The following is a 56,195-nucleotide window of genomic DNA, read 5'->3' as shown; positions in this document are numbered from 1 at the left end:
CTGCCGGCCCCGTGGCACCTCGGTCACCTCGACCAGCTCGGCACCGGCCCGCACCCGCGAGCCCACCCGCACCACCTGGGGGAACCGCACCTTGTTCAGCCCGTAGTTGACCCCCATGGTCAGGTTGTCGACGCGGTAGACCTCGGCGGCCAGCATCGGGATCAGCGACAGCGTGAGGTAGCCGTGCGCGATCGGCGCGCCGAACGGCCCCTTCGTCGCCCGTTCCACGTCGACGTGGATCCACTGGTGGTCGCCGGTGGCGTCGGCGAACAGGTTGACCTGCTCCTGGGTGATCGTGTGCCACTCGCTGTACCCGAGGTGCTCGCCGACCGCGTCGGCGAGCTCGTCGAGCCCGGAGAAGACCCGCACGTGTGCTCCTTCCCGCTCGCGGTCAGTCCTTCGGCCCGCCGGCGACGTAGATGACCTGCCCGGACACGAACGAGGCGTCGTCGCTGACCAGGAACGCGGTCACGCCGGCGATGTCCTCCGGCTGGCCCACCCTGCGCACCGGGATCTCCTGCGCGGCCGCCTTCTGCATGTCCTCGAACGACACCCCGAGCCGCTCGGCGGTGGCCCTGGTCATGTCGGTGGCGATGAACCCGGGGGCGATCGCGTTGGCCGTGACGCCGAACTTGCCCAGCTCGATGGCCAGCGTCTTGGTGAGGCCCTGCAGCCCGGCCTTGGCGGTCGAGTAGTTGGCCTGCCCCCGGTTGCCGAGCGCCGACGTGCTGGACAGGTTGACGATCCGGCCCCAGCCCTGCTCGGTCATGTACTTCTGCGCCGCGCGGCTCATCAGGAACGACCCCCGCAGGTGGACGTTGATCACCGAGTCCCAGTCCTGCTCGGACATCTTGAACAGCAGGTTGTCCCGGGTGATGCCGGCGTTGTTCACCAGCACGGTCGGCGGGCCCAGCTCCTCGGCGACCCTGCTGACCGAGGCGTCGACCTGCGCGGCGTCACTGACGTCGAGGCCCACGCCCAGTGCCCGCCCGCCGTCGGCGGTGATCGCGTCGGCGCCCGACCGGCAGCCCGCCTCGTCGAGGTCGAGCAGGGCGACGGCGAAGCCCTCGGCGGCGAGCCGGCGGGCGACGGCCGCGCCGATGCCGCGGGCGGCGCCGGTGACGATGGCGACCCGGGAAGGGGATGGGGACACGTGCTCCTCCTCGTGGACCTGGGTGACGCCGCGGCTAAGCGGGCGCTTAGGAACTACCGACGGAAACTACCCGACCCGGGCTCGTAGTCAAGCGCCGTCACCGCACCGGAGGGGTCGCCAGCGGCAGTCGGCGGGACACCGCCGTGCCGGGCGAGGCCGAGCGCCAGCGCCGCGACGGCCAGCACCTCGGTGAGCGCCATCAGCCGCTCGACCAGCCCCAGCGGGAGTGCCCGCCACCACGGTTCTCCGCCGGCGAGCCACCGCGCCACGGCCGCCAGGATCAGCCCGAACCACAGCAGCGACAGCACGCCGAGCGCCTGCACCACCCGCCGGCGACCGGGGGAGTGGGCGAACGCGGCACGCGCGGCGGCGATCACCGCGACCGGCAGGCACACGAACGCGACGACGCTGGCCCACCGGTGGATGCTGCCGGCGACGCTCGGCCCCACCGCCCAGTCGGTCTTGGGGAACGCGACGACGGCGAGCAGGCCGAGCGACCACAGCGTGCCGAACACGGTCGCCGCGGAGATCGGCCGGACCAGCCGGCGCCGCACCAGCGCGGCGAACGCGACGGCCGATCCGGCGGCCACCAGCAGGACCGCCAGGTCGAACAGCCACTTGTTGCTGGTGAGCCCGTACTCGCTGATCGTCCGCCGGGTCGGGCTGATCGCGCTGGTCGGCGGCAGCAGTTGGAGAAGGACCATCAGCGCCACGCCGGTGGCGAGCCCGGCGAGGGCCAACCGCGGCAGCAGCGCGGCCGCCCGGCCGCCGACGGTCGTGTCCCGCGCGGTCACCCCCGTCATCGGCCGCCCTTCCCGGTCGTCGTCCGGCCCGCGGATCGATCCTGGCATCCGGGAGGCCACAACCGGGTGAAAGCGGACTATTCCGTCACGACCTGGTTCAGCACCCTGCGGAACGCGACCGTGTCCACGGTGGAGGGCTCGACGGCCAGCCACCCGCCGAGCCGGCGCACGAACTGCTCGGGGGTCATCGGCGGCACCACCATGCCGGTGGTGTCCCCGACGGTGAGCTCGCCGGCGCGGCTCGGGTAGACGACCACCGCGGCACGGACCTCGACGTGTGGCAGCAGCTCCCGGAACGCGGCGACCGCGTCGTCGAGCGTGCTGCCGCCGCCCCGGAACCGGTGGTCGTCGCGCCACAGCTGGCCGGACTCGTCGGTCGTGTAGTGCCCCGGCAACCACATCCTCGACTCGACCAGCACGAGCCGCCGGCCGCACAGCACGGCGTGGTGCACGTCGGCGAACACCGAGCCGGGTGGCGCCAGCCCGTGGAAGATCCGGGCGCCGGGCAGCCGGGTCAGGTAGCGGGCGATCAGGTCGGCGGTGAGCCGTTCGGCCAGCTCGTCGGGCTCGCCACCCGGACGGCCGAACGTCGTCCGGGCGCCGAACCGGGCGGCGAAAGCGCGTTCGGTACGGGCCGCCGCCAGGTACCAGCGGGTCAGCCGGACCACGACCGCGGCCGTCGCGATGGTGAGCAGCAGCCAGACGACCAGCCCGGTGGGGGAGAACCGGACCCCGAGCGGCCACGGCAGCGCCAGCAGCGCGAGGCCGGTCAGCGCGGCCAGTGCCGGCGCGTGCCCCGGCCGGCGGCGGGGCAGGTGCCGCACCCGCTCACCGGGCTCGACGTCCCACCACCAGTGGATCGTCTCCGGCCGGAGCCGGGGTGGCGGCGGCACGAAACCGGGGTCCTCGCCGAAGCGGCGGCGCCGGCCGCGCGAGCGCGGCGCCGACCGCGCGGGGCTGGGCACCGGCTCGGGCTCGGGGACCGCCGGCTCCTCGTCGACGTCGGCCGGGTCGACGTCGGCCGGGTCGTCCCGGTCGTAGTCGGCCCGCCGCACCGGGTCGGCGAGCGTCTCGTACGCCTCGCGGAGCAGCCGGAACGTGCCGGCGGTGCCGCCCGTGTCCGGATGCAATGCCTTCGCCAGCGAGCGGTACGCCGACTTGATCTCGGCCGGCGAGGCGTCCCGCTCCACGCCGAGCAACTCGTAGTAGTCGACCCCGTGCACGATCTCGGTGTCACCTCCTGCCGGGCAGCAACCCTATGGGGTCGCGTCGACACGGCACGCACCGACACGGCACCGGTTCGGGCGGTGTGCCGGCTACGGCCGGCCGGGCTGATCTTCGGCCCGATGGTTCGCGTGATGTTCGGCGGGACCCCGCTGCCGGACGTACCGTGGAGGGAGATCGTCGCGAGGAGGCCGCGATGGACCGGCGCCAGATGCTGTCACTGATCGCCGCCGTGGTCGTGGCGCTGGGTGGCCTGGGCCTGGTCGCCGTCCTGGTGTTGGTGCCGCGCGGCGACCCGCCGGCCGCGCCGCCGGAGCCCGCGCCGCCGCCGACCACCACCGAGGCGCCCCGCCAGCAGGGGGTGGTCGTGGTGAAGATCGACAACGAGCGTCCGGCCCGGCCGCAGACCGGGCTCGCCGCCGCCGACGTGGTCTACGTCGAGCCCATCGAGGGTGGCGCCACCCGGCTGGTGGCGGTCTACTCGGCGCCGCCGGACGTGGTCGGCCCCGTTCGGAGTGTGCGGGAGTCCGACGTGGACCTGCTGGCGCAGTACGGCCAGCCCGTGTTGGCCTTCTCCGGGGCGGCACCGGAGCTGAGGGACCTGGTCGAGCAGGCGCGGCTGGTGCCAGCCACGGAGCTGGAGACGCCGAAGGCGTTCTTCAGGGACCGGGGTCGAGCGAAGCCGCACAATCTGTACGTGCGGCCGGCGCGGTTGCCGGAGCCGCCACCGACGGAGGTCGAGCAGGTGTTGCGCTTCGGGCCGGCGCCGGCCGGTGGTGAGCCGGTGACCGAGCACGTCGTGCGCTACCCGTCGGCGACCTACACGTTCCGTTGGCTGTCCGAGCCGGGACGGTGGTCGGTGGCACTGGACGGCAGGCCGATGGAGTCCACCGAGGCCGGCCGGATCGCCGCGGCCACCGTCGTGGTGCAGCACGTGACCCAGCGGCCGGGTCTGGTCGCCGAGGACGCCGCGGGCGCGCCGTCGCCGGTGGTGGAGACGGTGGGGGAGGGGCCGGCCGAGATCCTCCGCGACGGGGCCCGCTTCGCGGCGACCTGGTTCCGCCCCTCGGCCACCGAGCCGACCCGGTTCACCACGGCCGACGGCACCCCGCTGCCGCTGGCCGAGGGCCCCGTGTGGGTCCTGCTCGTCCCGCGATGAGGCGGTGCTGGCCGGCTGTGCGATGGGTGTCGACGGATGTGAGGCCGATCACGTCGCCGGATACTACCGGTACCCCATAGCGTCGTCGGCACGGACGGCCGGGCCGACGAGGGCGCGGCCGGCACAGGAAGGGAAGCCGACATGGCCGGGAAAGCCGCCAAGACCGCGGGACTGCTGGTCGCCGCGACCGGTGCCGCGCACTTCGCCGCGCCGCAGCTGTTCGAGAATCTCAGCGCGTCGCTCTTTCCGGAGGACACCCGTAGCTGGGTGTACCGCAACGGTGCCACGGAGGTGGCGCTCGGCGCAGCGATCGTCGGGCGGCGCACCCGCAAGCTCGGCGTGGTCGGGCTCCTCGCCTACGGCGGATGGCTCGCCTCCCGCGCCGCAGCCCAGCGCTGACCCCCGCCGTGTTCGCCGCCGACGTCCGCGTGTTCGCCGGCGGCGTCGCCGTGTTGGCCTCGCAGGGCGCCAACACGGCGACCGGAGCGGCGAACACGACGGTCAGCTGCCGGGGTGGATCCGGAGGACGGCGGCGCCCGGCGGCAGCGTGCGGGGGCGGCCGCCGTCGAGCACGACGAGCCCGAAGCGGCCCGGGTCGGGTAGGCGCTGGCCGGTGCGGAAGAAGCGGAACTGGCCGGGGTCGGCGGCTTCCGCGGTCATCGCGGCCTCGTCGTCCGCGGTGGGTGGCCGCGCCTGGGACGGTGGACCGTTCCACGGTGGTGGCGGGACCGGCGGCGCCGGTGCCGGGTCGTGCCGGGGGAGCGCGGGGCCGGCGACGTACCAGGCCGTCAGGCCGGGGGTGGTGAAGCCGGCCGCGAGGATGCCGGCGGTCCCGCTGACCGTGCGGATCGCGGGGTAACCGATGGCTTCGTGGCCAGCGGGGTATTCGGTGGCTCCGCGGGTGGCGGGACGCCCGACCGACGGGTGGGCGGCGGCGACCTCGGTTTCGCCCCCACGGTGCACCCTGCGCAGGGCGTCCCCGATCGGTCCGGCGAGGTCGCTGGCGGCGACTCCGGCGAGCGCGGCGGCCTCGCCGGGTGGCAGCGGGCGGTGCGGGTCGGGCCGGCGCAGCGGCCACCGGGGGAACACCGGTTCCGGCCATACGTAGTCGGTGAACGGGCCCGCGAATCCGAGCTCGGCGGTGTAGTGCGCCGGGTCCTTGTCGAGCAGCGCGGCGCGGTGACTGGTGTGCAGGCCGGGGGAGCCCAGCCACGGTGGCAGCAGGCCCTCGGCCCGAAGGTACTCCCAGGTGGTGGGCTCCGGACCGGTGTAGGCCCGCAGCTGGCCGGCGACGCTGTCGCGGTGTCCGCGGTGGACCCACTCGGCGCACACCGCCTCTCCGTAACCGACCAGGGCACGGGTGAAGCCGCGCCACATCGCGACGGCGGGATGGCGCTTCCACGCGTACGTCGGCCACACCAGGGCGCGCAGGATCTGGAACACCTCGACCCGTTGCTTGCCCAACCGGCGCGAGTCGAGCGCCCGCGCGCTGCGCGCGAAGGAGGCGTGGGGCAGGAACGTCTGCACGGGTCGCCTGCTACCCCCTGCGCCCGCTGGCCAACCGCGAGCCGCCCGACCGGGGGCCGACGTCGGCCTGCCGGCGCATCGTGGGTCGCGCCCGCTGTCCGGCGCGGTGCCCGACCGGTGAGCCCGGGATGCCCCGCGGCGCGGCCGCGACTGGCTGACCCCGGGACTGCCCACGGGGTGCGGTGCCGCCTCGCCCTCGCAACCCCCGTCATGATCGAAACCAGGCCCCCGGTACGTACCCCCACCCGCTCCTGGGGGCCGGCCCCGTCTCCAGTTTCCCGCTGGTCAGGGCGCTGGACGGGGGTGGCCGAAATCTGTGGCTGCCTTTTGGGGGGTGTGGACAACCGGGTGGCCGGCGCGCTGGCGTCCTCGGTGCCGCCACCGTGGCGGATCACCGCACATCGGGATCACCGCACGCCGCGGGGGCGGAACTGCACGCTGATCCGCGGCCCGACGGGCTTGGCGGTCTTGGGCACGGCGTGCTCCCAGGTGCGCTGGCACGACCCGCCCATCACGATGAGGTCCCCGTGGCCCAGCGCGTGCCGCACGGTGGGCCCACCGCCGCCGCGGGGGCGGAGCAGCAGCGGGCGCGCCGCGCCGAGCGACAGGATCGCCACCATCGTGTCCTCGCTGCTGCCCCGGCCGATCGTGTCGCCGTGCCAGGCCACGCTGTCCCGGCCGTTCCGGTAGTAGCACAGCCCCGCCGTCCGGAACGGCTCGCCGAGCTCGGCGGCGTAGCACTCGCTCAACGCCGTCCTGGCCTCGACGAGCAGGGGGTCGGGCAGCGGGTCGTCCTCGCCGTAGAAGCACAGCAGCCGCGGCACGTCCACCACCCGGTCGTACATGTGCCGCCGCTCGGCGTGCCACGGCACGGTGCCCACCAGCCGGTCGAACAGCACGTCCGCCCCGGTCAACCAGCCCGGCAGGACGTCGATCCAGGCGCCCCGGCCGAGCACGGTGCGCCGCGCCCGGGACAGCGGGGCGAACCCGGTGGTCCCGGTCGCGTCGAACAGCGACCCCTGCAACGGACCGGACATGCCCCGAGCATACCTCGTGATCGAACGTTTGTTCCCACTGAGCGGCCGGGTGGGCTGTTCCGGGTGGTGGCGCGCATCCGCGCCGGCCGCGATCTCAGCCAGGGGGTCGTTCCAGGAAGGCGAGGGCGTCCCGCCAGGTGGCGGCGGCCTCGTCGGGCGCGTAGCGGGGATCAGTGGGGTCGAGGGCGAAACCATGGTCCAGGTCGTCGAAGACGACAGCGGTTCCGAGGCCGCTGCCGCCGTCGAGTGCGACACGCAGTCGACGGAGCGCATCCGCCGGCGTGAGTGGGTCGCGTCCCCCGTAGCAGCCTCGCCACCGGGTGGACAGTCTCGCGGCCAGCACCACCCCGGCCGGCATGCCCGGCCAGTACGGCTCGAGCAGGCCACCACCGTAGAACGTGACCGCCGCGTCGATGTCCAAGGCGGCGGCGGCCCAGAGCGCGACGGCACCGCCCATCGAGCACCCGAGCACGCCGACCCGCGGGGCACCCTCGACACGCAACCAGCCGATCGCCTCGGCGAGGACCTCTCCGATACCAGCGACCTCGAGACCGTCACGCCAATGGCGCGCCTGCTCGTCACTCGCCGGGCCCTGCGGACGGTCCACTTCGGCGTAGAAGTCCGGCACGGTGACCAGGAACCCGGCCGCGGCCAAGGCGCGTGCCGCGGACAGCAGCGGCGTGGTGATTCCCCAAATCTCGTGGCACACCACGACACCACCACGCGCCCGCCCCGGCGGCCGGAACACCATGTCTCGGTGCTCGTGTCCCGTCACGACGCGACCGCCGCCGGTGCGCCGGCGTCATCGAGCTCGATCACGGGAAGGACGTTACAAGCTCAGGACACACACGGAGTACACAGGGAACGGGTGTGCCTCGAGTGGGGCCCGGTCGTGGTCGGCGTCAACGCCGGGGCGCCCACGGGTTCGACTCGGGTGTCGTGAGATCGGCGCCGGACCGCCAGCCGGTGCCCAGCCCGTGCAGCGTCACCATCCTGCTGATGTCCGACGGCGTGACGATGCCGGCCAGCCTGTCCTCGTCGAACACCAGGGCCCTGCCGTCGGTGCAGCCGTCCATCCGCGCGAGCAGCCCGGTGATCGGCTCGTCCGGCTCGGCCAGCGGCACCTCCCCCGGTGGGCAGGCGACGTCCCGCAGCAGGGTGGCGTCCCGGTCCTGCGGCCGCACCGAGCGCAACCGGTTGAGCGTGACCATCCCCTGGAACCGCCCCGCCGGGTCGAGGATCGGGAACGCCGAGTGCCGGCGGACCAGCGCGACCTCGCGCAGGAACTCGCTCACCGCCACGTCCCCGTCCACGGTGTCCGGGTTCGACGTCATCACGTCCCGCACCCGCAGCCCAGCCAGCGCGGCGCCCAGCTCGGCCTGCCGCTCCTCCGCGGTGGCGACGTTGACCACGAACAGGCCGATCAGGATCGCCCACAGCCCACCGCCGAACGTGCCGACCAGCAGCTGCACCGCACCGTAGCCGATGAGCAGGAAACCGAAGACCCGCCCGGCCCGCGCGCTCCACACCGTGGCCCGGTGCCGGTCGCCCCGCCACGCCCACAGCGCCGCCCGCAGGATCCGCCCTCCGTCCAGTGGCGCGGCGGGGATCAGGTTGAACACCGCGAGGATCACGTTGATCAGCGCGAGGTAGGACAGCACCGCGGTGACCAGCAGGTCGACGTCGGCGGCTCCGGCGGCCAGCGCGAGCGCGCCGAACACCACCCCGGCCACCAGGCTGACCAGCGGGCCGACGCCGGCCACCCGCAGCTCGATCCCGGGTGTGCGGGCCTCCCCGCGCAGCTGCGCCACGCCGCCCAGCAGCCACAGCACGATGTGGTCCACCTCGAGCCCGTTGCGCTTGGCGACCAGCGCGTGGGCCAGCTCGTGCGCCAGCAGCGACACGACGAACAGCGCCGCGGCCACGACCCCGGCCAGCAGATAGGCGCCCGCGGAGTAGCCGGGCAGCAGCCGGGGCCATCGGGCGAACGCCAACAGGGTGACCAGGATCGCCACGATCCCGAGCACGCTCCAGTGCACGCCCACCCGCACGCCGCCGAGGCGGCCGAGCCAGACCGTCGCGGTCACGGTCGTTCCTCCGTCCGGTCGGAGAGTCGGTTCGCGTGGCGGATACCCCGCGGCCCCGCCGGCGAACCGGACGGCCGGGGCGACGCCACCGAACCCGCCGTTCGTCGCTGGTGCGGTTCCGGGAGCCGGCCTAGAACGGGGCGATGGACACTCCCAGACCGACACCATCCCCGAACGGCACCAGCCGCCGCGCGTTCCTGTCCGCCTCGGCCGGCGCGGCCGCCGCCACCACGCTCACCACCGCACCCACCGCGGCCGCCGAGCCGGCCATCCACCCGCCGTTCGAGCATCGCCCGCCGGGACGGCCGGCGACCCCACAGCGTCCCGACCCGGCGCTGCGCCGCCTGCTCGCCGCCGTCGACGCCCGGCGCATCGAGGCCGACGTGCGGCGGCTCGCCGCCTTCGGCACCCGCCACACTCTGTCCAGTCAGGACGATCCGCGGCGGGGCATCGGCGCCGCCAGGGACTGGCTGTACGAGCGGTTCCGCGCCGCCGCCGTGGGATCGGGCGGCCGGATGACCGTGGAGCTGCAGTCGTTCGTCCAGCCACCCGCGCCGCGGGTGCCGACGCCCACCCGGATCACCAACGTCGTCGCCACCATCGCCGGCACCCGCCACCCCGACCGCGTGCACGTCGTCAGCGGCCACTACGACTCCCGCGCGTCCGACCCGATGGACGCGACCAGCGACGCGCCCGGCGCCGACGACGACGCCTCGGGCGTGGCGGTCGTGCTGGAGCTGGCCCGGCTGCTGGCCCGCACCCCGCTGGAGTCGACGGTGGTGCTCGCCGCCGTCGCCGGCGAGGAGCAGGGCCTGTACGGCGCCGCGCACCTGGCGGAGACGTTCGTCGCCGCGGGGACCGACGTGCGGGCGATGTTCACCGACGACATCGTGGGCAGCAGCACCGCCGAGGACGGCAGCAGGGACCCGCGCACGGTCCGCCTGTTCGTCGAGGGCGTGCCCACCGCGGAGACCCCGGAGGAGGCGGCGATCCGGCGCGCGGTCGGCGGGGAGAACGACTCGCCGTCGCGGCAGTTGGCCCGGTTCGTCACCGACGTCGCCGCCAACGCCGCCACCGGCATGCGGGTGCGGGTGATCTACCGGCGCGACCGGTTCCTCCGCGGCGGCGACCACATCCCCTTCCTCGAGCGGGACTTCCCCGCCGCGCGGTTCACCGAGCCGCACGAGGACTACCGGCACCAGCACCAGGACGTGCGGGTGGTCGACGGCGTCCAGTACGGCGACCTGCCCGAGTTCTGCGACTTCGACTACATCGCGCGGGTGGCCAGGGTGAACCTGGCGACGCTGTGGTCGCTGGCCCAGGGGCCCGGCGCGCCGACCGGTGTCGGCATCCGCACCGAGCGGCTGACCAACGACACGGAGTTGGTCTGGGATCGTGGGCCGGAAGCCGACCTCGCCGGCTACGAGGTGGTGTGGCGGGAGACCACCGCGCCGGACTGGACCCATGTCATCCCCGTCGGCGACACCACGTCCGCGGTCGTGCCGCTGTCGAAGGACAACGTGTTCTTCGGCGTCCGCGCGGTGGACCGGGACGGGCACCGCAGCCCGGTCACCTTCCCCGTCCCCCGGAGGGAGTGACGCGGCGCGTGAACCCCGGCCCGCCCGGGTATGCCGTTCGCGGCGGACGGCGAACGGGAGGTGCTTTCCGCTGCCGGCACACACCGGGGAACGGGCCCGGGAGAGCGGACGGTTCCACTGCGCCGAGTGCGGGGCGGCGGTGGACGTCCGGGAGGGCGAGGAGATCCCGCGCTGTCCCAACGGGCACACCACCTTCGACCGGCGGACCAACGAGCCCGGCCAGCGGTGAGCCAGCGGTCGCACCGCGGGGAGGGGAGGAGATGACGGTTCCGGTGACGCTCCGGGCGGACCGGGGCGAGCTCGGCGGGGACCTGGGCGTGCCACCCGACGCGGTGGGGTTGGTCGTGTTCGCGCACGGCTCGGGCAGCTCGCGGCACAGCGGGCGCAACCGGGCGGTCGCCGAGGCGCTGCGCCGCCGCGGTGTGGCGACGTTGCTGATGGACCTGCTCACCGCCGAGGAGGAGGCGGTGGACCTGCGCACCCGCGAGCTGCGGTTCGACATCGGACTGCTCGCCGAGCGGGTACGGCTCGCGGTCGAGCAGGTGTGCGACCGGTCCGAGGTCGCCGGCCTTCCGGTCGGCCTGTTCGGCGCGAGCACCGGGGCGGCCGCGGCGCTGGTGGCGGCCGCCGGCGACCCGGCGGTCCGCGCCGTGGTGTCCCGGGGCGGGCGGCCCGACCTGGCCGGCGCCGCGCTGGACCGGGTGACCGTGCCGACCCTGCTGATCGTCGGCGGCCGTGACGAGCACGTGCTGGAGCTGAACCGGGAGGCCGGCTCGCGGCTGGCCGGGCCGAGCGAGCTGGTGGTCGTGCCCGGCGCGAGCCACCTGTTCGAGGAGCCCGGTGCCCTGTCGGAGGTGGCGCGGCTGGCCGGGGACTGGTTCGTCGCCCACCTGCCGGGGTGAGCCGCCGGGGAGGCCGAACTCACTCGTCCGAGCGTCGAACTCGGCGTCCCGAAGGTAGATCTCGGCGTTCTGACGGTAGATCTCGCGACGTCACGCCGGGCGGTCGTCGCGGTGCGGGGTGGTCGCGAGCCGGGCGAGGCGGAAGCCGAGCGCCATTCGCGAGGTCGTGCCGAAGCGGCGCTGCAGCTGCGACACGACGTTGCGCACGGTCCGGCTGCTCACCCCGAGCCGGGCCGCCACCTGGTGGTCGGTCGCGCCCTGCAGCAGCAGGTTCACCACGTCGCGTTGCCGGCCGGACAGCGTCTTCGGCCGGGGCGGCTCGGCGGTCAGCGGCCGGGCCGCCGACCACTGCAGCTCGAAGAGCTCGCTGCACGTGCCGGCGAGTGGTGCCCGCAGCAGCAGGGCACCCGCGCTCCACTGCGCCTGGTCGAGCGCCAGCACGGCGTACCGGTCGTCGAACACCAGCATCGGGCGGGAGAGCGGGGCGTACACCCGGATCTCCAGGTGCCGGCGGCCGGTCTCGCCGCCCATCGGGTCGGTCCTGGCGAGCGAGTCCACCAGCAACCGCCGCTGCTTGCCGCCGTCGGTCACCATCTCCAGCAGGGCGAGGTCGGGCCGGTTCCGCCGGGACCGGCCGAGTGCCAGCGCCCCCTGCACCGCGGTCGCCGAGCCGGCGAGCTGCTGCGCCCTGCGGAGCACGGCGGGATAGTCCGGTAACAGACCGACGAAATCCCCGTACCCCACGGAACGCGGACACGCAAGTTGGGGCTTCGGCAGGTTCACATTCGCCTCGCATCGTTTCCGTCGCGCCGCGGAAATGGTCGGAAATCGTTTGTATCAGCTCGTCCCGAAGGCGACCTAGGCCCATTCAGGGGACAGCAGGGCGGAAATTCTCGGGTCGGCGTTTCTGTCCTCCGGTTAATAACGGGCGTTCGGCCGGGTCGTTCGAGCGGTAGTACCTTTCACCCGGTCCGCGCATTCGTCGGACCGGAGCTACCTTCGGGTTCTTCCACGACCGTGCCGCCGGTGCCGCCGGTGCCGTCGAGCCCGGCGAGGACGAGGTCGCGGTACACCGGGCTGCACCGCACCAGCTGGTCGTGCCCGCCCCCGGCCACCACCCGGCCTCCGTCGAGCACCACGATGTGCTCGGCGCGGCGGACCGTGGACAGCCGGTGCGCGATCACCAACAGCGCGCACTCCTCCGCGACCTGGCCGATCGCCCGGGTGAGCGCGGCCTCGTTGATCGCGTCGAGGTGCGCGGTCGGCTCGTCGAGCAGCAGCAGGGCCGGCCGGCAGAGCAGCGCTCGGGCGATGGCCACCCGCTGGCACTCGCCGCCGGAGAGCTGGTTGCCGCGTTCCCCGACCGGGCTGTCGAGACCGTCCGGCAGCCGGTCCACGACGTCGCCCAGGTTGACCAGGTCCACCACTCGCGCCAACTCGGCGGCGCTCGCGTCCGGCGCGGCGTAGGTCAGGTTCTCCCGCAACGTGCCGTGCAGCACCGGCGTGTTCTGGTCGACCAGCGCGATCCGGGCGCGGCACTCGGCGCGGTCCAGCTCCGCGGCCGGGCGGCCGGAGAACCGGATCGCGCCGCTGGTCGGCTCGTGGAAGCGGGCGACCAGCGAGAGGATCGTCGACTTGCCCGCCCCCGACCGGCCCACCAGCGCCACGTGCGCGTGCTCCGGCACGGCGAAGGACACGCCGCGCAGCACCGGCCGGTCGCGGTAGCGGAACCACACGTCGCGGAACTCCAGCACCGGACTGCCGTCCGGGCACGCGGGCAGCGTGGCCCCGCCGGTGGGCTCGGTGGGCAGTGTCCCGGCCTCGTGCACCCGCTGAAGCGCGCCCATGCCCCGCTGCACGGTGCCGATGCCCTGCAGCACCGAGGCCAGCGGCACCACCAGGTAGGTCGCGTACAGCAGGAACGCCACCAGGTTGCCCAGCGACGTCGCGTCCCTGGCGACCATCGTGCCGCCGATGAGCAGCACCAGCAGCAGCGAGCCGCGCAGCGCCAGCTCCACGGCCGGGCTCATCACCGACGTCAGCTTCGCCGCCCGCACCCCCGCCGCGTACGCCTCCTCCGCGCGCCGGCTCACCCGGTCGGTCTCACGCCGCTCGGCCCGGCTGGCCCGGACCGTGCGGATCGCGCCGAGCGCCCGCTCCAGGTCCGCGCTCATCGCGCCGACGCCGCGCTGGGCCTGCTCGCTGGCGACCCGCAGCCGACCGAGCAGCGTGGTGACCACCACCGCGGCGACCGCGATCGTCGTCGCCACCAGCAGGAACAGCAGCGGATCCAGCCACACCATCAACGCCACCGTGCCCACCGCGGTGAGCGCGCCGGTGACCAACTGCACCGCCGCCTGGGTGGTGACCTCCCGCAGCACGGTGGTGTCGGTGCCGACCCGGGAGAGGAGGTCGCCGACCCGGTGCCGGTCGTAGACGTCCATCCGCAGCCGCAGCAGGCGGGCCACCAGCCGACGGCGCAGCCCGAGCACCACGGCCTCGCCGGTGCGCTCCAGCAGGAACAACCCCGCCGCGTCGACCAGCGCCTGGCCGGCGAACAGCAGTGCGAGGCCGACCAGCAGTGCCCACGGCACCGACCGGCCGGCGCCGTCCACCGCCTGCCGGACCAGCAGTGGCTGCAGCAGCCCGAGCCCGGACGCGACGACGGTCAACGCGATCGCCGCCGCGAGCGTCCGGGAGTGCCCGGAGGCGAGCCGGGCGAGGTCGCGCAGGCGGGCGCGCGGCGCGGCCGGAGCGCTCACCGGCGCGCCCGGTGCCCCGGCTCCACCGGGGGCACGGTGACGAGCCGGCGGAAGTAGTCGACCGGCACCCCCTCGTCCACCAGCCGCCCGTCGGCCTCGACCCAGGCGTGCGCCCCGAACGGCGGCAGCACCCGCACGCCCACGCACCAGGTCGGCCAGGTGCCGCCGGCCCGGCACAGCAGCGCCACCGCGATCGACCGGGGCAGGCAGCCCCGCGGGCCCAGGCAGGTGAGACTGGCGGCGAGCACGGCGTCGCGCGCCGACTTCGCGGTGGCGACGTCGGCGGGGCGGGCGCCGCGCCGGACCACGCCGAGGACCGCGCGCAGCCGGCGCGGCGGCAGCGGGGCGAGCAGCCGGGCCACGCCCACCGCGGCCTTGGCGGCCATCCTGCGGCGCAGCGGCACCGCGTCCGGCCTGTCGAGCGCGCTCGGGGTGGTCACGACGTCACCAGCCCGGCCGACCGCAGGCCGTCCACCAGGGACGTCACGTCGTTCCTGGCCCGGTCCTCGGCCACCGCGTACTCGCCGGCCAGCGCGCTGACGGCGGCCTCGGCGTCGCCACCGTCGAGCAGCGTCCTGACCACCACCGTGGCGGTCGGGTTGAGCTGCCAGTAGCGGCCGCTGCGCTCGTCGAGCAGCACGGTGCCGTACTCGGTGTCGGTCAGTGACACGTCGGGACGTAACCGGAGGCTCATCGGTGCTCCGTTCGGGAGAGGGCGGTGACCGGCGCTTGGTGGGCCTCGAGGGTGCGCAGCCACACCTCGCAGCCGATCGTGGAGTAGAGGATCGCGGTGGTCAGCTCCGGCGTCGCGGGCCGCAGCGCGAGCTCGATCAGCCGGTCGCGATCCACCAGGCCGAGCTCGGCCAGCCGTGACTCGGCCCAGAGCTCGGCCAGGTCGCCGCGGTGGGCGCGCAGCCCCGCGGCGGCGTCCAGCGCGGCCTGCGCCTTGCTGGTCCTGGTGAGGCAGTCGTCGGGGACGACACCGCGCATCGCGGCGACGAGGACCGGCTTGTACCGCCACGGCGTCACCCGGTCCAGTGGCCGGACGGAGAGGAACGCCTCGATCACCCGGTCGTCGAAGTACGGCGACGAGATAGGCAGGCCGGCGCGGGCGCTGATCTGCTCCCACTGCCGGATGATCCGGGTGCTGGCCCGGACCTGCTCCAGGTCGACGTGCTGGCCGCGGGTGGATCCCAGCGGGACGGCGTTCCGGCTCGCCGCGCGCAGGGCCGCCCTGGCGGCGTGCTCGGCGTCCGGGGTGACCCAGTCGAACAGCCGGGGCGGGGCGCCCCAGCCGAGGGCGGCGGTGACCGTCGGGGGGAGCGGGGCGCGGAGCTCGCCGGCCGTGCCGGCCAGCCAGCGCGGGTACGGCCGGGTGTCGGCCAGCGCCCGGACCATCGTGGACCACGGCCAGTGGAACAGCGCCCGGAAACCGCGCAGCCGGGGCAGCGCCTGCCACGGCCGGGTGCGCAGCAGTGTGTGGTAGTGCGCCTCCGAGCACCAGGCGACGTGGTCGCCGCCGATGCCGGTGAGCCGCACCCGGCAGCCCCGTGCCGCCAGCGGCTCGAGGTCGCTGAGCAGGCGGGCCAGGTCCAGCACGCCGATCGTCGGCTCGTCCAGTGGGTCGTCGATCTCCAGCAGGTCGGCGTAGACCAGCGGGGACCGCTCGGCCGGCCACACGGCGTGCTCCACCTCGGGCAGGTGCGCGGCCGCGCGGCGCGCCCAGGTCAGGTCGTCGTCGGCGGGGTCGATCCCCGGCCAGGTGCTCGCGACGACCTTCGCGGGACCCCTGGCCGCCAGGAAGCACACCGACGTCGAGTCCAGCCCGCCGGACAGGTCGCAGCCGACGACCCCGCCCGCGCGGGTGCGGGCGTCGACCGCCTCCGCCAGTGCCCGCCGGGCGCCGGGCGCGGCGTCGGGCAGCCGGCGTACCGGCTCCGGCGGCTGCCACCAGCGGATCTCCCTGGACCTCCCGTCGCGCTCCAGGACCAGCGCGCTGCCCGGCGGGACGCCGTGCACGCCGTGCCACAGCGGCTGGTCGGCCAGCGGGTGCGGCACCGGGAACAGCAGCCGGGTCGCCAGCCGGTCGATGTCCAGCCGGGCCCCGGTGAGCCCGGCGAGGACATCCGCCCGGTCGGCGGCCACCGTCGTCCCGCCGACCGCGGCGGAGAACACCAGTCGCAGGCCGGACGCGGGGCCCTGCACCCGGCATCGCCCGTCCCGTGCGGCGACGAGGTGGAAGCTGCCGGGCAGCCGCAGGGCGAGCGCGTCGAGCTGGGCCAGGTCGCGCAGTCGCGCGGCCGCCGCGGTGAGCTCGGCGGCGTCGACGGGACAACAGCCGATGACGGCCAGCGACGTGCCGCCTGCGCCGGCGGCGACGACGTCCGCGTCCCGCCACCGCCCGACGATCCAGGGTCGTCCGGAGGGATGGGACAGCGTCCGCACCCCGTTCGCGCCGGCGTCGTTCGCGCCGGCGTCGTTCGCCCCGCGGTTCGGCCAGCCGTTCGACAGCAGCCGCGAGGCCACGGCGACGGCGGACTCGTGGTCGGGCAGGACCACGAAGTACGCCTCGCCGTGCCCCGGGCCGTTCGGTGACTCCGACATCAGCGTCGCCGAAAACGGGTCGAGCCGTCAGTTCTTGCTCAGGATCAGGCGGTCGTTCCCGCGGAACTGGAGCAGGCCGGTCACCCGGTGGAACGCACCGAGGTCGATCAACATGGGGGTCTCGTACACCTTCATCAGAATTTCCTTTCCGGTCGGAACTTCGTCCATGTGGTGCGCGCGCGTCCTCGAACGTAACAAGGCACTTCGGACGCTGACAGGGAAGAAAGCCTTCCGGAAGCGGAAGATCGACCAGCGGTTGGCGCGAATTCTCGGGAGGTCAAGACATCTCGGCTAATGTGTTCTCCCGTGCCGGGGCGAACGGTGTCCGCGGTATCGTGGGGTCGACAATTCACGAACGGTGCGAGAGGTCCGGTACGGCATCACGACGCGGCACGCGGCGGGGAAACGCGGTGTGCGGGACGGCCGGGTCGGGTATCCGGGCGCGGAAACGGACGACGACCCCGGAGGCAGGGATGGATCGCGAGTTCGAGCGGGAGCCGGTGGCGGAGGATCCGGAGAGCGCCAGGAGGAGCCCGCTGGTGTCCGAGGAGGTCGACGACGTCGAGCACGACTACCCGGAGGGCGATCCGGGGGAGCTGCCCGGCTCCGGCCAGCGGCCGTACGGTGGCCACCCGAACCCGGAGCCGGAGGGCGGCGAGCCGCCCGGCGAGTGGACCGAGCACCAGGACGTCGCGCCGGCCCCGGACGGCCGTTGACCGGGTCGACTCGCGCGCCGGTCACGCCTCGCCGAGCAGGTCGTGCTCGCGCACTGCGGGCAGGGACAGCGTGCGGTAGCCGGCCTCGTCGAACAGCACGGTGAGCCGGTCGGCCTCCTGGTTCACCACGGTGCCCTCGCCCCACTCGGTGTGCCGCACGCGGGTCTCCGGCGGGAACTCCGGGTCGGCCGGTGGCGCGTGCGCGGCCGCGGTGCCGGCCTCGCAGGTGTCGCAGAACCCGCACGGCTCGTCCAGCGACTCCCCGAAATAGCCGAGCAGGAACTGCCGGCGGCACGAGCGGGTCTCGGCGTAGTCGCGCAGCATCTCGATCCGGGTCCGGTCGAGCTCCTTGCGGTGCTCGAACGTCTCGGCGGCCTCGGCCGTCGCCCGTTCCGGCTCCGGGCCGCCGTCGGCGTAGACGAACCCGTCGTCGGTGGCCCGCACCGCGTCCACCTGCTCCAGCAGGGTCAGCCCGGTCAGCGCCCTCCGGTGGGAGGCGTCCACCTCGTCGTCGAGCTCCTCGGGGCTGATCGGTCCCTCGTGCGCCCGCACCGTGTCGGCGACCTCGCGCACCGCGCCGGTGTCGACCGCGCCCGCGGTGAGGAAGCGCTGCAGCCCCAGGTCCTCCGGCCGGTACAGCAGTAGCGCGTCGGCCCGCTCGTCGTCCCGGCCGGCCCGTCCGATCTGCTGGTAGTAGGAGTCCAGCGAGTCGGGCACCGACGCGTGCACGACGAACCGCACGTTCGGCGTGTCGATGCCCATCCCGAACGCGGAGGTGGCCACCACGACGTCCAGCCGGTCGGCCAGGAAATCCTCGTGCACCCGCCTCCGCTCGGCCGCGGGAAGGCCGGCGTGGAACGCGGCGACCCGCACGCCACGGTCGGCGAGCTCGGCGGCGTAGTGCTCGGTGTCCTTGCGGGTCGCGGCGTACACCAGTCCGGGCGGATCGGCCTCGGCCACCCGGTCGAGCAGCGCGGCCCGCTTGTCCTCCTCGGTGCCGACGTGCCGCACCGCCAGGTGGAGGTTCGGCCGGTCGAACCCGGTGACCACCCGGACCGGGTCGCGCAGGCCGAGGTGGCGCACGATGTCGTCGCGCACCGGCCCGCTCGCGGTGGCGGTCAGCGCCAGCACCCGCGGGCGCCCCAACCGCGCGACCACGTGCCGCAACAGCAGGTAGTCGGGGCGGAAGTCGTGCCCCCACGCCGAGACGCAGTGCGCCTCGTCCACCACGAACAGGGTGGGCCGGGACCGTTCGAGATCGGCGAGGACGTCGTCCTTGGCGAGCTGCTCGGGGGCGAGGAAGAGGTACTCGGCGTCGCCGGCGCCGACCGCGTCCCAGGCCCGCTCGCTGTCCCGGGCCCGCTGCGCCGAGTTCACCGCCACCGCGTCCGGTGCGGCGCTGTCCGCGAGCTGGCCCACCTGGTCCCGCTGCAGGGCGATCAGCGGGGACACCACCACCGTCGGGCCGGGCAGCAGCAGCGCGGGCACCTGGTAGATCGCCGACTTGCCGGCGCCGGTGGGCATCACGACCAGCACGTCGTGCCCTTCGAGCAGCCGCTCCATCGCGGTCAGCTGCTCGGGGCGCAGCCGGTCCCAGCCGAAGGTGTCCCGCGCGGCGCGGCGGAGCTCGTCGCGGGCGGCGTGGGGAGGGTCGGATCGGGCGGGGTGTTCGGGCATGCCTGCTTGTTCCCGTTCCGCGCCGGCGGAAACGCCGCCGCCCCGGGGGTGTCGCCACTCCTCCGAGGTCGCGGTTCAGACCATCCGGTCCTGGTGTCCCCGCCAGCCGGCCCCCTGCTCGTCGAAGCGCACGATCGAGAGCCTGCCGTCGGGTTCCATCTGCGCCTGGCGCACCTGGCTCAGGCGGGTGATGCCCTGTTCACGGAGCTGGCTGAACAGCTCGTCGTCGGTCAGCAGCTCCTTGGCGAGGTTGTACCGCAGCAGCCGGCCCCGCCGGACCAGCGGCAGCGGGCGGGGCCGGACGAACCGGCGCAGTGGCGGCACCTTGTAGGCGAGGAAGTCGAGCGCCGTCGCCCACAGCACGATCACACCGACCAGCAGCACGCCGTCGCCGATGGAGGTGTACTCGCCGGCCATGCCGTTCTGCGCCGCGTCGGCCAGCAGGACGAGTACCAGCAGATCGGTGATCCCGGTGGCGCCCGACTCCCGCTTGAACACGAAGCGGAGCGTGAAGTAGATGAACAGGTACATGACGGTGCCGCGGACGAAGATCTCCACGGGGGAGACGTCGGGCGAGAAGATCTCCTGCCAGTTCATGCGCTACTGGCTTCCCCGCCGCGGCCCGGTCATGCGCGGTCACTCCTGCCCGCCGGGGGGCGGCACCACCTCGTAGGCCTCCACCCGCCGCTCGACGACCGTGGTCGGCGCCTCCAGGTGCACCGCGCCGCTGGGCAGGACGCCGGCGCCGCCGTAGGTGGCCAGCACCCGCAGCTGGGCGAGCACGTCCTCGCCGCAGTGGTCGGGTGGCAGCTCCGACCAGAAGTCGAACCCGCCGACCGACACCAGCGCCGCCCGGTCGTAGAGCACGCACCCGCCCACCCAGGCGATCTTGTACGCCACCCACTCGCCGTCGCGGAGGCCCAGGGCGTCGGCCAGGTGCGTGGGGTTGGCGGCGTTGTGCAGGGTCCACCGCCGCCACTCCGGGCCGTGCGGGGTGATCCGCTCCGGCTCGGGCGGGCCCTGCCACCGCTCGAACGGTTCCAGCTCCTCCGGTCGGTGGTCGTTCAGGTAGGACAGACCCTGCACGGCGTTGCCGACGAGGCCGCAGCCCAGCTTGCTGATCGCCTCGTGCAGCCGGCTGATCGTGCCCGGCTCCAGCCACACGTCGTCGTCGAGGAACAGCACGTACCGGGCGCGGGACCGGGCCAGCAGGTGCGCCCGGTGCTCGGCGAGGCCGCGCGGCGGCAGGTGCCGGCCGAACGACACCGGGTGGCCGGCGCGGCGCAGCACCCGCGCCATCGCCGTCGCCCCGGGCGTGTCGTAGCTGGGCGCCCCGTCGGACTGGTCGCTGACCAGGACCCCGAAGTCCGGGAAGTCCTGGGCGGCCAGCCCGGCCAGCGTGGTCGCCAGCTCCACCGGTCGGTTCCTGGTGGGGATCAGGACCTCCAGCTCCGGCTCGGTCACGCCGGTTCCCCCGTCCCCGCGCCGGCCCGGATCCGCTCGATCACCGCCGAGGTGGAGTGGTCGGGCACGTACCCGAGCACCCGCACCTGGCCGCCGTAGGAGCGCACCACCGGCGCCTCGGTCAGCATCTCCGGGGTGTAGTCGCCGCCCTTGACGTAGATGTCCGGCCGCAGCCCGCGCAGCAGCTCCACCGGGGTGTCCTCGGTGAACACCGTGACGTGGTCGACGCAGCTGAGCGCGGCCAGCACCGCCGCCCGGTCCCGGACGGTGTTCACCGGCCGGTCCGGCCCCTTGATCCGGCGCACGCTCTCGTCGGCGTTCACCGCGACGATCAGCACGTCGCCGAGCCGCTTCGCCTCGTTGAGGTAAGCCACGTGACCGCGGTGCAGCACGTCGAAGCAGCCGTTGGTGAACACCACCCGCCGGCCGGCGGCACGGTGCTCGGCCACCACGCCGGCCAGGTGGTCGTGGTCCAGCGCCGCCGACGAGTACGTGCCGAACCGCTGCTCCAGCTCGGCGGCGGTGCACACCGCCGTGCCCGGTCGGTGCACCACGATGTCGGCCGCGGCCTGCGCCAGCTCCACGGCGGTGGTGATCGGCAGGCCGCCGGCGAGTGCCACGGTGGCCGCGGCGACGAACGTGTCGCCCGCGCCGGAGGTGTAGTTCTCCGGCGCCGGCCGCGCCCACGTCCGATGCACCGGCTGCGATCCGGTCAGCAGCACGGCCCCGTCCCGGTCGAGGGTGACCGCCACCGCGGCGGCGCCGGTCGCCTCGGCCAACCGGTCACGGTGCCGGTCGAGGAACTCCACCCGCGCGTCACCGCCGTCGGGGAGGTCGGTGCCGAGCAGCTCGGCGGCCTCGGCGGCGTTCGGCGTCACCAGGTCCGGCCGCAGCGCCCGCCACCGGCCAGGATCGTGCGCGTCCAGCACCAGCAGCGGCAGCTCGGAGCGCAGCCCGCGCAGCGCCTCGGCCACCCGGGGACCGAGCGCCCCGTTGGCGTAGTCGCAGACGACCAGCGCGTCGGCGTCGGCGAGTGCGGCCCGCAGCGTCTCGACCAGCCGCGCGGCCTCGACGTCGTCCCCATCGCCGGTGTCGCCGTCGTCGAACCGCAGCAGGAGCTGGTCACCGGCGACGATCCGCCGCTTGCTCACCGTGGCCCGGCCACCGCTGACCGCGACGTGGTCGGTGCCCACCCCGCGGTTCCGCAGCTCCGCGCACAGCCGGCGGCCCGTGGCGTCGTCGCCGACGGCGGTGACCATGCTCACCCGCGCGCCGAGCGCGGCGAGGTTCACCGCGGTGTTGGCCGCCCCGCCCGGGGCGTAGGACCGTTGCCGGACGTCCACCACCGGTGCCGGCGCCTCGCGGCAGAGCCGATCGCACCGCCCGGACAGCCAGACGTCCAGGATCGCGTCGCCGAGCACCACCACGCGGGAGCCGGCCCGGAACAGGCCGCGGGCCAGCTCGGGGGTGATCCCCTCGCCGCCCCGGCCCACCTCGTCGGGTGGCATTCCTGCCGAGATGTCCACTCGTCACCTCCGCTCGATCCGCGCGCCCGGCGCGCCACTTCTCCTTCTGCAATGCCCGATGTGCACCGAGGCAAACGTGATCGTCCGCAGAGGACGCGCGACCGGGTGGTTTCCGTGGGGTTCGGCGGGTTTGGCCGGCGGGAGAACGGCAATACCTGCGAGTGGGCGCCGCCCTCGGGGTGCGGCGCGCGAACTTCGGAGGTGAGCACGATGCCCGGACGGGAGAGCATGCCGAGCACGTTGGAGCGCTCCCCGAAGGAGGCGCAGCGCACGTGGATCGAGGCGCACGACTCCGCGGTGGAGACCTACGGCGAGGGGGAGCGCGCACACCGCACGGCCTTCGCGGCGCTGAAGCACTCGTTCGAGAAGGTCGGCGACCACTGGGAGCCGAAGAAGAAGCGTGGTCCCTCGGACAAGCAGGCGGCCCGCGGCGCGCGGAGCCGGCGCGGGGACACCGCCGGTGGCGTCGACGCCAACGCGAGCAAGCAGCACCTCTACGACCTGGCGAAGCGGCTCGACGTGCGCGGCCGCTCGTCGATGACCAAGAAGGAGCTGGTCGAGGCCATCGAGAAGGCCAACCAGCGGAAGACCGCGAAGGCGCGGCAGCGGTGACCGGGAGCGGCACCACCCCCGGCTCCTCCCACCCGTCTCCCCCCACCACCCACACGGAGACGCCCCCCGCCGCGGCGTTCGACCAACGCCGTGAAGGCCACCTCGATCGCGCGGGGCGCGATGAAGGTGGCCTTCACGGCGGCCACCGTGGCCGGCTGAGCGTCGGGCCGCTGGAGCCGGCCTGGCCGGAGGTGCGGCGCATCGCGGTGTTGCGTGGCGGGGGGCTGGGCGACCTGCTGTTCGCCGTGCCGGCGATCGAGTCGCTCGCCGTGGCCTACCCGGACGCCGAGATCGTGCTGCTCGGCACGCCGCTGCACGCCGCGCTGTTCGCCGACCGGCCCGGCTCGGTGGGCGAGGTGATCACCCTGCCGCCCGCGAAGGGCGTGCACGAGCCGGGCGGCGCGCCACCGGACGAGGACGCGCAGGAGGAGTTCTTCCGGCGGGTCTGCCGCCGGCCGGTGGACCTCGCGGTGCAGCTGCACGGCGGCGGGCGGTGGTCGAACCCTTTCCTGCTGCGCACCGGGGCCCGCTGGACGGTCGGCGCGCGCACCCCGGACGCGGTGCCGCTCACCCGGTGGTTGCCGTTCCGGTACTACCAGCACGAGGTCATGCGCGCGCTGGAGATCGTCGGGTTGGCCGGCGCGCCGCCGGTGACCCTCGAGCCCACCCTCGCGTTGACCGACCGTGACCTGGAGGCGGCCGAGCAGCCGCTGCGCGGCCTTCCGGAGCCGCTGCTGGCCGTGCACCCCAGCGCCACCGACCCACGGCGCCGCTGGCCACCGGCCCGGTTCGCCGACGTGGCCGCGCACTGCGCCATCGACGGTGCCGGCGTGGTCGTGCTGGGCTCGCCCGACGAGAAGGACCTCGTCGACGAGGTGACCGAGCTGACCAGGGACCGGCTGCCGGCCGGAACGGCGCGTGCGGTGCGCGGCCTGACCGGCCTGGACATGAGCGCCCTGTGCGGTGTGCTGGCCCGCAGCCGGGTGCTGGTCGGCAACGACAGCGGGCCCCGGCACCTGGCGAAGGCGGTCGGCACCGCGACGGTCGGGGTGTTCTGGATGGGCAACGTCATCAACGCAGGACCGCTGGGCCGCGCGGGCGACCGGGTGCTGATCTCGTGGACCACGCGCTGCCCGATGTGCGGGGCGGACTGCACCCGCGAGGACCTACCCCGCTGCCCGCACGACGACTCCTTCGTCGCCGACGTGCCGACCGAGGCCGTCTGCGCCGAGGTGGTCGACCTGCTCGCGCAGGGTGTCCGCTTCTCCCACGGCCGGTGACCTGCGGCAACGCCGTTTAGCAGGGTGTGTCCCGGTTACCCGAGGAGCATGGAAGCCACCAGAGAACGGCAGCGAGTCGGTGATCGACACTCCGACGTGCCGATCGCGAGCGCGCTGCCCGAGATCGCGATAGGACACCTCAACGCTCTGAACGACACGCTCGCCGCGCTGCGCGGCCAGGTTCGGCGGATCGAGCGCTGGGGCCGGCTGATCGCCGACCGGTTCGCCGCCGGGTCCCGGCTGCTCGCCGCGGGCGACGACGAAGCCGTGCGGCAGGCCCGGCACCTGGCCGCCGAACTCGCCGGGCATGGCGACACCCTCGCACTGGACGGCCCGGGCGCGGGCGGCGGTGACCCGGACGGCCGGGCCGCGGACCTGGCCGCCCTGGTGACCGCCGAGGCGCGCGCCGGCGACGTGGTCCTGCTGCTCTCGGCCACCGGGCACACCACGGGCATGGCCGCCGCCGCGCGGGCCGCCCGCGCCGCCGGCGCCACCGTGCTGACCTGCTGCGGCTGCTGCCCCAACCCGCTGGCCAACGCCGCCGACGACGCGGTGTGCGTGCCCGGCACCGCCTCGGTGGTGCACGAGGCCCAACTGGTCGCCGTGGACCTGCTCTGCGCCGCGGTGGACGCCGCCGCCAGGGCCGGCCGCGACGCGGAGCCCGCCAGGTGAGCCACGTCACGCGCAGCACCCACCACGCCCACTGAGCACCCGCGCGTCAGCCGCTCTCAGTCGAAGAAGCGGGCCAGGTGCTCGGCGGAGGGGGCCGGCGCGTCGCCGTCGACCCTGAGCAAGTCGGCGAACACGCTGGCGCCGTCGCATTCGGCGTGCAGCGGGAACCACCGCCGGTCGGTGTCCTGCCGCTCGCAGATCCCCTTGAACGTCTGTACGTCGAGGAACCGGACGTGGGTCGGGTCGGCGACCGCGTTCACGTACCGCCACCACGGGGACAGCACGTGCAGGATTCCGCCGGGGCGCAGCACCCGGTGACACTCGTCGACCAGCGGCAGGAAGTCGACCAGGTGCTCCAGCACGTGCACGGCGAACACCCGGTCCGCGCAGCCGTCCGGGAAGGGCAGCCCGTCCCGCAGGTCGGCGACCACGTCCACGCCGGTCGCGGCCCGCCGGTCCACCCCGATGTTGTCCGGGTACTGCTTGGTGCCGCCGCAGCCGACGTCCAGCACGACCGGGCGGTGCCCGTCGACGACCACCCGGTCCCACACCGCCAGCACCCCCTGGAAGCGACCCACGAGGTCGCGCACCAGGGCGAGCTGCTCTGGCCGGTCCACCGCGCCGGTTAGGTGCGCCACCCCACCGCGGACGCTCACCTGCACGTCCAGCCCGTGCAGCCGCTCGTCGTGCTTGAACGCCTCGCCCACCGTCGACTCGAGGAACCGGTCGATCCGGTCCAACCGGTGGCTCGACAGCGGGGCGGCGGGCGGCAGGGTCATTCCGCGTCCTTTCGCGACGAAGGGGCAGGGTGGGTCGGTGCGCTGTCCCGGTGAGCCCGGGGACCGGGGTCAGCCGCTGCGGGCGCCGACGTCGGCGGTGGTGTCGAAGGTGAGCCGATCGTCCCGGACGTCCACGTTCACGTGCGAGCCGCGCTCGATCCGGCCGTCCAGCAGCATCCGGGACAGTTGGTTGTCCACCTCACGCTGGATGGTCCGGCGCAGCGGGCGGGCGCCGAACTCGGGCTGGTGCCCGCGCTCGCTGAGCCAGGCCATGGCGGCGGGGGAGAAACCCAGGGTGATGTCCTGCGCCTGCGCCCGCCGCCGAGTGTCCTCCAGCATCAGCTCGGTGATCCGGTGCAGCTGCTCGTCGGCCAGCCGGCGGAACACGATGATCTCGTCGATCCGGTTGAGGAACTCGGGCCGGAAGTTCTCCCGCAACGTCCGCATCAGCCGGTCCCGCAGCGACCGCTGCTCCTCGTCACCGGAGGGCGGGGTGAACCCGAGCGGGCCGGCGCCGCCGGTGATCAGCTCGGAGCCGAGGTTGCTGGTCATGATCAGCACGGTGTTGGTGAAGTTGACCGTGCGCCCCCTCCCGTCGGTGAGCCGGCCGTCGTCGAGCACCTGGAGCAGCACGTTGAACACCTCGGGGTGGGCCTTCTCGATCTCGTCGAGCAGTACCACCGAGTACGGGCGGCGGCGCACCGGCTCGGTGAGCTGGCCGGGGTCGTCGTAACCGACGTAGCCCGGCGGCGCCCCGATCAGCCGGCTGACCGTGTGCCGCTCGCCGTACTCGCTCATGTCGATCCGCACCATGTGCGTCTCGTCGCCGAACAGCGCCTCGGCCAGCGCCCTGGCCAGCTCGGTCTTGCCGACGCCGGTGGGCCCGAGGAACAGGAAGCTGCCCGAGGGGCGGGCCGGCTCGGCCAGCCCGGCGCGGGAGCGGCGCACCGCCTCTGCGACCGCGCTCACCGCCTCGTCCTGCCCGACCACCCGGCCGTGCAGGTGCTCCTCCAGCCGCAGCAGCCGGTCCCGCTCCTCCTGGGTGAGCTGGCTGACCGGGACGCCGCTGATCCGGGACACCACCTCGGCGATGTCGGTGGCCGACACCTCCGCGACCCCGCTCGGCCCGCCGTCGGCGCTGGCCCGTTCCAGCTCGGCGCGCACCTCGTTGATCTGGTCCCGCAGGGTGGAGGCGCGCTCGTAGTCCTCCTCGGCGACCGCCTGGTCCTTGTCCCGGTTGAGCTGGTCCAGCCGCGCCTGCAGGTCGCGCAGTCGGTGCGGGCGCCGGGAGCGCAGCCGCACCCTGGCACCCGCCTGGTCGATCAGGTCGATGGCCTTGTCCGGCAGGAACCGGTCGGTGATGTAGCGGTCGGACAGGGTGACCGCGGCATGCAGTGCCTCGTCGGCGTAGCGCACCTGGTGGTGGGCCTCGTACCGGTCGCGCAGCCCGCGCAGGATCTCCAGCGCGTCCTCGGCCGTCGGCTCCGGCACCAGGATCGGCTGGAACCGGCGCTCCAGCGCGGGGTCGCTCTCGATGTGCCGGCGGTACTCGTCCAGCGTGGTCGCGCCCACGACGTGCAGCTCACCCCTGGCCAGCGCGGGCTTGAGCATGTTGCCGGCCCCCAGGGACCCTCCAGCGCCCTCCGACGACCCGGCGCCGACCACGGTGTGCAGCTCGTCGATGAACACGATCAACTCGTTGCGGTGCGACCGGATCTCCTGCAGCAGCTTGGTCATCCGCTCCTCGAAGTCACCGCGGTAGCGGGTCCCGGCCACCATGGCGGTGAGGTCGAGCTGCACCACTCGGCGCCCGGTGAGCGACTCGGGGACGTCGTCGGCGGCGATCCGCTGGGCGAGCCCCTCGACGATGGCGGTCTTGCCGACCCCGGCCTCGCCGATGAGCACCGGGTTGTTCTTCGTCCGCCGGGACAACACCTCCACGGTCTGCTCGATCTCGTCGTCCCGGCCCACCACCGGGTCGAGGTCGCCGTCGCGGGCCTGCTGGGTCAGGTCGCGGCCGAACTGCTCCAGCGTCTCGGTGCCGGTGGGCCGGCCGCCCTCGCCGGCGCGGTCCGCCGACCCGCCGCGGGCCAGCGTCTCCGGGGTGACCTTCGCATCGCCGAGCAATCGCCCCGCGCCGGACTCGGGATTGGCGGCCAGCGCGAGCAGCAGGTGCTCGGGGCCGAGGTAGGACGACCCGAGTCCGCGGGAGATCCGGTGCGCGTCGAGCAGGCTGCGCTTGGCCGCCGGGGTGAGCCGCACCGGGCCGGGGTGGGGCTGCCCGGCCCGCGACGCCTCCTCGATGCGGCGGGCCAGCGCGTCGGGATCGGCGCCGGTCCCCTCCACCAGTGCGCGGGTGGCGGGCAGCCGCAACACCGCCCACAGCAGCTGCTCGGTGTCCAGGTCGGTGCGCCCCCACTGGGCGGTCTGCGCGGCGGCCTCCGCCACGACCGCCCGCGCCTGGTCGCTCATCACCGCGGTGATGTCCACCGGCCGACGCCCCGGTGAGCCGGCGCCGAAGAACTGGGCGAGGAACTCGTCGAACGGACTGGGGCCGCCTCCCGGGCCGAAGAAGCCGGTCATGGTCCTCCCTAGGACGGTCGTTCGTCCCAGGAGGGTTTGCCCCGCACGATGGGCGCCAAACCCGGTGCGCATCGCCGACCATGGTCGAAACCGCTACATCTGTAGTAGGTTGCCGCGGTGCCGATCTGCCACCGACTTGCCGGAGTACCGAATCGTGCCCGAGTGCCGGAACCGGCTCGGGCAGATGAGGGGAGCGCATGAGTCTGCGAAGCAACGTATGGGCCGCGGCCACCGTGCTGGTCGTGAGCGCGGCGACACTGATAGGCGTCCAGGGGCCGGCCGTCGCCGCGGCCGACCCCACCCTGAGCCTGGGCAACTTCGAACTACGTCCGAACGCCATGGGCGACGAACTGAAGCGCCGGGTCGCCGAGCTCGACAAGGAACTGCCCAGGGCCGGTGTGGGGAAGATCATCGCCGACGCCAACCGGGTCGGCCGGGTCGGTGCCCCCTACGTCCCGTGCAACTCCGCCGCCGCCGGACGAACCCTGGGCAGTGTCTCCGAGAGCATCTGCTTCAACGCGGGCGACAACTCCACCGGCCTGTGGATGCCACAGGGGGTGACGACTGTCGCTGACGCGCAGGACGACCAGCGCTGGGGCGAGCGGAACCAACCCATCCTCGTCTCCTGGTACGACAGCAGCAACAAGGACGGGGTCGCCAACGGGGAGGATTCGCTGGAGAAGGGCGTTCGGATCACCTTCATCGACCCGCGCACCGGCCGGTACCGGCACGTCCTGCTCGTCTACCCGACGGTGAACTCCTACGACAACGTGAGCTACATGAGCGTGCGTACCAAGCAGACCGGCGAGGGCAAGTCGCTGCACGCCGGCGGGATCGTCTGGTACGGCAACTTCCTCTACGTCGCCGACACCGGGCGCGGGTTCCGGGTGTTCGACATGCGCCACATCTACGACCTCGGGGCCGCGTCCAACGGCACCACCAAGGACCGGGACAAGATCGGCAGGAGGAGCGGAACCTATTACGGGCACGGCTACCGCTACGTCATGCCGCAGGTGGCCTCCTGGACCAGCACGACGGCGAAGGTGGCGAAGTGCACCGAGGACTCCCGGGGCCTGAGGTTCTCCTACGCCGGGCTCGATCGCAGCGGCGTCGACCACATGGTCGCCGGCGAGTACTGCAACGGGGCGAGTCCGGAGACCAGGGCCAGGGGCCGGGTGGTCGCGTGGCCGATGGCCGGTGCGGTGGACGGCGCCGGCGAGCAGATCACCACCAAGGGATACCGGTGGAAGGCCGATGCCGCGCACAAGGTCCCCTTCTCCAACATCCAGGGCGCGGCCCGGTTCAACGGGCGGTGGTACCTCAGCCAGAGCCGCGGGAAGGACTCCAACGGCGCCCTGTTCCAGACGGCCAGGGCCACCGCCTCCACCGAGACGCTCCAGGTCGCCACCAGCCAGCCCGCCGCCGTCGGCCCGGAGGACCTGTCGCACTGGCAGCGCGGGTCCGGCGGAACGACACTGGGGATCATGTGGACCGTGGCCGAGCATCCGAACAAGCGGATGGTCTACGCCACCGTCCCGAAAGAGATCGCCGGCTGACGGGCACGCCCCGGAGATGATCACGGCGCACGGCCGCCGGTTGGCCTCCAGCGCAGCGAATACGTCCCAGCGCAGCGGGTACGTCCCAGCGCAGCGGGTACGTCGAGCCCGAACCGCCGACCCAGAGCTGGAGTTCGCATGCGTGCCATGACCGTCGCGCCGGGACGTGCCGGCTCGCTGGCCGTCACCGACCTGCCCGACCCCCGCCCCGCGCCCGACGAGCTGCTGGTGGAGGGGATCGCCGTGGGGGTGTGCGGCACCGACAAGGAGATCGTGGCCGGGGAGTACGGCTGGGCCCCGCCCGGCCGGGACCGCCTGGTGCTCGGGCACGAGTCGCTGGGCAGGGTGCTCACCGCGCCGGCGGGCAGCGCGTTCGCCCAGGGCGACCTGGTGGTGGGCGTCGTCCGGCGGCCCGACCCGGTGCCCTGCGGCGCGTGCGCCCGCGGCGAGTTCGACATGTGCCGCAACGGCCGCTACACCGAGCGCGGCATCAAGGAGCTCGACGGTTTCGCCAGCGGGCGGTGGACGGTCGAGGCCGACTACGCCGTGCGGCTCGACCCCGGGCTGGCCGAGGTGGGCGTCCTCATGGAGCCCACCACGGTGGTGGCTAAGGCGTGGGACCAGGTGGCGAAGGTCGGGGCGCGGGCCTGGTTCGAGCCGAACTCGGTGCTGGTCACCGGCGCGGGGCCGATCGGGCTGCTGGCCGCGCTGCTCGGCGCGCAGCGTGGGCTCGACGTGCACGTGCTGGACCGGGTGACCGAGGGGCCGAAGCCGGAGTTGGTCGCCGGGCTCGGGGCGACCTACCACCACGGCGACATCGACGAGGTCGCCGAGCGGGTCCGGCCGGACGTGGTGATCGAGGCCACCGGGGCGAGCCCGCTGGTGCTGGCCGCGATGACGATCACCGGCCCGTACGGGATCGTCTGTCTCACCGGCGTGTCCAGCCCGGGCCGGCGGCTCGGGGTCGACGTCGGCGCGATGAACCGCGAGGTGGTGCTGCAGAACGACGCGTTGATCGGCTCGGTGAACGCCAACCTCGGGCACTACCGGATGGCCGCGGACGCGTTGGCCAGGGCGGACCGGGCGTGGCTGGCCGGGCTGATCACCCGGCGGGTGCCGCTTGAGCGCTGCGCCGAGGCGTTCACCGCCACCGACACCGATGTCAAGGTCGTGGTCGACCTCGGCTGACCGTGCCCGTCCGGTGGCGGCGGCCGCCGAGCCGGGCACGGCGGGCTCAGCCGGTCCGCCCGGCCACCTCGACGGTGACCTTCTGCTCGGTGCCGTCCCGCATCACGGTGAGCGGCACCTGCTGGTTCGGCTCCACGGACCGGAGCGCGGCGAGGACGTCCTCGACGCTGCCGATCTCCCGGTCGGCGAACCGGGTGATCACGTCCCCGGCCCGGATGTCGGCGTGTGCGGCCGGGCCGTCCGCGTCGACACCGGCGACCAGCGCGCCGTCCTCCGCCTCGATCCCGAACTGCTCCCGGATCGGCGGGGTGAGCGGGGACAGCGACACCCCCAGGTACGGGTGGGTGGCCTTGCCGTCAGCCAGGAGCTGCTCCGTCGTGTCCAGCACGGTGGCGGCCGGGATGGCGAAGCCGAGCGACACCGCGCCGGCCTCGGGCGGGATGTAGGCCTCGTTCACCCCGACCACCCGGCCCTGCGCGTCGAGCAGCGTGCCGCCGGAGTTGCCGGGGGAGATCGAGGCGTCGGTCTGGATGAGATCGACCAGGGACTGGGTCCGCGGCGCCGAGCCGGGGATCTCCCGGTGCAGGCCGGAGATGACGCCGGCGGTCACCGAGTTCTCGAAGCCCAGTGGGCTGCCGATGGCCAGCGCGAGGTCACCGGGTCGGGGCAGGTCGGTGCGGAACTCCGGGACCGGCAGGTTCCCGCGTGCGCTGCGCACCACGGCGAGGTCGGTGACCCTGTCGGTGGCCAGCACCTCGCCCTGGGCCTCGGTGCCGTCGGCGAACACCAGCGTCACCCTCCGCTGGTCGCCGACGACGTGGGCGTTGGTCACCACCACGTCCGGCCGCAGCACCACGCCGCTGCCGACGCCGGCGCCGGGGGTGCGCACCGTCACCACGCTCGGCGCGACCCGCTCCACCACGCCGGCGTATCCCGCGGCGTCGCCGGGTGCGGGGGCCGGGGCGGTCGTCGTTGCCTTGGCCGCGGGCTCGGGGGCCGGGTCGCCGGAGCAGCCGGCGGCGACCAGCGCCGTCGCGGCGAGCGCCACGATCCACTGGGGTGTCCGGGAGAGTGCCATGGCGGGGGAGTACCCCGGTTCCGCCGCGGCGACTCGTCCCGTCGCACGTCACTCCGCCGGGTGGGGCTGGGGCTCCGGCCGGCTCAGCCGGGGTAGGCCACAGTGGACAGCAGCGCGACCGCGGGGTCGCGCGAGTCCAGCCGGGTGTGTTGCACCACCACCGGCACGTCGCTGACCAGCACGCTGGCGTAGTCGGTGCCCCGGGGCACCCGTTCCGGGTCGGACAGCTCGTTGAACCGGAGGTGGGTGGTCCGCCGCGCCGGCACCGTCACCCGGTACGGCCCCACCGGCTCCCGGTCGGTGAAGTACAGGGTGAGCTCCAGGTGGGCGGCACGGTCACCGGTGTTGAGCACGCATGCGGCCTCGTGGCTGACCAACTCCCGGGACGAGTGTGCGCTGTCCTCCTCCGGCGGCAGGTAGCCCTCCGGGACCACCCACATGGTTCGGCCGATTCCCGTCATGCGCGGCGGGTACCCGGGCGGCGCGACGGGTAACCCGCGATCGGAAGGAGGCACGGGATGGACACCGGTGGCGAGCCCCGCTCGGAGCAGCAGGAGGAGCTGGAGTACGAGGACGCGGTGACCGGCGGCGAGGTCGACCGGCCGGACCGGGACCGCCGGCCCGATGTCGGCGTCGAGGACGGTGTTCGTTTCACCGATCCGCAGGACCCGACGCCGCAGGTGAGTCGTTCGCCCGAGGCGCGGGGGCTCGAGCAGGGCGACGCGGTGGCCGACGACGAGGGCCGCAGTTACGCCAGCGGCCCCGAACAGTCGGCGCTGCGCGTCGAGGAGCCGTCCGAGGAGGCGTGATCACGCGGCAGCGCCTCCACCGGAGAGCCAGGTCGTGCTGCCCTCACGTCGGGTGGAGGAGGTCGAGGATCACCGCGGCGGTCCAGCTGAAGTCCTTGGCGCCGTGGCCCTGACCGCTCAGCGGGTCGACGTACTCGCGGAACCCGGCCCGCTCGGCCGCGCGGAGCAGCGCGCCGCGGACCGTCCCGGCCAGCCCGATGGCGCCGTGCTCGCGCAGGCCGCGGCAGAGCAGCCAGCCGATGTTGAACCAGGCGGGTCCGCGCCAGTAACGGCTAGTGTCGAACCGCTCGTCGGTGAGGTCGAAGCTGGCCGGAAGGCCCAACTCGGCGAGCCGGAACCGGGGTCCGGTCGCGGTGGCCAGCAGCGCGTCGGCCACCGGCAGCCCCGGCACCACCAGCGGGACGATGCCGGCGACGCTGCCGTACCCCAGTGCCGCGCCGGTGTGCACGTCCCGAGCGGGAAAGGTCCCGGTCGCCGGGTCGAACAGCTCGTCGACCAGTGCCGCCCGCAGCCGGTCCACCTCGCGCCGGTGCGGCCCCGGGTCGGCGCCGATCTCCGTGGCGATGGCCGCCATCGCGTCCTCGGCGGCGGCGAGCAGGGCGGTGGTCAGCGGGTCCTCGACGGCGAAGGAGTGCCGCTCGGGGCGGTCCGAGTAGCCGGAGTCGCGGTAGTCGGCGGCCAGCCGCACGTACCGGCCGTAGTCGAGGTCGGTCGGCCGCTCCGTGGCGGAGGCGTGGTCGAGATCGCGGCGGCGGAACTCCCTTGCCGGGACCGGCGGCACCCGGCTCAGCGGGCCGTCCCACGCGGGGCTGTTGTCCATTCCGGACTCCCACGGGTGCACGATGCCGACCAGGCCGGTGCCGCCGAGGTCGCGGCGCTCGGTGAGGTAGCGGTGCCAGGCCCGCAGCCGCGGGTACAGCCGGGGCAGGAACCCGCGCCGGCGAGCGGTCGCCGGGTCGGCGCGGAAGGTCTCCCACGCCGCCAGCGCGTGCACCGGTGGCTGGACGAGCCCGGAGGTGGCCGGCCGGTGCCGGCCGGTGACGTCGGCCGAGCGCCAGAAGTCGGGCCCGGGGAAGTAGGCCCGCGGCGAGGAGGCCGGGTCGAACACGATGTGCGGTACCCGCCCGTCCGTCCACTGTGCACCAAACAACGACTCCAGTTCCCGCTGCGCGCGCCGCGCGGACACGTGCCGCAGGCCCAGCGCGACGAACGCCGAGTCCCAGCTCCACTGGTGCGGGTAGAGGTCGGCGGCGGGCACGGTGGACTGGCCGCGCCAGTTCGCCAGCAGCACGCCGGTGGCCCGGGCGCCCAGGGTCGGTGCGCGCATGCCTAGCCCGCCGCCCGCCGCAGGAAGGTCGGCACCGCCGCGACCGCGGCGGCCGGCTCGCCGCGGGGCCGGCACTCCAGCGCGAGGTAGCCGTCGTACCCGGCGGCGGCGAGCGCGCCGAGCACGGCCGGCCAGTCGAGGTGGCCGGTGCCGGGCTGGCACCGGTTCGACTCGCTGACCTGCACGTGCCCCAGGTACGGGGCCACCGCGAGCAGCGCGGCCGCGGGGTCGTCCTCCTCGATGTTCATGTGGTAGGTGTCGGCGGCCACCTGCACCGAGTCCAACCCCGTGGCGCGGACCAGCTCGGCCGCCTGGTCGAGCCGGTTGACCATGTGGTCCTCGTAGCGGTTCAGCGGTTCGAGGTAGAGCCGCACGCCTTCCCGCGCGGCGTGCTCGCCCAACTCCGCCAGCCCGGCGAGCAGCACCTCCCTGTCCTCCTCGGGGGAGCGGGGCGGCTCGAACGGCGGCAGCCGCCGGGAGAACATGCCGTACGTCGCCGGGGTCATCACCCCGCGGCCACCGATGTCGGCGACCACCGACAGCTGGGACCTCAGTTGGGCGATCGCGTCGCGGCGCAGCTCGGCGTCGAACGCGCCGAGGAAGTGCGCCATCTCCACGCACACCGTCGGCATCACCACCCCGTGCGCGGCGGCGCGGCGCAGCTCCGGCAGCCGGTCCCGGAAGGCGAGGTCGCCCCGGCCGCGCAGCTCGATGGCGCTGTAGCCGTTGGCGGTGGCGAACTCCCACTTGCGTTCGAGGGTGTCCCCCGGCAGTAGCTGTTCCTGGCACGCGAGCGCGAACACGGGTCACTCCTGGCCGACGTCGAGGACGATCTGCGGCGCGGCGGCGGGGTCGGTGAACAGCCGGAGTGGCGGGTCCCAGCCGCGGGTCAGGTACGGGTTGGTGCCGCGGTAGGCGGTGAGCTCGCTGCCGGCGGAGCTGCCCGAGTACCGGGTGACGACCCGCACCTGCCCCGTCCCGAGCTCCTCGCTCGACAGCTCGGCGAGCTCGACCCGCCGCGGCGCGGTGAACCCTACGACGCGCTGCACGCACTGCCTCTCTAGCTTCTTCGCTGTCTCTTCTGTCCATGACATTACAGACTTATGTCTTGCTATCAAGCAGAAGTCCTGGTGTTATGTCGGCGTTCAGTTGGAAGTCGCACGGAAGCGGGAGCCGTCGATGTCATTGCGATCGCGCGTCCGGGTCCGGGCCGCCGCGGTGGTGTCCACGCTGGCCACCGCCGGCGCCACCCTCATCGGCTGCGGTGGCGCTGGCGGGCCGGACGGCGAGCTCGTGGTGTGGAGCCTGGAGAACCTCACCGACCGGGTGCGGGCCACCGAGCAGGCCGCCGCGCGGTTCACCGAGGACACCGGGATCCCGGTGCGGATCGTGGCGATCGACGAGAACCAGTTCAGCCAGACGATCATGTCGGCCGCGGCGGCCGGCCGGCTGCCCGACGTGATCGGCGCGCTGCCGCTCACCGCGGTGTGGCAGATGGCCGGAAACGAGTTGCTGGACACCGGGGCCCACCAAGCGGTGGTCGACGCGCTCGGCGTCGGCACCTTCAGCCCTCGGGCGCTGGAGCTGACCCGCGACGGCGACCGACAGCTCGCGGTGCCCTCGGACGGCTGGACTCAGGTCCTGGTCTACCGCGCGGACCTCTTCGCCGCGGCCGGGCTGGCGCCGCCGGACACCTACGACCGGATCCTGCGCGCCGCCGAGACGCTGCACGGACCGGATCTCGTGGGCATGTCGATGGCGACCGTCGCCGGTGACGCCGCCACCGCCCAGGCGTTCGAGACCCTCGCCGTGGCCAACGGGTGCCAACTCGTCGACGGTGCCGGCGAGGTCACGGTGGACGCCCCCGCCTGCCGGGAGACCTTCGAGCTGGTGCGTCAGCTCGCCACCCGGTACTCGGCCCCGGGCGCGCAGGACATCGAGTCCATCCGGGCCACCTACTTCGCCGGCCGCTCGGCCATGGTGATGTGGTCGTCGTTCCTGCTCGACGAGCTGGGCGGGCTGCGCGACGACGTGCTGCCCACCTGCCCGGAGTGCGCCGAGACCCCTGAGTTCCTCGCCCGCAACAGCGGGGTGGTGACCGCCATCCAGGGGCCGAGCGGGTCGGCGCCGGTCCGGTACGCCGAGATCACCTCCTGGACGATTCCGGTGAACGGCGACGGCGCGCAGGCCCAGCGGTTCGTCGAGTACATGATGGGCGAGCGGGCCTACCCGGCGTGGTTCGGCATGGCGCCGGAGGGCAAGGTGCCGGTGCGCACCGGCACCCGGGACGATCCCGAGCTGTTCAGCCGGATCTGGGCGGAGTCGCCGGCCGTGGTCGACACCAAGCGCCCGCTGGCCGAGATCTACCCGCCCGAGGTGCTCGCCGAGATGCGCGCCGGCGTGCGGGAGTTCCACCGCTGGGGGTTCGACCAGGGGCAGGGCGCCCTGGTCGGCGCGACGCTCGGGGAGCTGCCGGTCCCCGAGGCGGTGAACGCGCTGCTGTCCGGCAGCACCGTGGCGGAGGTGGCGGAGGAGGCCGCCGGTGACGTCCGCTCGATCAAGACCTCGCTGGAGTGAGGGGGCACCGGCATGCTGAGGACCAGAGCGCCCCGGGGCCGGCCGACGCTGCGCCGGCAGGAGAACCGCGCCGGGCTGGCGATGGTGTCGCCGACCCTGCTGGTGGTGCTGGCGATCGTGGTGCTGCCGGCGGCGTGGACGATCGTGCTGGCGTTCCAGCGGGTCCGGCTGATCAACATCCAGGACGCCGACCTGTTCGGCCCGTACACGTTGCGCAACTTCGCCGCCGTGTTCACCTCACCGGGGTTCTGGAGCTCCGTCGTCACCACCGTGGTCTACGCCGTCGGCGGCACGGTGTTGTCGATCGCACTGGGGCTGGTCGCCGCGCTCGCCCTGCGCCGCACGTTCCGCGGCCGTGGCCTGCTGCGCGGCGCGATGCTGCTGCCGTACGTCGCGCCGGTGGTGGCGGTGGCGTTCGTGTGGGAGGTGATGCTCAGCCCGCAGTACGGGATCGTCAACGAGTGGGGCATCCGGCTGCTCGGCTGGGACCGGCCGATCGCGTTCCTCACCGACCGGGCGACCGAGGTGTCGCTGCTCGGCTGGGAGGTGGAGGTCCCGGTCGCGCTGCTGACGGTGATCGTGTTCGAGGGCTGGCGCTACTTCCCGTTCGCGTTCCTGTTCCTGCTGGCCCGGCTGCAGGCGGTGCCGAAGGACCTGGAGGAGGCGGCGACCGTGGACGGCGCCGTGCCCACCCAGCGGTTCCGGTACATCCTGCTGCCGCAGCTGGCGCCGGTGATCGCGCTGCTGGCGATGCTGCGGTTCGTGATGAACTTCACCAAGTTCGACGACGTCTACCTGCTCACCGGCGGTGGCTCGGGCACCGAGGTGGCGAGCGTGCGGGTGTACGAGTTCCTCACCGCCCGGTTCGACGTCGGCGCGGCCGCCGCGCAGGCGCTGGTGCTGGCCGCGGTGCTGCTGGCCTTCCTCGCCGGGTACCTGAGGTTCTTCGCGCCGTCCCCGAAGGAGGAGGCGTAGGTGGTGGACCGCGACTCCGTCGAGACCAAGGTCTTCGGCGCCCTGCGCTGGGTGGTCATCGCCGGGCTGGCGCTGGCGACGCTGTTCCCGTTCTACTACATGCTGCTGCTGTCGGTGCGCCCGATCGAGGAGCTGCTGCGCAACCCGGGCCGGCTGTGGGTGTCCTTCTCCGAGTGGACGGCGCGGACCTACGAGGAGGTGCTGCGCCCCACCGACGACGGCGGGCAGGGGATGTTGGCGCTGCTCGGCAACTCGGCGTTCGTCTCGGTCGGCGCGGTCGTGCTCACCCTGCTGGTGGCCATCCCGGGCGCCTACGCGGTGACCCGGTTGCGCTTCTTCGGCAGCCGGCACGTCCACTTCCTGTTCCTCGCGGTGTACCTGTTCCCGGCGATCTTGCTGGCGGTGCCGCTGTTCGTGCTGTTCACCAAGCTCGGCCTGCGCGGCTCGCTGGTCGGCCTGATGATCGTCTACATCGCACAGACGGTGCCGGTGTCGATCTACATGCTGCGCAACTACCTCGCCACGGTGCCCGAGGGCATCGAGGAGGCGGCCGCGATCGACGGCTGCTCGCGGCTGCAGACCCTGTGGCGGGTCACCGTCCCGCTGGCCGCGCCGGCGATCGCGGCGAACGCGCTGTACGTGTTCATGATCGCTTGGAACGAGTTCCTGTTCGCCCTGCTGTTCCTGGTGGAGGACCGATCACAGTGGACTGTCTCGCTCGGGCTCGCCCAGCTCGCCGACGGCGTCGAGGTGCCCAAGACCGTGCTGATGGCCGGGTCGGTGGTGCTTACCATTCCAATCGTGATCCTGTTCTACGCGGCCGAGCGGCTGCTGACCGAGGGGCTGACCAGCGGTGCCGACAAGGGCTGAGCCACCGGGCACGGCGGGCGCGCAGCACTCCGCCGGCCACCTGCTGTGGCTGGTCCGGACGGGGCGGGCCCGCACCCGCGCCGAGCTGCAGCGCACCACCGGCCTGTCGCGCTCCACCGTGGGCCAGCGGCTGGACGCCCTGCTCGCCGGCGGGTTCCTCCGCCCTGCCGGGGTGGACGCGTCCACCGGGGGGCGGCCGCCCACCCGGCTGGACTTCAACCACGACCACGGGCTGGTGGCCTGCGCCGACCTGGGGGCGACGCAGGCCCGGCTCGCGGTGTTCGATCTCGCCGGTGCGCCGCTGGCCCGGTCGCACGCCCGGCTGCGGATCAGCGAGGGCCCGGAACGGGTGCTCGACTGGGTCGACGGCGAGCTCCGCGCGCTGCTGGACCGGTGCGGGCGCCCGGCCGCGCGGCTGCGGGGCATCGGGATCGGCGTGCCGGGGCCGGTCGAGGCGAGCGCCGGGGTGGTCCGCCAGCCGCCGATCATGCCCGGCTGGGACGGCTTCCCGGTCGCCGCGCGGCTGCGCGACCGCTGGGGCGTGCCGGTGCTGGTGGACAACGACGCCAACGCCATGGCCTTCGGCGAGTACGTGGGTTCCCACCCCGACTGCCCCTCGCTGGTGCTGGTGAAGGTGGCCACCGGGATCGGCGCGGGGCTGGTGCTGAACGGGCAGGTCTACCGCGGCATCGACGGCGGCGCCGGCGACCTCGGGCACATCCGGGTGGACGGCGCCGCCGGTCGGACCGCGGCCCGGTGCATGTGCGGCGCCACCGGCTGCCTCGCCGCCCTCGCCAGCGGGGCCGCGCTGGCGCAGCGGCTGACCGAGCGCGGCGTGCCGGCGGCGTCGAGCCGCGAGTTCGTGTCGCGGGTGCGGGCCGGCGTGCCCGAGGCGGTCGCACTGGCCCGCGCGGCCGGGCAGCGGGTCGGCGAGGTGCTCAGCACCGTGGTGTGCCTGGTGAATCCGCAGGTGCTGGTGCTGGCCGGCGACCTGGCCGAGACGCAGTTCGTCACCGGCGTGCGGGAGGTGCTGTACCGGCGGGCGCTGCCGCGGGCCACCCGCAACCTGGAGGTCACCACGAGCGAGCTCGGCGAGGACGCCGGGGTGCGCGGCCTGCGGGCGATGGTCGTCGACGCGGTGTACGCGCCGGACTCGGTGGACCGCGAGCTGGACCGGCTCGCCGGCCGCGCCTGACCGGCGGCCCCCGGTCTCGGTCCCGTCAGAAGGCTCAGCCCCACCAGAACGCGGTGGCGATGATCGCGTACAGCGCGATGAGGGCGGCGCCCTCGAACCAGGTGGATTCGCCGTCGAGGACGACGATGATGGTGACCACCACGGCCAGGACCAGCGCCGCGATGAGCAGCGGCGGCAGCACCAGGGTGAACGACGCGGCCCCGATCAGCGGCGCGACCAGCACCAACACCGGCGCGAGCACGAGCGCGATCTGCAGCGGGCTCTGCAGGATCACCGCCAGGGCGTAGTCCGGCCGGTTCTGCCAGGCGAGCTGCACGCCCACCACGTTCTCCACCGCGTTGCTGGCGATGGCGACCACGACGAGACCGGCGAAGGCCTGGCTCAGGTGCAGCGCGGAGATCGCCGGCTCCAGCGCGTCGACGAACCACTCGGACACGAACCCGGCGCCGACGCCGGCGACGGCGAGCACGCCCAGCGCCACCGCCAGCGGCCAGTGCGGGCGGTGCTCGGGCGCGGCCTCGGCAACCGCACCCTCGGCGCCCTCCGGGCGGGTGGGCGGCTCCGGCCGGCGCGAGGTGACCGGCACGGACAGCGCGAACAGGACCAGCAGGACGACGGCCACCACCCGGGACAGCTCGACCTCGTGCCCGGCGGCGGGGCTGTGCAGGGCCGCGGTGAGCGCGGGGACCAGCAGCGCCGCCACCGCGAGCACCAGCATCAGCGCCGTCAGCCTGGCCGAGCCGGCGGCGAACCGTTGCGGCCCGTGCCGCAGCCCGCCGACCAGGAACGCCAGTCCCAGGACGAGCAGCACGTTGGCCAGGATCGAGCCCACGATCGCCGCCTGCACCACCCCGACCAGCCCGGCGTGCAGCGCGAACAGCACGACGAACAGCTCGGGCAGGTTGCCGAAGGCGCTCTGCACGACGCCGGTCAGCCCGGCGCCGAGCCGGTCGCCGAGGGCGTCCACGCCCAGCCCGATCAGCCGGGCCAGCAGCGCCAGCGCCACCGCGCTGACCGCGAACGGGACGATGTGCCCGACGTCGACCGCCCGGACGAGCACGGTGGCGAGCACGGCGGCGGCGCACAGCCCCAGGATCCGCAGGTCTCGGCCCCGCAGTCCCAGCCGCCCGACGACGCTGCCCGACTGTCCACTCACGACGTCACCCCTGTCCGGTGCGGTGCCGCGGCAGAACTACCCGGGCGCGTTCGTGGCGAAACCGGAGGTCCTGCTCGACACCGTGCCAGCCGGTGGGCCGGGACGAACACGTGGTCCGGCGGGGTTAGCGCCTGGCGTGGCCGGGAACTCGGAGGGCACGACATGGGAGGGCAGCCGAGATGTCCGTGCAACGGAGGATCCAGGTGTCGATCGCGCTCGGCGTTCTGCTCGGCGCGGTGCTGGTGGGGATCGGCCTCGGGGTCGGGGTGCCGTGGCTGACCTGGCTCGGGTTCCTGGTGGCGCTGGTCGCCCTGCTCGTCTGGCCGGTGTTCGGCCGGCAGCGTGGCCGCCGCGAGGACGCCGGCGGGTCGATGGTCGTCGACCACGAGCAGGCCGGTCCGCGGGCGACCGGGGGACGGCCCGACCCGAGTGACGCCGACCAGCACAGCACCACCGGACCGACCCCGAACGACGTCTACGTCGGCCGGGTCGCCGGCTCCGACCCGGGGAGCGAGGAAACCACCGGGGCCGAGCGGAGGGCCAACCCCGACGACGACCGCGACGAGCGCTGAACCGCTTCCGACCCATCGTCGGAGGGGGACATGGACCGGAACTCGGTGGTGTGGTGGCGCGAGGCCGTGATCTACGAGGTGTACCTGCGCAGCTTCGCCGACGCCGACGGGCCGCGGAGCAGCCGGACCTGAACTGGGCGACCCCGGAGGTCCGCGCCGAGTTCCTCGATGTCCTGCGGTTCTGGCTGGACCGCGGCGTCGGCGGCTTCCGGGTGGACGTCGCGCACGGTGTGGCCAAGCACCCGGACCTGCCCGACCTCGGCGTCGACCGCGAGGACCTCACCGAGCCGCCGGACCGGGCCGACCATCCCCACTGGGACCGCGACGAGGTGCACGAGATCTACCGCGAGTGGCGGGACGTGGTCGACGCCTACCCGGGGCAGCTGATGTTCGTCGCCGAGGCGTGGGTGGACCACCCCCGGCGGCTGGCCCGCTACGCGCGGCCGGACGAGCCGCACACCGCCTTCAACTTCGACTTCCTGCGCTGCTCCTGGCACCCGGACCGGCTCCGCGCCATCATCGAGGAGAGCCTGCGGGCGCTGCACGCGGTGGGCGCACCGGCGACGTGGGTGTTGTCCAACCACGACGTCACCCGGCACGTGACCCGCTACGGCCGCCGGCACACCAGCGGGCACGGCCCGAGGCGGGAGGCGACCGAGCCCGTCGACCTGGGGTTGGGCCTGCGCCGCGCCCGCGCCGCCGTGCTGCTGATGCTCGCCCTGCCCGGCAGCGCCTACCTGTACCAGGGCGAGGAGCTGGGCCTGTGGGAGGTCGCGGACCTGCCGGAGGAGGTGCTGCGGGACCCGACCTGGGAGCGTTCCGGCCACACCGTCCGCGGCAGGGACGGCTGCCGGGTGCCGCTGCCGTGGGCGGGCGACGCGCCCCCGTTCGACTTCGGTCCCGGCGGCACCGTCCCGTGGCTGCCGCAACCGCGCGAGTGGAAGGACCACACGGTCGAGGCGCAGACCGGCGACCGGCACGCGATGCTGGAGCTGTATCGCGCCGCGCTGCGCATCCGCCGCGAGCACCCCGCGCTCGGTGCCGGCACACTGCGCTGGCTGGACGCGCCACCCGGGGTGTTGCTGTTCGCCCGCGAGCCGGGATTCCGCTGCGCGGTGAACCTCGGCCCGGCACCGGTGCCCGGCGGGGCACTGCCCGCCGGCGAGGTCCTGTTGGCCAGCGTCCCCCTAGTCGACGACACGCTGCCACCGGACGCGGCGGTGTGGCTCTCGACCCCGACCGGGTGATTCCACGCCGGCTGGGTACCCGACCGTGGTGACGGAACCGAGGACCGCCGCGATCATTCCCGCAGTGAACGAAAGCAGCACCGTCGGCGATGTCGTCGACGCGGCACGGGCCGCCGAATGCGTCGACGAGGTGCTCGTCGTCGACGACGGCTCCACCGACGACACGGCGCCCGTCGCCGCCCGGCGCGGGGCCAGTGTGGTCGCCGGGCCCGGCCGGGGCAAGGGCGAGGCGATGCGGGCCGGGGTCGCCGCGACCGGCGCCGAGGTCGTGGTCTTCCTGGACGCCGACCTCACCGGGCTGCGCCCGGACCACGTCGACCGGCTGGTCCGCGCGGTGCGCGCGGACCGGGCCGGAATGGCCATCGGGCTGTTCGACCGCGGCCCGGTGCTGAACCGGGTGTTCCTGCACCTGCTGCCCCGGCTGAGCGGGGAGCGCGCGCTGCGCCGCACGCTGTTCACCTCGCTGGACCCCGCCGACGTCCGCGGCTACCGGGTGGAGGCCGCGCTCAACTCGCGCGCGGCCGACGCCGACGTTCCGGTCATCGCGTTCGTGCTCGACGGCATGTTCCACCGCACCAAGGAGGAGAAGGCGGCCAACCCGATGGTGGGGTTCCTCGGCAAGGTGGGCATGTTGCTGACCGCGGTGGGGGAGTACGCGCGGTACTGGGTGACCGGCCGGATCCGGGCCGCCCGGCGCCGAGTCAGCCGGCGCCGCTGAGATCGACGTTCGGGACGGCGAGATCTACGTTCGGGAGCGCGAGCTCGACGAACTGTCGGCGCCGGCCAGCCGGACCTTGCCCACCGGCTCCGTGGTGGACCAGCCGGGGTCGAGCCCCGGGGCGCGCAGCCGCCCACGACCCTCGTGCCGGTCGTGCCGGTCGTGCCACTGCCATTCCAGGCAGGGGGTCGTGCCCTCCCACCACAGCCGGTAGGACAGCCGGCCGGCGTGCGTGGGCGCCTCGCGCACCTCGACCTCCTGGCCGCGCCACTCCGGCGGCAGTACCGGGAGCAGGGCGAGGCCGTCCTGGCGGTCCTCGGTCACCAGCACCTCGCGCATGACGTTGAGGAGGTCGGCGGCCGCCCAGCCGTGGTGCCCGTCGCCCATGCAGCCCCCGCCCATCCGCGGATGGATCGCCTCGGGCCAGGTGTGGGTGGGGGTGGCCACGTCGAGCAGCCAGCGCACCCTTCGCCACGCCACGGGGTCGTGCCGGGCCAGCTCCACGAACGCGAGCTGCAGGGTGAGGTAGGTGCCCAGACCGGTGTGCGCGATCGCCTGGTAGAAGGCGTCGCCGAGGGTGTAGCGCCGGCGGATCTGGTCGACCGTGCCGGCGACCAGCGGGTCGTCCGGGTCGAGCAGGCGCAGCGGCGCGCAGGCCACCAGCGAGCCGATCATGCCGGCGTCGACGCCCCGGTAGGGCCCAGCGGGGATGAACCGCTCGTCCTCGCCGGCGAGCGCGGCCTCGATCGAGGCCAGTATGTCCGCGCGGAACTCCTCGGCCGTGGCCCGGATCGCCGCCGCGGCCTGGGCGTTGCCGGCGTGCTCGGCCAGCTCCGCGCCGTCGACGAGGCCGCGCAGGCACCAGAAGTCGTCCCAGTAGTAGTAGTCGAACGGGCCGAGGTGCTCGGCGGACACGCCGGCCGGTAGCAGGCCGCGCAGCTCCCCGCGCTCGGTCCGGTGCTCCCGCCGGGTGCGGTCGATCCAGTTCACCCCGCGGCGCACGCACGGCAGCAGCCGCCGGAGTAGCTCCTCGTCGCCGGTGAGCCGGTGGTGCTCGGCGATGGCCCAGATGGCGGCGCCGTTGGCGTCCCACTCCCGCCACTGGCTGTAGAAGAACCCGTCGTGGCGTTGCCGGTCGGGGTAGCTCACCAGCACGTCGGCGGCCTCCTCGTGCAGCCCCCACCGGTCGAGCGCGACGACCTGGTAGGCGGCGTCGCGGAACCAGAACCGGTGGTAGGTCGCCGGCCCGGCGGTGATGCTGCCGGGGTCGTGCAGCAACAGCAGGTAGGCGCGGTTGGCGTCGACGGCCTCCTGCAGGCCCCGGTCGGGCAGCCGGACCCGCATCCCGCGGTCGAGGTCGCGTTGCCACCGCCGCCGGACCTCGCCGGAGTCGGCCGCGCGGACCGTGGCGGCCGCGGCGGTGTGCCGGGTGCGGGACGCCGGTCCGGGTGCCAGCGGGACGCCGGCCACCACCCGCTCACCGGGGGCGAGGCGGTAGACCGCGGCCGCCTGCGCCAGCCCGGCCGGGTCGTGCACGGACACCGGCGGCTCCCCCCGCGCACCCGACGTGACCTGGTGCAGGCAGTCGCCGTCGAGGTAGGTGGACGCGGCGACCCGCTCGGGCGGCTCGGGCAGCAGGACGGCCGGTGCGCCGTCGGCCAGGATTCGGTCCCGCTCCACCCGCAGGTCCTCGACGACGGCGAGCCCCTCCGGGTTGTACGGCCGCAGCGCGAACGCGATCTCCAGTGGGCGGTCGCTCGTGTTGTCGACCTCGACGACGACCACCTCGCCGCCGGCGTCCTTGGTGGCGTAGACGCGTTGCACGGCCGCCTCGGGAGCCTCGGAATCGTCGCCGAGCCGCACCACGGTCTCCACGATCGGCACCCCGCCGGCGAGGCGCTGCTCGGGGGCCCGTAGCTGGCTCGGCAGCACCCAGGTGCCGTCGCCGGTGCCCACCCACCAGTCCAGCGACCAGGAGTCCGGCGCCGGGGTCACCAGGCCCGCCGGGTCGACGATGGCCTCCCACGGCGAGCCCGGGTTGCCGACCGCGGTCCAGTTGCGGTGGGTCATGTTCGTGGCGAACGGCAGGTGCCCGCGCGGCACGAACGACGGCGACGTCGGGTCGAGCTGCCGCTGCAACCAGTACGGCCACACCCAGTCGGGGCGGATCTGCGGCGCGGCTCGGGTGCGCAGTGCCCTGGCCAGGGTCCGCGCGCCCACCGGCAGCATCTCCGCGGGCGCCTCGATCTCGAAGCGCTGGCCCAGCCGCTGGAACGTCGACAGGTGCCGCAGGATGTCGTCCCCGATGTGGAAACGGCGGGCCAGCCGGCGTAGCAGGGCACCGCGCCAGTCGAACATGGTGACCTCCCGGTCCCGACGTCGTCCCTCTCTCCCGGCTCCCAGTACCCGCCGGGCCGCGTGGGCACACCCGCGCGGCTATGGTGACCGGGATGTCGAATCGCGAGCTGGTCGTGCTGGGCACCGCGAGCCAGGCGCCGACGCGGTTCCGCAACCACAACGGCTACCTGCTCCGCTGGGACGGCACCGGACTGCTGTTCGACCCGGGGGAAGGCACCCAGCGCCAGTTCCTGCTCGCCGGGGTGAGCGCGCACGACGTGCACCGGATCTGCGTCAGCCACTTCCATGGCGACCATTGCCTCGGGGTGCCCGGTGTCGTGCAGCGGCTGTCCCTAGACCGGGTGCCGCATCCGGTCGTCGCGCACTACCCGGCGTCGGGCCGGGAGTACTTCCACCGGCTGCGGTACGCGGCGGTGTACCACGAGGTGGCGGAGCTGCGGGAGGAGCCGGTCGAAGGGGACGGCCCGGTGGCGACCGGGCCGTTCGGCACGTTGGAGGCGCGGCGGTTGGACCACCGGATCGACTCCCACGGCTACCGGTTGGTGGAGCCGGACGGCCGGCGGATGCTGCCCGACCGGTTGGCACGGCTCGGCATCGCCGGCCCGGACATCGGGCGGCTGCGGCGGGCCGGGTCGCTGGAGGTGGCCGGGCGGCGGGTCGACGTGGCGGAGGTCAGCGAGCCGCGGCCGGGGCAGCGGTTCGCGTTCGTGCTCGACACCCGGCTCTGCGACGCGGTGTTCGCGCTGGCGGAGCGGGCCGACCTGCTGGTGATCGAGTCGACCTTCCTCGCCGAGGACGCCGCGCTGGCCGCCGAGTACGGGCACCTCACCGCGTCACAGGCCGGCAGGGTCGCCGCGGAGTGCGGTGTGCGGCGGCTGGTGTTGACGCACTTCTCGCAGCGCTACACGGAGCCGGCACGGTTTCACGACGAGGCCGCGGCGGTGTTCGGCGGCGAGGTGGTGGTCGCGGAGGACCTGCTCAGGGTGCCGGTGCCGGCACGCCGGTGATCCCCGGCGCGGGTTTGCCGCCGAGGTGCCGGGGCTACCCCCTCACCATGGGTGACTACCGGTACTCCGCGCCGGTCGAGCTACCGGCGGACCAGGTGTTCGCGTTCGTCGCCGAGCCGCGCAACCTGCCGAAGTACTTCCCTCGCGTGACCACGGCGGAGCCCAAGGACACGGCGGAGCCGGAGGGTGGGGACGCGGTGCACGTGGAGGCCGAGCTGGCGCACCGGCACGTCGAGGAGGAGGCGTGGCTGCGCCGTGACCCGGAGCGGCGCGCGCTGTCGTGGGGTGCGGAGGACGACGAGTACCACGGTGAGCTGCGGGTCGAGGAACGTGGCCCGGACGCGGCCGAGGTGCACGTCGCGCTGCACACCGGGCACGCCGACGGCGAGCGGGTGCAGCGGGAGCTGGAGCGCACGGTCGCCGCGATCACCCACCTGGCCGCCGCCGAGACCGACGTGGCGGCCGCGGACGACCAGCGCGGCTGGCTCTGATCCGGGGTTGGCGTCCCGGTCGGGCCCGGGCAGCCGGTGGCGTGGACCGAGAGCGGCACGACGACCAGCGTGAGCACGGCGATCAGGGCGAGTACCTGCGCCGGTTGGTTGAGGACGACGCGAGCCGGACGTCGCTGGAGGAGGGCGGTGCCGGGCTCGAGTTCCAGGATTCCAGGATGAGCCCGATCCGCAGGAGCGGTACAGCTCCGAGCCGGGGGATCCGGACGAGACCAGCACGACCGGGGCCGTCGGGCTCAGTGACCTCCCGCTCGACAAGGAGGACACCCAGTCCGGCTGACCGGCTCGGCCGGGCTCGAGTCGGCAGGCGGACTGGGCTGCCGGGTCGAGCTGCGCCGAGCCGCACGGTGTCGAGTCGCGTCGAGTTGCGACGGTGTCGAGCCGCACGGTGCCGACGAGGGTCCTGCCGAGCAGGTGGTCCCGTCCCTCGGCCATCGCACGGATGTGACCGGCCGCCACGGGACGAGGTCCGGAGTGGACGGTCGGGGAGAGCGCCTTCTCCGCCCCGACGGCGGCGCGCCCGCCTTGGCCAGCCGAAGTCTCCCCTGACCGCTCTTCCGGTGACCGCCGCGCCACCGAACACGTCGGGCGGACCGCGTCACTGCGGCCCGCCCGACGGTGTCGCTCACCGCTCGCCGGTTCAGGTCTCCTCGGCCGACAGCCGCTGGACCAGCAGCCGCTTGCCCTGCTCACCGGCCTTCCGGTTGTTCTCCTGGATCCTGCGGAACCATTCGGCGAGCTCGGTGTCGCCCTGCTGCTCCGCGTCGGCGATGTAGGTCTCCAGCTGCCAGATGTAGTGCAGCGAGTCCCGCAGGACGCTCACCAGGTTGTAGTTCTTGTCCTTGGCCGGGCTGGCCGGTTCACCTGCCACCGGGTGCTCCTTTCGGTCGTTCGCTTCACGCCGGCCACGCGAGCCCTCGGCGTGGCCCGTCCCGGGATACCCAGCACGGCGCGCACTATGCCGGCGCTCGCCCCGTCGTCCCCAGGTGCTCGCGCAGCTGCTGGCAGGCGTCCTCGCAGGTGCGGCACGCCTCGGCGCACACCGCGCAGTGCGGGTGGTCCCCGCCGTGCCGCTCGCACTCGGCGGCGCAGCCGCGGCAGGCCTGCTCGCAGGCCGCCAGCAGCGCCGCCGTGAGGTCCGGCGAACCCGAGCGGCGGGACACCACCCGCGCCGTCGTCTCGCACACGTCGGCGCAGTCGAGGTTCGCCCGCACGCAGCCGATCAGCCGCTCCGGGTTCGCGTCGCCGAGGCAGGCGTCCGCGCACGCGGTGCACGCCTGCGCGCAGGACAGGCACTCCTCGATGCAGGCGACGATCGCCGCGGGATCGACACCGCCCAGCTCGGCCGGGTGGGTCTCCAGCATCCGCAGTGCTCGGGTCATCTGGTCCTCCTCGAATCAATGGAACGGCGCCCCACCGGAGCTACTGGCCGGTGGGGTAGGTCTCCGCCTCGCCCGGAACGGGCTCGGTGGCGTGCAGCGGCCGCAGCGCCGAGGTGCGGTCGCAGAACAGGAACGCGTCGTAGCGGCGGGCCGGCACGGTGGGCACGTAGTTGCCGCGCCGCTCGCGACGCGGGTCGTAGACGACCCCGATGGCCCGGTGCCCGCGCACCTGCCCCGCCCACCCGCGCGGTGCGTCGAGCAGGATCAACACGTCGGTTCCGACCTCGTGCAGCAGTGCTTCCAGACTGCCCGCCCCGGCCTCGGGCACCGCCATCCGGCGCTGCGGGCCGCCCCAGAAGTCCCCCGCGATGACGCTGCCCTCGTAGGTGCCGAACCCGACCAGGGCCACGTCGCCCGCGCCGTACCGCTCCCGCGCCAGCTGGCCGATGTTGACCAGCCCGGCGGCGGCCATGTCGGTGGCCCGCGCGTCGCCGACGTGGGTGTTGTGCGCCCACACCACCGACTTCGCTCCTGGCCCGTACGCCTCGAGCAGCCGGTCCAGCGTGTCGGTCATGTGGTGGTCGCGGACGTTCCACGACCGCCGGTCGCCGCGCACCATCTCCCGGTAGTACCGCTCGGCGCCGGCCACCACCTCGGCGTTCTGCCGGGCGACGAACCGCGGGTCGAGCCCGGCCGCCGGCAGGTCGTCGACCTGCTCGCGCAGCCGCCGCAGCAGCCGCACCACCTCGTCGACACAGGTGTCCGGCACCACGGTGCTGGCGAAGCCGTACGCCTGCGGGTCCTCCCGGTACGGCTCGAAGCAACGGAACGCCGCGAGCGCGGTGTCGACGTGCTCGGGCTCGTGCTCGCGCAGGTAGCCGAGCACCGCGCGCAGCGAGTCCCACAGGCTGTACACGTCCAGGCCGTGGAAGCCCACCGGCGGGCCGTCCCGCCGGGCGTTGAACGCGCGCAGCCACCGCGCGAACTCCAGGACCTCCTCGTTGGCCCACATCCAGCGCGGCCAGCGATCGAAGCCGAGCAGCACCTCGGCGGGGTCGCCGGGGACCTCCGGCGCGCCGGCCACGCAGCAGTGCAGCCGGTGGCAGTCCGGCCAGTCGCCCTCCACGGCGACGAACGAGAAGCCGTGCTCGGCGATCAGCCGCCGGGTCAGCTCGGCGCGCCACCGGTAGAACTCGGACGTGCCGTGGGACGCCTCGCCGATCAGCACGTGCCGGGCGTCGCCGACGCGGGCCAGCAGCGGGTCGAGGTCCTCCTGGCCGTGCAGCGGGAGCGCGTCCCGCCGCACGTCGTCCGCCGTCGTGTCCACGCCATCCTCCATGCCACGGGGTGCGGCTGCCGTCCGAGCTGGGATAGCCCCCGGCGGGCGGGTCCACACCTGCCCGAGCGCGAGTTCCGCGGGTCGCGCTCGCCGCCGGCGCTCGGATCGGAGCTCAGGGAGCGTGAACCGTCAACCTGATGGACCTTGACTCGGTCAGCTCCTCCCAGCGAGCATGACTGCTCGTTCGTCGCCGCCAGGAGGTCGGCCCGATGGTGTTCCGCGTCCTGCTCGCCGTGGTCCTGCTCGTGGTCCCGGCACCGGTGGCCAGCGCCGCTCCCGTATCCGAGCCCGCCGCCGAGGCCGCCGTCCCGGTGCCCGACGTGCTCCCGACGCCGCGGTCGATCACCCCCCGCGGGGGTGCGTTTCCGGTGCCGCCGGTGGTCGCGGTGGTCCGTGGCCCCGCCACCGACCCGGCCGCCGCCCGCGAGCTGGAGGCGGTGCTGCGGGCGGCGGGCGCGCGCGTGGTGCTGTCCGGCGGTCCCGCCCCGCTCACCGTGTGGCTCGACGACTCCCGGGAGTCGTCGGACGCGTTGCGCCGGATGCGGGTCGCCGGCCCGGCCGGGCTCCCGGCCGAGGGCTACGTGCTCGCCGCCCGGCCCGGCCGGCTGGTGCTCGCCGGGGTGGACGGCGTCGGCACCTTCCACGCGGTGCAGACGCTGCGGCAGGTGCTCGCCCGCCGCGGCCCGGTGAGCCTGCTTCCGTCGCTCGACGTGCGGGACTGGCCCACCATGGCCTGGCGCGGCGTCGTCGAGGGATTCTACGGTCCACTGTGGAGCACAGCGGACCGGATCCGGCAGCTGGACCGCGCGGCGGCGACGAAGCTGAACACCTACGTCTACGCCGCCAAGGACGACCCCTACCACCGAGAGCGCTGGCGCGAGCCCTACCCCGAGCAACGGCTGCGTGAGCTCGGCGAGGTGGCGGCGCACGCCGCGAGCCGGCACGTGCGGTTCGTGTTCGCGGTGTCGCCGGGGCTGGACGTCTGCCACTCCGCACCGGCCGACCTCGCCGCGCTGACCGCGAAGGCGGAGGCGCTGTGGGAGCGCGGGGTGCGGCGCTTCGCGCTGTTCTTCGACGACATCGGCGGCGGATTGCACTGCGCGGAGGACGAGCGTCGGTTCGGGACGGACCCGGCACCGCTGGCCGCCGCGCAGGCGCACCTGCTGGCCGAGTTCCGCCGCGCCTTCCTCGCCGGGCGGCCGGAGGCGGGCCCGCTGGTCACCGTGCCCACCGAGTACGCCGGCGCCGCGGGATCGACCTACCAGCGCCGGTTCGGCGAGCTGGTCGAGCCCGGCGTGCTGGTGTACTGGACCGGTCCCGAGGTGGTGTCCGCGACCGTGGACGAGGCCGACGCGGCGGCCGCGCACGCCGTGTTCCGGCACGACCTGCTGCTGTGGGACAACTTTCCGGTCAACGACTTCGATCCGCGCCGGCTGTTCCTCGGCCCGCTGGTCGGGCGGTCCGCCACACTGCACCGGGCCGGCGTGCACGGTCTGACCGCGAACCCGATGGTCGAGTCGGAGCCGTCCGCGCTGGGCCTGGTGACCGCCGCCGACTACGCGTGGAACGCCGGCGGGTACCGTCCCGAGCAGTCGTGGCGCACGGCGCTGCGGCTGGTCGGCGGGGGCGCGGCCGAGTCGCTGCGGGTGTTCGCCGACGCCAACCGTGGTTCCCTGCTGGACCCGACCCCCGCGCCGGAGCTGAGCGCGCGGATCGACGCGTTCTGGGCCGAGCACGAGCGCGGTGTCGCCGGTCCGGCGGCCCGCGCGCTGGAGGAGTGGTTCGGTGCCATGGCCGTGGCGCCGGCCCGGCTGCGCGAGGGCATGGGGAATCCGGCGTTCGTCGAGCAGGCCGAGCCGTGGCTGACCAAGCTCCGGTGGTACGGCGTCGCCGGCGAGGCCAGCACCCGCGAGTTGGCCGCGCTGCTCCGTGGGGACGACACCACGGCGTGGCGGCAACGGGTGGTCCGGGACACGGCCACGGCCACCGCACGGACCGTCTACCAGCGGGTGGCACCGGAGGTGATGCGGCCGTTCCTGGACCGGGTGTCCGCCGCGAGTCGGGTGGTCACGCTGGAGGCGACCCCGGACGGCACCGGCGGGCTGACCCTCACCGCCGGCGTCCGCTCGGGGGCGGTGCCCATCGATCATGTGGAGTTCTACTCCGGCGACCGGCTCGTCGGGAGGGCCGACCAGGGGCCCTACCGGCTGGACTGGCCCGATCCGGCCGCCGCGCGGCACGTGCTCACCGCGCGGGCGGTCGCCGCCGACGGGACGGCCGTGCGCTCCGCTCCGGTGCGGCGGACGGTCGGTGCCCCCGACCCCGCGCTGCTGGTGGTCGGCACGGTGGACGCCGTGGGCGACGTCGCGGTGCGGCACCGGCTCGAGGAGCTGGGCCTGCCGGTCGAGGTGAAGGCGGCCGCGGACACCACGAGCGCGGACGCCGACGGCAAGGCGTTGGTGGTGATCTCGTCCACCGCGATCTCCGGCGACGTGGGCACGAAGTTCACCGTGGCCCCGGTGCCGGTGCTGACGTGGGAGTCGTTCGTGTTCGACGATCTGGGCATGGCGGCCGAGGTGGGGGAGACCTGGCGGGTGGACTCGGTCGTCATCACCGACCCGGCCAGCCCGCTCGCCGGCGGTCACACCGGCGAGGTCACCGTGTACACGGGCCCGGACCGGGTGCGGTGGGGGGTGCCGGCACCGGCGGCCGAGCGCGCCGCGGGCCTTCCCGGTGACGAGGCCAAGGCCACCCTGTTCGGGTACCGCACCGGTGACGCCATGGTCGAGGGCACCGCGCCCGCGCCCCGGATCGGGCTGTTCCTCGGCGACGACGGGCTGGACACGGACGTCGTGACCGCCGCCGCCGTCGATCTGTTCGACACGGCCGTGTGCCAGGCCGTGCCGGCAGGGTGCGTGACGGCGACCCGCTGAGGCCGGCCAGCCTGGCGAGCCACCTCGGGCGTCGTGTGCCACGCTGGGCACGTGGAGTTCCTGTACCGAGTCCTCGCCACGGCGGTGGCCGTATGGGTGTCGACGGTGCTGCCCGGCGTGGACCTGCTGGCGGGCTCGACCGCGGCCAGGATCGGCACCCTTGTCGGCGTCGCGGTGCTGTTCGGCTTGGTCAACGCCGTGCTCAAGCCGTTGATCAAGGTTGTCGGCTGCGTGTTCTACCTGCTCACGCTCGGGTTGATCGGGCTGGTGGTGAACGGGCTGCTGTTCTGGTTCACCGCGTGGGCCGCGGGGGAACTCGGCCTACCGTTCACCGTCACGGGGTTCTGGCCCGGCTTCTGGGGCGCGATCATCGTCGCGGTGGTGAGCTTCGTGCTCACCGTTCCGTTGCACGCCAGATCGATCGGTCGGGACCGGCAGCGCCAGTCCCGCTGAGCGCGCAACGTCAGGCCGGCCGCCGCACGTCGCGCAGCGCGCGACCGGTGGTGGGATGGACCGGCATGACGTCGCTGAGCCCGGTGAGCTGCAGCGGGCGCAGCACCTCGCGGCGCGTCGCGACGATGCGGGTGCCCGCCCCGCGCTGGCGCAGCGTGTCATAGGCGTGCACCAGGATCGACAGCCCGGTGGACCCGAGGAACCGGACGGCCGAGAGGTCGACGACCAGCCCGTCCGGCTCCGCCGCCAGCGCCTCGTCGACCGCGGATCGCAGGACCTCGGCGCTGCCGAGATCCACCTCCCCTTCGACCCTGACCACGCAGACGGGGCCGATCCGTTCGGTGCTCGCCCGCAACAGGCCCACCGCGATGGGGGACAACTGGACGGTGTGCTCGGACGCCGTGTAGTCGGACAGTGTCGTCATTGCTGCCTCCTGCCGTGAGTACCTCCTGGACGGGGATGCCACGGCTGGGCGCTGCGCGTAGCCGACGCGGCGTCCCCTGCGGCTGTCGGCTCAACCGGCGGACCTCCTCGACGGTAGGCCGTTCGGAGCACGCGGACAACCGCCCGCGAGGTGGACCTCGGACGGGCACCTTCCGCGTTTGGGCCGATTAATCGCGGGTATGCGGGCATCGGGCCGACGCGGTCCGGTTCGCGCGTGAGAAGCGCAGCTCAGCCGCGAGGGGCGCACCGTGCGGGCTGGCCCCGGCGATGAATTCCTGGGGGATGGTGATTCCCGGCCGGGGATGGGCGCCGCGAGTTCGCCCGCTCGTGACCGGATCGTGGTACGACGAGATCGCGTCAGCGTCGGAAGTAGGCGCGGACCGTGGTGTGGTCGGCGGCGGTGTGGGTACGGACGAGGTCGGCCAGCTGGTTGACCAGGAGCAGGCCACGCCCGCCGGGCTGGTCGGGTGCGACGGGAACGCGGCCGGCCAGGGGATCGGCCAGGTGGCCGGCGTCGGTGACATCGCACACGACGTGGTCGTCGTCGGCCCAGATCGCCAGCTCGCCCGAGCCACCGCCGTGCAGCACGCTGTTGGTGCCCAGCTCGGCGACGGTGAGGGCGAGATCCGCGTGCCGCGGTTCCGGCAGGCCCAGCGCCGCGGCCCGGTCCACCGCGAACCGGCGGAGGGCACGGAGGGTGTCGACGGTGAACGACCGGGTCGGCACATCCGGCGGCCGCTCCAGGGGACGGTTCCAGCCGTGGACGACACTCATCGGGTCGTAGCGGGTGCTGGGCAGCTCACCGGTGCCGTTCACCAGGACGGGATGGGTGGCGGCCGCCTCCGTCACCACCGCGGGATCGAGGCGTTCGACATCGTAGGGGCAGAGGATGGTGGCGGGGCGGCCCCGGAACGCGATGTTGATCAGCGCCTCGTGCTGGGCGCAGGCCGGGTACTCGGCGGCGCGCCGGCCGGGCCAGATCGGTTCGCCGATGATCCGGACCCTGCCGTCGTGCGCGTTGGCGAACGGCAACAGGACACCGGGCAGGATCCGACCCGGGTTGCGGCCGGCCTCGGACATGTCGAGCAGCCGGACCGATGTCGCGGCCGGTCCCAGCGCCTTCTCGAGCAGCGCGAGGTTCGGGCCCGGCACGGCGACCGCGACCGGTTCTCCCGCGGTCAACCCGTCCAGGACGAACGGCACGGTACCGGCCAGGTACTCGTCCTGCCCGCGGTAGAGCAGCGCGGGATGGACGAACGCGGCGGCTCCGTCGCCGCTACCCACGGGAGGACCTCCGTTCCGGCTCGGCAGGCCCACCGCGAGGAACAGTCGTGCGCCGAACAGCCATGTCGTCACACTATCGCTGGGCTTCCGGGTCGGCCGCGTGCCGACCTGGTAAGGGCCCGTGGGGCGGGCGGCGGGTAGCTCAGGCGTCCCGGCGCCGCCCCACGGCGGTCAGCGGCGCGCGGCCAGAAGACTGGCCATGCGTTCGTCCGGGCGGGCCGACGGCAGCGCCGAACCGGGGCGGTCGTCTGAAGCACCGCGCCTGGTCTCGTGGTTCGGGGGGCGTCGCCAGAGCGCCGGCGCGACCGGCCTGCCGGCGGAACATCCGGGATCGGCGGGTGGTCGTACCCGGTGTCGCCCGGGCCGCCGTCCGTGGACGCTCCGTACCCCCGGTGAGCTGGGGATTCTCGATCAAGGGGACCCCCCTTGTCATCGGGATCTCGGGGGTGGGTAATCTTCTCCTCGTCGCCAGGGAGACCGGGCGGACGGGCCGGAGCGCCGGGCCGGACGCGCGGGTTACCGGGCGGGGGAATACGAACCAAGCTCCCACCGTTGTGGTAGAGTGGGTGTTCCCCGCGGAGCGCCGCTCCTTATCTCCTTCGAGAAACGTCGACTACGACCGAGCGTCGCTGTCGCCGTGCCGGAGGCGTGGAGTCGAAACTCCGGCGGAAAACACGAGATACGAACACCTCAGTGTTGTTTGAGAACTCAACAGTGTGCTAGTGAGCTTTGTTTAGCCAGTAGTTTGATTTTTGCCCCTTTTTTGTGGGTTTCTTTGAGATTGATGGTTTGTGCCATTGGTCGACTCTTGACAGCATTGTTGGAGAGTTTGATCCTGGCTCAGGACGAACGCTGGCGGCGTGCTTAACACATGCAAGTCGGACGCTGAAGCATCTTCGGGTGTGGATGAGTGGCGAACGGGTGAGTAACACGTGGGTGACCTGCCCTGCACTTTGGGATAAGCCCTGGAAACGGGGTCTAATACCGGATATGACCGTCTCCTGCATGGGGGGTGGTGGAAAGCCTTTTGGGGTGGTGTGGGATGGGCCCGCG

The 56,195-nt window shown here is 73.9% G+C and carries 54 protein-coding genes and 1 rRNA gene (1 of these 55 running past the window's edge); 23 read left to right on the top strand and 32 right to left on the bottom strand.

The features are described from left to right. The 4 genes in view from BM051_RS21140 to BM051_RS21125 are tightly spaced (at most 53 nt apart) and all read right to left on the bottom strand, a layout consistent with a single transcriptional unit that may run on beyond the window. Positions 1-369 carry the 5' portion of a MaoC family dehydratase gene (locus tag BM051_RS21140; RefSeq protein WP_092533240.1) on the bottom strand. It extends 84 nt beyond the left edge of the window, so only the first 369 of its 453 coding nucleotides appear in the window; the start codon lies at positions 367-369; its stop codon lies beyond the left edge, outside the window. A gap of 22 nt (positions 370-391) precedes the next feature. Continuing rightward, positions 392-1,153, bottom strand: coding sequence for a beta-ketoacyl-ACP reductase (locus tag BM051_RS21135; RefSeq protein WP_092533237.1), 762 nt, complete (start codon positions 1,151-1,153; stop codon positions 392-394). Positions 1,154-1,206: 53 nt separating this feature from the next. After that, entirely contained in the window at positions 1,207-2,004 is a 798-nt protein-coding gene (locus BM051_RS21130) for a DUF998 domain-containing protein (protein WP_243859681.1), read from the bottom strand. Between the two features lie 29 nt (positions 2,005-2,033). Further along, complete coding sequence (locus BM051_RS21125; protein WP_092533232.1) at positions 2,034-3,179, bottom strand: J domain-containing protein; 1,146 nt, start codon at positions 3,177-3,179, stop codon at positions 2,034-2,036. A 197-nt stretch (positions 3,180-3,376) separates the two neighbouring features. On the opposite strand from BM051_RS21125, the gene BM051_RS21120 reads away from it, so the two are divergent. Further along, positions 3,377-4,339, top strand: a complete 963-nt coding sequence (locus BM051_RS21120) for a DUF3048 domain-containing protein (protein WP_092533229.1) — start codon at positions 3,377-3,379, stop codon at positions 4,337-4,339. 141 nt (positions 4,340-4,480) lie between these two features. After that, on the top strand, positions 4,481-4,738 hold the full coding sequence (locus tag BM051_RS21115) for a hypothetical protein (RefSeq protein ID WP_092533226.1): 258 nt from the start codon (positions 4,481-4,483) through the stop codon (positions 4,736-4,738). Positions 4,739-4,840: 102 nt separating this feature from the next. Here BM051_RS21115 and BM051_RS21110 read toward each other — a convergent pair whose 3' ends face one another. The 4 genes from BM051_RS21110 to BM051_RS21095 all read right to left on the bottom strand — a co-directional run bounded on the left by BM051_RS21110 (position 4,841) and on the right by BM051_RS21095 (position 8,990). After that, positions 4,841-5,866, bottom strand: a complete 1,026-nt coding sequence (locus tag BM051_RS21110) for an MSMEG_6728 family protein (RefSeq protein ID WP_092533223.1) — start codon at positions 5,864-5,866, stop codon at positions 4,841-4,843. A gap of 407 nt (positions 5,867-6,273) precedes the next feature. Then, positions 6,274-6,903 (bottom strand): alpha-ketoglutarate-dependent dioxygenase AlkB family protein, encoded by a 630-nt coding sequence (locus tag BM051_RS21105; protein WP_092533220.1) that lies wholly within the window; start codon positions 6,901-6,903, stop codon positions 6,274-6,276. Positions 6,904-6,997: 94 nt separating this feature from the next. Beyond that, positions 6,998-7,678 carry a dienelactone hydrolase family protein gene (locus tag BM051_RS21100; RefSeq protein ID WP_134046282.1) on the bottom strand — a complete coding sequence of 227 codons (681 nt, stop codon included), beginning with the start codon at positions 7,676-7,678 and terminating at the stop codon, positions 6,998-7,000. 127 nt (positions 7,679-7,805) lie between these two features. After that, positions 7,806-8,990: a site-2 protease family protein gene (locus BM051_RS21095; RefSeq protein ID WP_092533214.1), complete on the bottom strand. Its 1,185-nt coding sequence runs from the start codon at positions 8,988-8,990 to the stop codon at positions 7,806-7,808. A gap of 143 nt (positions 8,991-9,133) precedes the next feature. Here BM051_RS21095 and BM051_RS21090 point away from each other — a divergent pair, with 143 nt between their 5' ends. After that, positions 9,134-10,588, top strand: coding sequence for a M20/M25/M40 family metallo-hydrolase (locus BM051_RS21090; protein WP_092533211.1), 1,455 nt, complete (start codon positions 9,134-9,136; stop codon positions 10,586-10,588). Between the two features lie 260 nt (positions 10,589-10,848). Next, positions 10,849-11,490: a dienelactone hydrolase family protein gene (locus BM051_RS21080; RefSeq protein ID WP_092533208.1), complete on the top strand. Its 642-nt coding sequence runs from the start codon at positions 10,849-10,851 to the stop codon at positions 11,488-11,490. A gap of 90 nt (positions 11,491-11,580) precedes the next feature. On the opposite strand, the gene BM051_RS21075 is transcribed toward BM051_RS21080, so the two are convergent. The 6 genes from BM051_RS21075 to BM051_RS28630 all read right to left on the bottom strand — a co-directional run bounded on the left by BM051_RS21075 (position 11,581) and on the right by BM051_RS28630 (position 16,991). After that, positions 11,581-12,189: a helix-turn-helix transcriptional regulator gene (locus BM051_RS21075; protein ID WP_092533205.1), complete on the bottom strand. Its 609-nt coding sequence runs from the start codon at positions 12,187-12,189 to the stop codon at positions 11,581-11,583. A 263-nt stretch (positions 12,190-12,452) separates the two neighbouring features. Beyond that, the gene (locus tag BM051_RS21070) at positions 12,453-14,252 is read right to left on the bottom strand and encodes an ABC transporter ATP-binding protein (RefSeq protein ID WP_092533201.1); all 1,800 of its coding nucleotides are present in this window, start codon (positions 14,250-14,252) and stop codon (positions 12,453-12,455) included. After that, the gene (locus tag BM051_RS21065; protein WP_092533198.1) at positions 14,249-14,692 is read right to left on the bottom strand and encodes a lasso peptide biosynthesis B2 protein; all 444 of its coding nucleotides are present in this window, start codon (positions 14,690-14,692) and stop codon (positions 14,249-14,251) included. The genes BM051_RS21070 and BM051_RS21065 overlap by 4 nt, the downstream gene beginning before the upstream one ends. Further along, complete coding sequence (locus BM051_RS21060) at positions 14,689-14,946, bottom strand: lasso peptide biosynthesis PqqD family chaperone (protein ID WP_092533195.1); 258 nt, start codon at positions 14,944-14,946, stop codon at positions 14,689-14,691. Before BM051_RS21060 ends, BM051_RS21065 begins: the two co-directional genes overlap by 4 nt. Further along, positions 14,943-16,856 (bottom strand): lasso peptide isopeptide bond-forming cyclase, encoded by a 1,914-nt coding sequence (locus tag BM051_RS21055; protein ID WP_092533192.1) that lies wholly within the window; start codon positions 16,854-16,856, stop codon positions 14,943-14,945. The genes BM051_RS21060 and BM051_RS21055 overlap by 4 nt, the downstream gene beginning before the upstream one ends. 27 nt (positions 16,857-16,883) lie before the next feature. Next, positions 16,884-16,991: a keywimysin-related RiPP gene (locus BM051_RS28630; RefSeq protein ID WP_208325989.1), complete on the bottom strand. Its 108-nt coding sequence runs from the start codon at positions 16,989-16,991 to the stop codon at positions 16,884-16,886. Between the two features lie 338 nt (positions 16,992-17,329). Between BM051_RS28630 and BM051_RS21050 the strand changes: the two genes are divergently transcribed. Then, a complete protein-coding gene (locus BM051_RS21050) occupies positions 17,330-17,572 on the top strand; it encodes a hypothetical protein (protein WP_092533189.1) in 243 nt (80 codons plus the stop codon). A 21-nt stretch (positions 17,573-17,593) separates the two neighbouring features. Here BM051_RS21050 and BM051_RS21045 read toward each other — a convergent pair whose 3' ends face one another. The 4 genes from BM051_RS21045 to rfaE2 all read right to left on the bottom strand — a co-directional run bounded on the left by BM051_RS21045 (position 17,594) and on the right by rfaE2 (position 22,239). Then, positions 17,594-19,249 carry a RecQ family ATP-dependent DNA helicase gene (locus tag BM051_RS21045; protein WP_092533186.1) on the bottom strand — a complete coding sequence of 552 codons (1,656 nt, stop codon included), beginning with the start codon at positions 19,247-19,249 and terminating at the stop codon, positions 17,594-17,596. Between the two features lie 75 nt (positions 19,250-19,324). Further along, positions 19,325-19,846, bottom strand: coding sequence for a DUF421 domain-containing protein (locus BM051_RS21040; RefSeq protein ID WP_092533183.1), 522 nt, complete (start codon positions 19,844-19,846; stop codon positions 19,325-19,327). A 39-nt stretch (positions 19,847-19,885) separates the two neighbouring features. Beyond that, the gene (locus BM051_RS21035) at positions 19,886-20,713 is read right to left on the bottom strand and encodes a glycosyltransferase family A protein (RefSeq protein ID WP_092533180.1); all 828 of its coding nucleotides are present in this window, start codon (positions 20,711-20,713) and stop codon (positions 19,886-19,888) included. After that, positions 20,710-22,239: a D-glycero-beta-D-manno-heptose 1-phosphate adenylyltransferase gene (gene rfaE2, locus BM051_RS21030; protein WP_243859680.1), complete on the bottom strand. Its 1,530-nt coding sequence runs from the start codon at positions 22,237-22,239 to the stop codon at positions 20,710-20,712. Before rfaE2 ends, BM051_RS21035 begins: the two co-directional genes overlap by 4 nt. Positions 22,240-22,449: 210 nt before the next feature. Here rfaE2 and BM051_RS21025 point away from each other — a divergent pair, with 210 nt between their 5' ends. The 3 genes from BM051_RS21025 to BM051_RS21015 all read left to right on the top strand — a co-directional run bounded on the left by BM051_RS21025 (position 22,450) and on the right by BM051_RS21015 (position 24,803). Next, the gene (locus BM051_RS21025) at positions 22,450-22,851 is read left to right on the top strand and encodes a ChaB family protein (protein ID WP_092533174.1); all 402 of its coding nucleotides are present in this window, start codon (positions 22,450-22,452) and stop codon (positions 22,849-22,851) included. A 191-nt stretch (positions 22,852-23,042) separates the two neighbouring features. Further along, positions 23,043-24,131 carry a glycosyltransferase family 9 protein gene (locus BM051_RS21020; RefSeq protein WP_243859679.1) on the top strand — a complete coding sequence of 363 codons (1,089 nt, stop codon included), beginning with the start codon at positions 23,043-23,045 and terminating at the stop codon, positions 24,129-24,131. 96 nt (positions 24,132-24,227) lie between these two features. Continuing rightward, positions 24,228-24,803 (top strand): SIS domain-containing protein, encoded by a 576-nt coding sequence (locus BM051_RS21015; RefSeq protein ID WP_134046280.1) that lies wholly within the window; start codon positions 24,228-24,230, stop codon positions 24,801-24,803. Between the two features lie 56 nt (positions 24,804-24,859). Here BM051_RS21015 and BM051_RS21010 read toward each other — a convergent pair whose 3' ends face one another. Next, positions 24,860-25,582 (bottom strand): methyltransferase domain-containing protein, encoded by a 723-nt coding sequence (locus BM051_RS21010; RefSeq protein WP_092533168.1) that lies wholly within the window; start codon positions 25,580-25,582, stop codon positions 24,860-24,862. 69 nt (positions 25,583-25,651) lie between these two features. Further along, positions 25,652-28,165 (bottom strand): ATP-dependent Clp protease ATP-binding subunit, encoded by a 2,514-nt coding sequence (locus BM051_RS21005; RefSeq protein ID WP_092533165.1) that lies wholly within the window; start codon positions 28,163-28,165, stop codon positions 25,652-25,654. A 197-nt stretch (positions 28,166-28,362) separates the two neighbouring features. On the opposite strand from BM051_RS21005, the gene BM051_RS21000 reads away from it, so the two are divergent. Both BM051_RS21000 and BM051_RS20995 read left to right on the top strand, forming a co-directional pair. Continuing rightward, positions 28,363-29,721, top strand: a complete 1,359-nt coding sequence (locus BM051_RS21000) for a hypothetical protein (RefSeq protein ID WP_243859678.1) — start codon at positions 28,363-28,365, stop codon at positions 29,719-29,721. Positions 29,722-29,859: 138 nt separating this feature from the next. Further along, positions 29,860-30,909 carry a glucose 1-dehydrogenase gene (locus BM051_RS20995; RefSeq protein ID WP_092533162.1) on the top strand — a complete coding sequence of 350 codons (1,050 nt, stop codon included), beginning with the start codon at positions 29,860-29,862 and terminating at the stop codon, positions 30,907-30,909. A 46-nt stretch (positions 30,910-30,955) separates the two neighbouring features. Here BM051_RS20995 and BM051_RS20990 read toward each other — a convergent pair whose 3' ends face one another. Further along, positions 30,956-31,987, bottom strand: a complete 1,032-nt coding sequence (locus BM051_RS20990) for a S1C family serine protease (protein ID WP_092533159.1) — start codon at positions 31,985-31,987, stop codon at positions 30,956-30,958. An 83-nt stretch (positions 31,988-32,070) separates the two neighbouring features. Further along, positions 32,071-32,448, bottom strand: a complete 378-nt coding sequence (locus tag BM051_RS20985) for a sensory rhodopsin transducer (protein WP_092533156.1) — start codon at positions 32,446-32,448, stop codon at positions 32,071-32,073. A gap of 57 nt (positions 32,449-32,505) precedes the next feature. Between BM051_RS20985 and BM051_RS20980 the strand changes: the two genes are divergently transcribed. Continuing rightward, positions 32,506-32,796, top strand: coding sequence for a hypothetical protein (locus tag BM051_RS20980; protein WP_092533153.1), 291 nt, complete (start codon positions 32,506-32,508; stop codon positions 32,794-32,796). Positions 32,797-32,839: 43 nt separating this feature from the next. On the opposite strand, the gene BM051_RS20975 is transcribed toward BM051_RS20980, so the two are convergent. The 3 genes from BM051_RS20975 to BM051_RS29185 are packed head-to-tail and all read right to left on the bottom strand — an operon-like array spanning position 32,840 to position 35,172. Further along, positions 32,840-34,123 (bottom strand): MGH1-like glycoside hydrolase domain-containing protein, encoded by a 1,284-nt coding sequence (locus tag BM051_RS20975; protein ID WP_092533150.1) that lies wholly within the window; start codon positions 34,121-34,123, stop codon positions 32,840-32,842. 2 nt (positions 34,124-34,125) lie between these two features. Then, positions 34,126-34,926: a sugar phosphate isomerase/epimerase family protein gene (locus BM051_RS20970; protein ID WP_092533147.1), complete on the bottom strand. Its 801-nt coding sequence runs from the start codon at positions 34,924-34,926 to the stop codon at positions 34,126-34,128. A 3-nt stretch (positions 34,927-34,929) separates the two neighbouring features. Further along, positions 34,930-35,172: a hypothetical protein gene (locus tag BM051_RS29185; RefSeq protein WP_092533144.1), complete on the bottom strand. Its 243-nt coding sequence runs from the start codon at positions 35,170-35,172 to the stop codon at positions 34,930-34,932. Between the two features lie 130 nt (positions 35,173-35,302). On the opposite strand from BM051_RS29185, the gene BM051_RS20960 reads away from it, so the two are divergent. From BM051_RS20960 to BM051_RS20945, 4 genes are read left to right on the top strand one after another with little or no spacing between them, the layout of a single operon-like run. Further along, entirely contained in the window at positions 35,303-36,700 is a 1,398-nt protein-coding gene (locus BM051_RS20960; protein WP_092533141.1) for an ABC transporter substrate-binding protein, read from the top strand. Between the two features lie 12 nt (positions 36,701-36,712). Next, entirely contained in the window at positions 36,713-37,675 is a 963-nt protein-coding gene (locus BM051_RS20955) for a carbohydrate ABC transporter permease (protein WP_092533138.1), read from the top strand. Then, a complete protein-coding gene (locus tag BM051_RS20950) occupies positions 37,676-38,545 on the top strand; it encodes a carbohydrate ABC transporter permease (protein ID WP_208325988.1) in 870 nt (289 codons plus the stop codon). Further along, positions 38,529-39,740: an ROK family transcriptional regulator gene (locus tag BM051_RS20945; RefSeq protein ID WP_092533135.1), complete on the top strand. Its 1,212-nt coding sequence runs from the start codon at positions 38,529-38,531 to the stop codon at positions 39,738-39,740. Before BM051_RS20950 ends, BM051_RS20945 begins: the two co-directional genes overlap by 17 nt. 34 nt (positions 39,741-39,774) lie before the next feature. Here the strand turns inward: BM051_RS20945 and cax are convergent, their stop codons facing one another. Then, complete coding sequence (gene cax / locus BM051_RS20940) at positions 39,775-40,896, bottom strand: calcium/proton exchanger (RefSeq protein ID WP_208325987.1); 1,122 nt, start codon at positions 40,894-40,896, stop codon at positions 39,775-39,777. A gap of 179 nt (positions 40,897-41,075) precedes the next feature. On the opposite strand from cax, the gene BM051_RS20935 reads away from it, so the two are divergent. The 3 genes from BM051_RS20935 to BM051_RS20925 all read left to right on the top strand — a co-directional run bounded on the left by BM051_RS20935 (position 41,076) and on the right by BM051_RS20925 (position 43,433). Further along, positions 41,076-41,468 carry a hypothetical protein gene (locus BM051_RS20935; protein WP_092533132.1) on the top strand — a complete coding sequence of 131 codons (393 nt, stop codon included), beginning with the start codon at positions 41,076-41,078 and terminating at the stop codon, positions 41,466-41,468. A 128-nt stretch (positions 41,469-41,596) separates the two neighbouring features. Next, complete coding sequence (locus BM051_RS20930; RefSeq protein ID WP_341770828.1) at positions 41,597-42,715, top strand: alpha-amylase family glycosyl hydrolase; 1,119 nt, start codon at positions 41,597-41,599, stop codon at positions 42,713-42,715. A 25-nt stretch (positions 42,716-42,740) separates the two neighbouring features. Continuing rightward, on the top strand, positions 42,741-43,433 hold the full coding sequence (locus tag BM051_RS20925; protein WP_092533126.1) for a glycosyltransferase: 693 nt from the start codon (positions 42,741-42,743) through the stop codon (positions 43,431-43,433). Between the two features lie 24 nt (positions 43,434-43,457). Here the strand turns inward: BM051_RS20925 and BM051_RS20920 are convergent, their stop codons facing one another. Then, a complete protein-coding gene (locus BM051_RS20920) occupies positions 43,458-45,791 on the bottom strand; it encodes a glycoside hydrolase family 15 protein (RefSeq protein ID WP_092533124.1) in 2,334 nt (777 codons plus the stop codon). A gap of 92 nt (positions 45,792-45,883) precedes the next feature. Here BM051_RS20920 and BM051_RS20915 point away from each other — a divergent pair, with 92 nt between their 5' ends. Both BM051_RS20915 and BM051_RS20910 read left to right on the top strand, forming a co-directional pair. Further along, a complete protein-coding gene (locus tag BM051_RS20915) occupies positions 45,884-46,798 on the top strand; it encodes a ribonuclease Z (RefSeq protein WP_092533121.1) in 915 nt (304 codons plus the stop codon). Positions 46,799-46,845: 47 nt separating this feature from the next. Next, entirely contained in the window at positions 46,846-47,289 is a 444-nt protein-coding gene (locus BM051_RS20910) for an SRPBCC family protein (protein WP_092533119.1), read from the top strand. 658 nt (positions 47,290-47,947) lie between these two features. Here BM051_RS20910 and BM051_RS20905 read toward each other — a convergent pair. The 3 genes from BM051_RS20905 to BM051_RS20895 all read right to left on the bottom strand — a co-directional run bounded on the left by BM051_RS20905 (position 47,948) and on the right by BM051_RS20895 (position 50,016). Continuing rightward, a complete protein-coding gene (locus tag BM051_RS20905) occupies positions 47,948-48,178 on the bottom strand; it encodes a hypothetical protein (RefSeq protein ID WP_092533116.1) in 231 nt (76 codons plus the stop codon). Positions 48,179-48,263: 85 nt separating this feature from the next. Continuing rightward, on the bottom strand, positions 48,264-48,689 hold the full coding sequence (locus BM051_RS20900; RefSeq protein ID WP_092533113.1) for a four-helix bundle copper-binding protein: 426 nt from the start codon (positions 48,687-48,689) through the stop codon (positions 48,264-48,266). A gap of 40 nt (positions 48,690-48,729) precedes the next feature. Then, on the bottom strand, positions 48,730-50,016 hold the full coding sequence (locus BM051_RS20895; RefSeq protein WP_243859677.1) for an erythromycin esterase family protein: 1,287 nt from the start codon (positions 50,014-50,016) through the stop codon (positions 48,730-48,732). Positions 50,017-50,237: 221 nt separating this feature from the next. Between BM051_RS20895 and BM051_RS20890 the strand changes: the two genes are divergently transcribed. Next, positions 50,238-52,961: a beta-N-acetylglucosaminidase domain-containing protein gene (locus tag BM051_RS20890; protein ID WP_092533107.1), complete on the top strand. Its 2,724-nt coding sequence runs from the start codon at positions 50,238-50,240 to the stop codon at positions 52,959-52,961. 51 nt (positions 52,962-53,012) lie between these two features. Next, the gene (locus BM051_RS20885) at positions 53,013-53,414 is read left to right on the top strand and encodes a phage holin family protein (RefSeq protein WP_092533104.1); all 402 of its coding nucleotides are present in this window, start codon (positions 53,013-53,015) and stop codon (positions 53,412-53,414) included. Positions 53,415-53,424: 10 nt separating this feature from the next. On the opposite strand, the gene BM051_RS20880 is transcribed toward BM051_RS20885, so the two are convergent. Together BM051_RS20880 and BM051_RS20875 are read right to left on the bottom strand one after the other, a co-directional pair. Then, positions 53,425-53,838: an anti-sigma factor antagonist gene (locus BM051_RS20880; RefSeq protein WP_092533101.1), complete on the bottom strand. Its 414-nt coding sequence runs from the start codon at positions 53,836-53,838 to the stop codon at positions 53,425-53,427. A 377-nt stretch (positions 53,839-54,215) separates the two neighbouring features. After that, on the bottom strand, positions 54,216-55,142 hold the full coding sequence (locus BM051_RS20875) for a sensor histidine kinase (RefSeq protein WP_092533098.1): 927 nt from the start codon (positions 55,140-55,142) through the stop codon (positions 54,216-54,218). A gap of 817 nt (positions 55,143-55,959) precedes the next feature. Here BM051_RS20875 and BM051_RS20870 point away from each other — a divergent pair. Next, positions 55,960-56,195 (top strand): 16S ribosomal RNA (locus BM051_RS20870); the annotation flags it as partial.

It is taken from the genome of Amycolatopsis arida (assembly GCF_900115565.1).
Lineage (GTDB): Bacteria > Actinomycetota > Actinomycetes > Mycobacteriales > Pseudonocardiaceae > Yuhushiella > Yuhushiella arida.
This window is presented reverse-complemented; position numbering and strand designations above follow the sequence as displayed.

Coding starts and splice junctions, on each gene's coding strand:
- BM051_RS20975 (WP_092533150.1), bottom strand. CDS start 34,123: ATGCGCGCACCGACCCTGGGCGCCCGGGCCACCGGCGTGCTGCTGGCG.
- BM051_RS21025 (WP_092533174.1), top strand. CDS start 22,450: ATGCCCGGACGGGAGAGCATGCCGAGCACGTTGGAGCGCTCCCCGAAG.
- BM051_RS21000 (WP_243859678.1), top strand. CDS start 28,363: ATGAGTCTGCGAAGCAACGTATGGGCCGCGGCCACCGTGCTGGTCGTG.
- BM051_RS21040 (WP_092533183.1), bottom strand. CDS start 19,846: ATGAACTGGCAGGAGATCTTCTCGCCCGACGTCTCCCCCGTGGAGATC.
- BM051_RS20920 (WP_092533124.1), bottom strand. CDS start 45,791: ATGTTCGACTGGCGCGGTGCCCTGCTACGCCGGCTGGCCCGCCGTTTC.
- BM051_RS21005 (WP_092533165.1), bottom strand. CDS start 28,165: ATGACCGGCTTCTTCGGCCCGGGAGGCGGCCCCAGTCCGTTCGACGAG.
- BM051_RS20960 (WP_092533141.1), top strand. CDS start 35,303: ATGTCATTGCGATCGCGCGTCCGGGTCCGGGCCGCCGCGGTGGTGTCC.
- BM051_RS20880 (WP_092533101.1), bottom strand. CDS start 53,838: ATGACGACACTGTCCGACTACACGGCGTCCGAGCACACCGTCCAGTTG.
- BM051_RS20995 (WP_092533162.1), top strand. CDS start 29,860: ATGCGTGCCATGACCGTCGCGCCGGGACGTGCCGGCTCGCTGGCCGTC.
- BM051_RS21045 (WP_092533186.1), bottom strand. CDS start 19,249: ATGCCCGAACACCCCGCCCGATCCGACCCTCCCCACGCCGCCCGCGAC.
- BM051_RS20980 (WP_092533153.1), top strand. CDS start 32,506: ATGGACACCGGTGGCGAGCCCCGCTCGGAGCAGCAGGAGGAGCTGGAG.
- BM051_RS21060 (WP_092533195.1), bottom strand. CDS start 14,946: ATGAGCCTCCGGTTACGTCCCGACGTGTCACTGACCGACACCGAGTAC.
- BM051_RS21120 (WP_092533229.1), top strand. CDS start 3,377: ATGGACCGGCGCCAGATGCTGTCACTGATCGCCGCCGTGGTCGTGGCG.
- BM051_RS20935 (WP_092533132.1), top strand. CDS start 41,076: ATGTCCGTGCAACGGAGGATCCAGGTGTCGATCGCGCTCGGCGTTCTG.
- BM051_RS21055 (WP_092533192.1), bottom strand. CDS start 16,856: ATGTCGGAGTCACCGAACGGCCCGGGGCACGGCGAGGCGTACTTCGTG.
- BM051_RS20990 (WP_092533159.1), bottom strand. CDS start 31,987: ATGGCACTCTCCCGGACACCCCAGTGGATCGTGGCGCTCGCCGCGACG.
- BM051_RS21105 (WP_092533220.1), bottom strand. CDS start 6,903: ATGTCCGGTCCGTTGCAGGGGTCGCTGTTCGACGCGACCGGGACCACC.
- BM051_RS21115 (WP_092533226.1), top strand. CDS start 4,481: ATGGCCGGGAAAGCCGCCAAGACCGCGGGACTGCTGGTCGCCGCGACC.
- BM051_RS20985 (WP_092533156.1), bottom strand. CDS start 32,448: ATGACGGGAATCGGCCGAACCATGTGGGTGGTCCCGGAGGGCTACCTG.
- BM051_RS21080 (WP_092533208.1), top strand. CDS start 10,849: ATGACGGTTCCGGTGACGCTCCGGGCGGACCGGGGCGAGCTCGGCGGG.
- BM051_RS21130 (WP_243859681.1), bottom strand. CDS start 2,004: ATGCCAGGATCGATCCGCGGGCCGGACGACGACCGGGAAGGGCGGCCG.
- BM051_RS21050 (WP_092533189.1), top strand. CDS start 17,330: ATGGATCGCGAGTTCGAGCGGGAGCCGGTGGCGGAGGATCCGGAGAGC.
- BM051_RS20910 (WP_092533119.1), top strand. CDS start 46,846: ATGGGTGACTACCGGTACTCCGCGCCGGTCGAGCTACCGGCGGACCAG.
- BM051_RS20900 (WP_092533113.1), bottom strand. CDS start 48,689: ATGACCCGAGCACTGCGGATGCTGGAGACCCACCCGGCCGAGCTGGGC.
- BM051_RS21090 (WP_092533211.1), top strand. CDS start 9,134: ATGGACACTCCCAGACCGACACCATCCCCGAACGGCACCAGCCGCCGC.
- BM051_RS28630 (WP_208325989.1), bottom strand. CDS start 16,991: ATGAAGGTGTACGAGACCCCCATGTTGATCGACCTCGGTGCGTTCCAC.
- BM051_RS20890 (WP_092533107.1), top strand. CDS start 50,238: ATGGTGTTCCGCGTCCTGCTCGCCGTGGTCCTGCTCGTGGTCCCGGCA.
- BM051_RS21010 (WP_092533168.1), bottom strand. CDS start 25,582: ATGACCCTGCCGCCCGCCGCCCCGCTGTCGAGCCACCGGTTGGACCGG.
- BM051_RS20915 (WP_092533121.1), top strand. CDS start 45,884: ATGTCGAATCGCGAGCTGGTCGTGCTGGGCACCGCGAGCCAGGCGCCG.
- BM051_RS20955 (WP_092533138.1), top strand. CDS start 36,713: ATGCTGAGGACCAGAGCGCCCCGGGGCCGGCCGACGCTGCGCCGGCAG.